The 49738-nt window shown below is 42.9% G+C and carries 32 protein-coding genes and 1 pseudogene; 10 read left to right on the top strand and 23 right to left on the bottom strand.

Annotation, left to right across the window (positions count from 1 at the left end; translation table 11 throughout):
• Positions 1-245: 245 nt before the first annotated feature.
• Positions 246-377 (bottom strand): hypothetical protein, encoded by a 132-nt coding sequence (locus PHF18_RS11315; protein ID WP_300102745.1) that lies wholly within the window; start codon positions 375-377, stop codon positions 246-248.
• Between the two features lie 506 nt (positions 378-883).
• Positions 884-2356 (bottom strand): cobyric acid synthase, encoded by a 1473-nt coding sequence (locus tag PHF18_RS11310; protein WP_300102751.1) that lies wholly within the window; start codon positions 2354-2356, stop codon positions 884-886.
• A 434-nt stretch (positions 2357-2790) separates the two neighbouring features.
• On the opposite strand from PHF18_RS11310, the gene PHF18_RS11305 reads away from it, so the two are divergent.
• From PHF18_RS11305 to PHF18_RS11275, 7 genes are all read left to right on the top strand, one after another.
• Entirely contained in the window at positions 2791-3942 is a 1152-nt protein-coding gene (locus PHF18_RS11305) for a hypothetical protein (RefSeq protein WP_300102742.1), read from the top strand.
• A gap of 114 nt (positions 3943-4056) precedes the next feature.
• The gene (locus tag PHF18_RS11300) at positions 4057-5226 is read left to right on the top strand and encodes an ABC transporter permease (RefSeq protein WP_300102739.1); all 1170 of its coding nucleotides are present in this window, start codon (positions 4057-4059) and stop codon (positions 5224-5226) included.
• 918 nt (positions 5227-6144) lie between these two features.
• Entirely contained in the window at positions 6145-6366 is a 222-nt protein-coding gene (locus tag PHF18_RS11295; RefSeq protein ID WP_300102736.1) for a hypothetical protein, read from the top strand.
• Positions 6367-7574: 1208 nt separating this feature from the next.
• Positions 7575-7781 (top strand): hypothetical protein, encoded by a 207-nt coding sequence (locus tag PHF18_RS11290; protein ID WP_300102733.1) that lies wholly within the window; start codon positions 7575-7577, stop codon positions 7779-7781.
• Positions 7782-8039: 258 nt separating this feature from the next.
• Positions 8040-8915, top strand: a complete 876-nt coding sequence (locus PHF18_RS11285) for an EamA family transporter (RefSeq protein ID WP_300102731.1) — start codon at positions 8040-8042, stop codon at positions 8913-8915.
• A 339-nt stretch (positions 8916-9254) separates the two neighbouring features.
• A complete protein-coding gene (locus PHF18_RS11280; RefSeq protein ID WP_300102728.1) occupies positions 9255-10775 on the top strand; it encodes an AMP phosphorylase in 1521 nt (506 codons plus the stop codon).
• A gap of 122 nt (positions 10776-10897) precedes the next feature.
• Entirely contained in the window at positions 10898-11431 is a 534-nt protein-coding gene (locus PHF18_RS11275) for a tRNA (cytidine(56)-2'-O)-methyltransferase (RefSeq protein WP_300102725.1), read from the top strand.
• A 291-nt stretch (positions 11432-11722) separates the two neighbouring features.
• Here PHF18_RS11275 and PHF18_RS11270 read toward each other — a convergent pair whose 3' ends face one another.
• From PHF18_RS11270 to PHF18_RS11245, 6 genes are all read right to left on the bottom strand, one after another.
• Positions 11723-12397 carry a phosphoribosyltransferase gene (locus PHF18_RS11270; protein ID WP_300102722.1) on the bottom strand — a complete coding sequence of 225 codons (675 nt, stop codon included), beginning with the start codon at positions 12395-12397 and terminating at the stop codon, positions 11723-11725.
• Between the two features lie 69 nt (positions 12398-12466).
• The gene (locus PHF18_RS11265) at positions 12467-12754 is read right to left on the bottom strand and encodes an SDR family NAD(P)-dependent oxidoreductase (protein ID WP_300102719.1); all 288 of its coding nucleotides are present in this window, start codon (positions 12752-12754) and stop codon (positions 12467-12469) included.
• Between the two features lie 70 nt (positions 12755-12824).
• Positions 12825-13538, bottom strand: coding sequence for an SDR family NAD(P)-dependent oxidoreductase (locus PHF18_RS11260; protein ID WP_367279191.1), 714 nt, complete (start codon positions 13536-13538; stop codon positions 12825-12827).
• 305 nt (positions 13539-13843) lie between these two features.
• Entirely contained in the window at positions 13844-14104 is a 261-nt protein-coding gene (locus PHF18_RS11255) for a ubiquitin carboxyl-terminal hydrolase 14 (protein WP_300102716.1), read from the bottom strand.
• Between the two features lie 221 nt (positions 14105-14325).
• Positions 14326-15162 carry an ABC transporter permease gene (locus PHF18_RS11250; RefSeq protein ID WP_300102713.1) on the bottom strand — a complete coding sequence of 279 codons (837 nt, stop codon included), beginning with the start codon at positions 15160-15162 and terminating at the stop codon, positions 14326-14328.
• A 2-nt stretch (positions 15163-15164) separates the two neighbouring features.
• On the bottom strand, positions 15165-16100 hold the full coding sequence (locus tag PHF18_RS11245; RefSeq protein WP_300102710.1) for an ATP-binding cassette domain-containing protein: 936 nt from the start codon (positions 16098-16100) through the stop codon (positions 15165-15167).
• A gap of 1143 nt (positions 16101-17243) precedes the next feature.
• Here PHF18_RS11245 and glgX point away from each other — a divergent pair.
• A complete protein-coding gene (glgX, locus tag PHF18_RS11240; RefSeq protein WP_300102707.1) occupies positions 17244-19466 on the top strand; it encodes a glycogen debranching protein GlgX in 2223 nt (740 codons plus the stop codon).
• Between the two features lie 79 nt (positions 19467-19545).
• Here the strand turns inward: glgX and PHF18_RS11235 are convergent, their stop codons facing one another.
• The gene (locus tag PHF18_RS11235; protein WP_300102704.1) at positions 19546-21243 is read right to left on the bottom strand and encodes a SulP family inorganic anion transporter; all 1698 of its coding nucleotides are present in this window, start codon (positions 21241-21243) and stop codon (positions 19546-19548) included.
• A gap of 267 nt (positions 21244-21510) precedes the next feature.
• Between PHF18_RS11235 and PHF18_RS11230 the strand changes: the two genes are divergently transcribed.
• A complete protein-coding gene (locus PHF18_RS11230; protein ID WP_300102701.1) occupies positions 21511-21873 on the top strand; it encodes an STAS/SEC14 domain-containing protein in 363 nt (120 codons plus the stop codon).
• 1236 nt (positions 21874-23109) lie between these two features.
• Here the strand turns inward: PHF18_RS11230 and PHF18_RS18085 are convergent.
• From PHF18_RS18085 to PHF18_RS11205, 5 genes and pseudogenes are all read right to left on the bottom strand, one after another.
• Positions 23110-23166: pseudogene (locus PHF18_RS18085) on the bottom strand (hypothetical protein); the annotation flags it as partial.
• 303 nt (positions 23167-23469) lie between these two features.
• Positions 23470-24261, bottom strand: coding sequence for a winged helix-turn-helix domain-containing protein (locus PHF18_RS11220; RefSeq protein WP_300102695.1), 792 nt, complete (start codon positions 24259-24261; stop codon positions 23470-23472).
• Between the two features lie 93 nt (positions 24262-24354).
• On the bottom strand, positions 24355-25602 hold the full coding sequence (locus PHF18_RS11215; RefSeq protein WP_300102692.1) for an ABC transporter permease: 1248 nt from the start codon (positions 25600-25602) through the stop codon (positions 24355-24357).
• Positions 25603-25643: 41 nt separating this feature from the next.
• Positions 25644-27035 (bottom strand): COG1361 S-layer family protein, encoded by a 1392-nt coding sequence (locus PHF18_RS11210; protein ID WP_300102689.1) that lies wholly within the window; start codon positions 27033-27035, stop codon positions 25644-25646.
• Positions 27032-27988: an ABC transporter ATP-binding protein gene (locus tag PHF18_RS11205; protein WP_300102685.1), complete on the bottom strand. Its 957-nt coding sequence runs from the start codon at positions 27986-27988 to the stop codon at positions 27032-27034. Before PHF18_RS11205 ends, PHF18_RS11210 begins: the two co-directional genes overlap by 4 nt.
• A 1064-nt stretch (positions 27989-29052) precedes the next feature.
• On the opposite strand from PHF18_RS11205, the gene PHF18_RS11200 reads away from it, so the two are divergent.
• On the top strand, positions 29053-30249 hold the full coding sequence (locus tag PHF18_RS11200; protein WP_300102682.1) for a calcium/sodium antiporter: 1197 nt from the start codon (positions 29053-29055) through the stop codon (positions 30247-30249).
• A gap of 1183 nt (positions 30250-31432) precedes the next feature.
• On the opposite strand, the gene PHF18_RS11195 is transcribed toward PHF18_RS11200, so the two are convergent.
• The 9 genes from PHF18_RS11195 to PHF18_RS11155 form a co-directional block, all read right to left on the bottom strand.
• Positions 31433-31798 carry a DUF1828 domain-containing protein gene (locus tag PHF18_RS11195; protein WP_300102679.1) on the bottom strand — a complete coding sequence of 122 codons (366 nt, stop codon included), beginning with the start codon at positions 31796-31798 and terminating at the stop codon, positions 31433-31435.
• A gap of 1105 nt (positions 31799-32903) precedes the next feature.
• A complete protein-coding gene (locus PHF18_RS11190) occupies positions 32904-34385 on the bottom strand; it encodes a class I SAM-dependent DNA methyltransferase (protein ID WP_300102677.1) in 1482 nt (493 codons plus the stop codon).
• A 13-nt stretch (positions 34386-34398) separates the two neighbouring features.
• A complete protein-coding gene (locus PHF18_RS11185; RefSeq protein ID WP_300102674.1) occupies positions 34399-35238 on the bottom strand; it encodes a hypothetical protein in 840 nt (279 codons plus the stop codon).
• A complete protein-coding gene (locus PHF18_RS11180; RefSeq protein ID WP_300102671.1) occupies positions 35225-36805 on the bottom strand; it encodes an AAA family ATPase in 1581 nt (526 codons plus the stop codon). The genes PHF18_RS11185 and PHF18_RS11180 overlap by 14 nt, the downstream gene beginning before the upstream one ends.
• On the bottom strand, positions 36802-38439 hold the full coding sequence (locus tag PHF18_RS11175) for a restriction endonuclease subunit S (protein ID WP_300102670.1): 1638 nt from the start codon (positions 38437-38439) through the stop codon (positions 36802-36804). The genes PHF18_RS11180 and PHF18_RS11175 overlap by 4 nt, the downstream gene beginning before the upstream one ends.
• 719 nt (positions 38440-39158) lie before the next feature.
• Positions 39159-40064 (bottom strand): DUF3800 domain-containing protein, encoded by a 906-nt coding sequence (locus PHF18_RS11170; RefSeq protein WP_300102667.1) that lies wholly within the window; start codon positions 40062-40064, stop codon positions 39159-39161.
• Between the two features lie 24 nt (positions 40065-40088).
• Positions 40089-42929, bottom strand: coding sequence for a type I restriction-modification enzyme R subunit C-terminal domain-containing protein (locus PHF18_RS11165; protein ID WP_300102664.1), 2841 nt, complete (start codon positions 42927-42929; stop codon positions 40089-40091).
• A gap of 1099 nt (positions 42930-44028) precedes the next feature.
• Positions 44029-45528: an NAD(P)/FAD-dependent oxidoreductase gene (locus PHF18_RS11160; protein WP_300102661.1), complete on the bottom strand. Its 1500-nt coding sequence runs from the start codon at positions 45526-45528 to the stop codon at positions 44029-44031.
• Between the two features lie 668 nt (positions 45529-46196).
• Entirely contained in the window at positions 46197-48935 is a 2739-nt protein-coding gene (locus PHF18_RS11155; RefSeq protein ID WP_300102658.1) for a DEAD/DEAH box helicase, read from the bottom strand.
• Between the last annotated feature and the right edge of the window lie 803 nt (positions 48936-49738).

The raw sequence follows: 49738 nt of genomic DNA, 5'->3' as shown, positions 1-49738 counted from the left end.
GTGCCATGAAAATTAGAAGAGTGGCAGTGACAGCATATTTAAATGACCCTCTATACACATTAAATTAATTAATGTAGGAATGAAAGTGTTAAAAACGATATGTTACGGCTCAACTGCGTAACTCCTAAATAGTTATGGATTTTTGAAGTTTGAGTTTGGTGATCTTAGATCAGTAAGATTAATTCATAAGGCATAAATACTTAGCAGCAAAATTAGATACTGTTGAGTGGTAAACCTTCTGGGATTTATCGCCCTTTACAAGCAAACATACCAAGCCCCCAAATGGTATCTAATTTTCTTTCCAAAATACTCCCCATATGTTCTCCCTCTAACCACTCAACACCCTCTTTTTCAGGCACAGGATTTTCAAAAATCATTGCACAATTTCTTTTTTTTGACGATAACTCCTGGTTTCTTCTGTCTATGTTTTCTTCTGTCTATTACTCTCAGTACAGAAAAAACAGAGGCTATACATTTAATCAAAAAAATTCTAACAGGCAACACTACTTTATTTCAGGTTGTATATTTTACCTAAAAATTATACTCGATAGAAATAGGAACGGATCTTCTCTCAGATTGTCCGGTTTCTTACTTCACTTAAGTAGAAAAAATTCACAATGAATAAATAGTTTACAATAAAGAAATAAACGTTGAGAGGGTTCTGGAGATCAATTATGCCACCTAGAAAGTTATACTTACCCCAATAGTATACCCTATTTTTTAGTGCCAATTTTTTCGTGTTCTCTTAAGAACCCACTCAAAACCTGTTTTAAAAAATATCTTAATTAAAACCTGTAAAGGTACAGGCTTCAGGTACTGCAGGACAGCAGTACCCGTAGAGCCTGTTTCAGTACTTTATTTATCTTTGCGAGCCCGGGTATTTTCAGATCCCTGTAACCTCATAGAGCTTTTTCATGTCAATGTTTTGTTCAAACACACTTGCGAGTTCGTCATAGGCGTCGCTTTCGCTTACGATCTCTTCAGGCACGTACTCAAGCCCTTTTTTCTCGTAGAGATATTGAACAAAAGCATTTCTTATGTTCCCGTTATCAAAGAGCCCGTGAAGATATGTTCCAATCACCAGGCCTTCTTCATCAATGGCTCCATCGTCTCCGAAAACAGCACGATTTGAATCAGTAACTCCCATGTGAATCTCATAACCTTTTATTTCTTCCCCGTCTATGGATTTCAGGATAGGGCCGTGGCCGTTAACTTTCTTTGTCACCTGAATTGTCCGCTTTTCATATGCCCCGAATCTGGTCCCTATATCCAGGAGTCCGAGCCCTTCAAACTCAGCTTCAACTCCATTTTCCACTCCGGAATCAAAGATAGTTCTGCCAAGCATCTGATAGCCGCCGCATATTCCAAAGATCGGGATTTTTCCTTTGAAAGCCTGGATTTTTTTGTCCATGCCGCTTGCCCTGAGGTCGAGAAGATCATTTACCGTGTTCTTCGTGCCAGGGATCATGATTGCATCAGGGTTTCCGAGTTCTTTGTCAATGTCTACGTAACGGACTTTTACGAGGCCTTCAAGGGGTTCGAAGTCCGTAAAATTTGAGATTCTGGGCAGGCGGATTACTGCGATTTCAATTTCGTTTTCTGTTTTTGAATTTTCTGTATTTGAAGCTTCTTTATCCCCGAGTGAGACTGAATCTTCGGAGGGGATGCGGAGCTTGAAATAGGGCAGGACTCCGAGCACAGGGATTCCGGTTTTTTCCTCAAGCTGCTTAAGCCCAGGCCTCAGGATTTCAGGGTCGCCCCTGAATTTATTGATTATAAGCCCTTTGACGTTCTTCTTTACATCTTCGGGCAGAAGGGCAACTGTGCCGTAAAGGCTTGCAAACACGCCTCCCCTTTCTATATCTCCTACAAGGATTATGGGAGCCTGAGTGAGCCTGGCAGTACCTATATTTACGATATCCCTTTCATAGAGGTTGATCTCTGCAGCCCCTCCGGCACCTTCCATAACTATGATGTCGTGTTCTTTCCAGAGCCTTTCGAGAGCCCCTTTAAGGACCGCATGCATTTCTTCAATGGAATCGTAATACTCGCCTGCACTTTTGTCAGCATAGGGTTCACCCAGCAGGATTACCTGGGAAACACGGTCCCCTTTTGGCTTCAGGAGGACAGGGTTCATGTCTGCAGTGGGTTCGGTACCAGCGGCTTTTGCCTGGATTGCCTGTGCAATCCCGATTTCCTTTCCGTCTTTTGTAATCCAGGAATTAAGGCTCATGTTCTGGGCCTTGAAGGGGGCAACCCTGTAGCTTCTGGACAGGATCCTGCATATGGCAGTCACGACTGAACTTTTTCCAACATGAGAGGCGGTTCCCAGGATTAAGAGGCTTTTCTTCTCCATTTTTACCATACCTTCTGCTCGAACACGTATTTTTTATATAATTCAAGTAAAACTAAAAATTTCAGTAAAACCGACAGTGAGATTTTGTTCTCAAAGCGATAAATCAAGTAAACTTGCTTTGATTTAATAATTGTCTTCTTATACTTCAATTAAAGAATAAATACTTTCGGATTAACTACAGGTTTTGTTTAGTTAATTTTAAAAAGTATTTATTTCTCAAATTTTTTATATCCTCTCCCTCTGGCGACCCCTTATTAATCGGTTAATTCTCCCTAAATATTCGAAGATGGAATTTTCAACCGTTTTTCTGGCTCCTGGTTTTATTCTCTGTTTCTTCCGTGGCAGGGGGTAGAAAATGACCTGTTTGTCTGGCTGCATTTCTTTTAAATAAGATCCGAACAATCTTTTTGTTATAGAATCTGGGAAAAAAGACTATGAAAACCGTTCTTTTCTTACTTGTTTTATTTCTTATACCAATCATTCCGGCCTCTGCAGCAGACACTTCTCAGGTCGAAGGAACAGGTTCAGCCCGCATAGCCGAACTTTACAGCGATCTCGAGTCCTTTGATGTAATCCTTTATTCAAACCAGCCAGAAGAGAACCTGACCCTTGAGGTATCTCTGGTCAAGCCAGAAAGGGAAACGGAAGAGGTTATTGCTGCACAGGCATTTTCAACTGGCAGTTTTCCTGCGAATACGAGGGTCACGAAAGTTGGCTTCTGGAATATCAGGAATGCCGAACGCGGGGCTTACACTCTGAGAGCAAAGCTTCTGGAAAAGGAGAAGGTACTTTCAGAATCGGAATATGGTTTTGTTTACGGCAGCAACTCCGCTTCCAAACTTCAGGTCGATGATCTTGTCCCCAACTCCGAAGGAATCACTGTTGTGCTCTCTCCCAATCAAGCCTCACTTTTTGATATCGAATACATGCTCGTAGATGGGCACAATGTAATTTACAGTGCAAAAACCGAAAAAGCAGCTCTAACCAGTGTTCCGGAAACCTTTTCTGCATCGTGGGGTACTCTCCTCGAAAACAATAAAGAGTATACAGGAAGAGTGAAGGTCCGGGTCTATTCCCCCAGTAGAGGATTTATCGCTTCAACAGAGCATTTCACTTCCGGAGACGATGCAGAGATTACTGATATCTATCAAGATGAGACCGGAGCAAGTGCAACTGTTTTAGGGCGTTCCCAGGTACCTTTTGAAGGAAACCTGGTTTTTTCAGTATATGACCTGCAGGAAAACTCAGGGAATAGCAGTTCCGTTTTTGTTGAGTCCATCCGGGAAAGGGTCCCTGTGCTGCTGAATGATGATGACGAGACCGTGGAAGTTGCCTGGAAAGAAAGGCTTACGGAAGGAATCTACAGACTTGAGATCGAACTTTTTGGTAACGATGGAGATGTTATCGAACGCAGGGAAACCATTATTGAGTCTGATCTTTCCCCCTTGAATGCGAGTGAAGCAAGTCCTGGCACAGGGAACGCAACCTCTGGAGAAAACGGTGGAACTGGCATCCCGGGTTTTTCGGTTACTGCCGGAGTCGCAGGTCTTGCCCTGGTTTTCACCCTTTTCAAAAGGCTGCATTAATATCCATTTATTTAAAAGCACAGGTGTGCAAATCAGGAAAAATCAGGAAAAATCAGGAAAAATCAGGAAAAATCAGGAAAAATTAGAATAAAACTCAAAAAAACTGTGAGTCCCATGCGTTATGAACTTTTTATTGCCCTCAGGCAAATCCGGGCAAGAAAATTCCAGACTCTCCTTTCGGTAGGTGCAATAGCCCTTGCTGTGATGGTACTTACGGTTTCCCAGGCTCTTATGGTGGGTTTTACAGGGGAGCTTTACAACACTACCGTAAACAAACTTCCTCAAGTTTCGGTCTATCCGCAGGAAGGTGAAGATTACATCTACCTCTACGGGACTCTCATGAAGAGGATCAGTTCAATCGAAGGAGTTACTGCGTTTTCTCCTTTCCTTACGGGACAGGCTTCTTTCAGGTTCAAGGGCAATTCCCTCAATGCCGAGCTTAAAGGTGTGGTTCCTTTACAGGAAAATGAAATCAGCGCTATTGAAGAAGATATTGTTGAAGGCAGTTTCCGGGAACTCGAGTTTTCAAGAAATACGGTGGTTATCGGCTCAAAGCTGGCAGATAAACTTGAAGTTAATTTGGGGGACTCCATAGATGTATCTTTTCCGAACGCAAATCCTCTTTCTCTTAGAATTGTGGGGATCTTTCATACGGGCTCCCCTCTAGACGAGTCCCTGACCTACACCTCCCTGGATACTGCCCAGCAATTCTATGATGTCCCGGATGTGGTTAATGGCATTTCAGTCCGGCTCAGGGATTTTAATACGGACCGGGAAATCGCAACCGAGATAGAGAAAACCGGTTATAAGGCAAAAGGTTGGACCGAGACAAACCCTGCGATTCTCCGTACCATTGCTATCGAGGGCACTTCAAACAAGGTTGTATATGGTCTTATTATTGTCATAGCCTCTTTTGGCGTGGTCAGTACCCTGAACCTTTCGGTTATCGGCGCAACAGGCCAGATAGGCATGCTCCGCGCCATGGGTGCCCCGGTCTCAAGCATCCAGAGGATCTTCATTCTCCAGAGCGGGATTCTCGGCCTGCTGGGCGCCCTTGTCGGTACTTTTGCAGGAGTTCTTATAGCCCTGGCAATAGGTGGGTATGAAATCCCGGCAGCTTCTTCAGATGTCTACGGGGGTATTTCCTTTATCCCGATTGTTGTCCGCGCTCAGGACATCGTGTTAATTATTGCCGCCGTTTTCCTTCTGAACCTGATTACCGGAATTTATCCTGCGCGACAGGCTGCGAAGCTGGACCCTGTAAAAGCAATAAGCACAAGGTGAAAATACGGAAGATTTGATTTTTCTGGAGATTTGGTTTGTACAGTTAAATGGGAATATACCCTGCAGGAAATAAAACTTAAAAAATGCAAAACTTAGTAAAATAAGAAGTATAGATAAATAAGCGTATAAATACTTGAATATGTGTATTCTATTAAGGTAATGAGCTCTATTAAAATAGTAATTTTTTCCGGCTTTTCATCATTTCATTCCAAATAATTTATGAGGGGAAAATAATTAGTGATGCTCTTAAAATTATAGTTGTCATTAAACATTTCAATGTGAGCTAATATGTCGCCTGTGTTGAAATTTCAATGCCGGTAATTATATATCTTTTTTGAAGAATTATTACTTGCTTCGTAAGGCATAGCGAACAAAAAACCTTGTGCAGGAATTCTCAGCAACTGATCATTGCATGGGAATTCTCCTTTCCTATTTTTACCCTCTTCAGCCTGAAAGCACTTTTTTACATATGTCGTTTACATATGTCGATATGTCTTTTCTTCTTTGCACCTTTTCTCCTTCTTTGCTCCCTTACTTTGGGGGTTCTTAGAAGAGGTCAAAAAACATTTTCGTAACTTTCAGTTTTTCAGGAGAATTTCGAAAACTATATTTATGCGGGCATTGTATGTTATATGCTACCTTGTAGCACAGAGCGAACATTTGAGTGGGGGGATTCCTGCAACTGATCACTGCATAAAGGGAATTCCCTTTTATTTTCTTTTGAGATATATGTTTTTTGATTTACCAGGAGTTCTTAAAGTTTATTGTCCGAGTACTTTATCGAAATTCCAAAAATTGTCATGTCCGTCGAAATATATAACTACAGTCTCTGAAATGCCTCTTTAAAACCTTCCGGATATCGCTGCTTCTGACACCGGATACAAATAGTTATATTCTTTGATAGATAATTTTACTTTAATGAATGATAGCAAAGAATACCAGCTTTATCTTGAAGCTCTTGACGAAGAGAATTCTGCGTGGAAGAGAAGGACGGCTGTAAAGAGGCTCAGTGAGTTCAAAACCGAAGAGTCCCTCTACTACCTGAACGAGCTTATTGTTGATAGGTATTGCCTGGTTCCGGACTGGCTTAAAAGGGTTGCAAGAGAATATTACGTATGCCTGTGCCTTGAGTTTCTCTAAAAACTTAATTTTCTGACAAGCTGATTCCCTCAGGCTGTATCCTCTCTCACCACGAGTGTTGTAGCAGACATCTCGTGAAAACTTGAGTAAAAACAGTGCTGTTAATGCGTGCTTAATTCCCTTTTGTTTGTATTCTTGCCGATTTTTTCTATCATTTTAGTACTTGTCCTTTTCATATTATTATTTTATGGCTTTTATATTTTCTCCTTTTTAGTAAGACCGCTCTCCTGCGTCGAGTGTGACAAAAACGACTCAGTATAGGGAATAAGGTTTTACGGGTTAAATAAATCGTAATTTAGTTTTCTTGAGCTAAACTGACTACTAAAAACCAAAAAGTAGTCCTCTTGAGCGCAGCGAAAAGGACCGCGTACTGCAGAGCCGCAACTCTGCCGTGACAAAAACGACATGATAAGGCGAATAAGGTTGTACGAGTCAAAGATTGTAATTGAGTCCTCTTGAGCAAAGCTCACTGCTAAAATCTATAAATCAGTCCTCTTGAGCGCAGCGAAAAGGACCGCGTACTGCAGAGCCGCAACTCTGCCGTGACAAAAACGACATGATAAGGCGAATAAGGTTGTACGAGTCAAAGATTGTAATTGAGTCCTCTTGAGCAAAGCTCACTGCTAAAATCTATAAATCAGTCCTCTTGAGCGCAGCGAAAAGGACCGCGTACTCCCGAGGCGCAATTCGGGCGTGACAAAAACAACACGGTACGGCGAATAAGGTTGCACGGATCAGAGATATCTGTAATTGAATCCTCTTAAGCGAAGTTAACTGCTACAATCCATAAATTAGTCCGCTTGAGCGAGAGAAAATTAACCAGCAATTTGTAATTTCAAAAAACAGGTTTTCTAAGAGGTATCATCTGGTTTTCAAAATCAAAAACTATAAATTTATTTAATACTTAGAAGGCTGTACATACTTGAAGCATATATTTCAATAATCCTTATTATTTTATAAGATCTTAAAAATCGGCACGCTTAAAGCTATAGAGATCCCATTTAATAATGCATTCTCATCTCTGGTTACTTTAATGAATTAAAATCACTTATTTCCGTTAGAAAATGTAGTTACTGCTTAATTTTGTTACATTCAGGTTTCTAGAAGTATTAACAACTCTTAAAAAGGATAACTTGTAAAGAATACTTTGAAATGAATAATTTGAAATGACAATTTGCTGGTGAATTATCTTAGGAGGGACTGTCTTTATGCGTAAGGATACTGAAAAAATTTTGGGAGGGCCGGCAACAATCTTGCTGGTTGTTGGAATATTGTTAAGTACTATTCTCTTCTATTTTATGTTCAAATTTGCTGATGAAGAGAATCTTTTCATGGTTATCTTAACTACGTTATTGATATCCATAATTGCAATAGCTATTGCAAAGGGTCTTGTTTCTATGAATAAGCCCAAATAATTAAACTCCAATGTGTGTACTTCTTTTTATTAATGAACCCCCTTTTTACTCTTCTTTTGGCATGAAAGTACTGTGTGTACTTTCATTTTTTGTGTATGTTATTAGAAGAATATCATGTGCGTTTTTGATTTAATGAGTGATTATTCAAATCATATTCTGTTTTTCAGTTGGATGATTCGGTCACAAATTCCACTAAACGAAGATTTCAAATGGGAACAGGTATACTAAACTGAAGATCTGAAAAAAAAAGGTTATGGAATGCAAAAACGGGCATATTTACTGATTGCTGCAGGTGCGGTCCTGTGGGGTACGATAGGGATTTTTGTTCGAGGGCTCTACGGGTTTGGATTCTCCCCTCTTCAGGTTGTAACCCTGCGGGTTTTTTCAGCGGCTGTTATCATGTTGATCTACCTTCTTTTTACCAGGCCGGAACTACTGAAAATAAAGGTTCGAGATTCTCTTTATTTTGTGGGGACAGGCATCTTCAGCCTTGCTTTCTTTAACCTCTGCTATTTTTCCACAATCAGGGAAACATCAATTGCAATTGCGGTTACTCTGCTCTACACAGCTCCTGCATTTGTTGCAGTCCTTTCCAGGGTTTTCTTCAGGGAAAGCCTGGGGGCAAAAAAACTTTGTTCTCTGGGGCTAACCCTTGTAGGATGCGCTTTTGTGACCGGATATCTTCCAGGGCTCGGGGATTCTCTTTCCATTTCCTGGTCTGGGATTCTCACAGGATTAGGGGCGGGTTTCGGATATGCCCTTTACAGTATCTTTGGAAAAGCTGCCCTTAAAAAGTACCATACAATGACAATTGCAGCTTATACTTTCATTTTTGCAAGCCTTGCCCTCCTGCCTTTCAGCAACTTTGAAAATTCTGTAGGAGCTTTTTCTACGGGTAATTTCTGGATCTACCTTGCAGGACTGGGCTTTTTTCCCACCGTACTTGCCTACCTGCTGTACACAAAAGGGCTTGAAGAAGTCGAATCAAGCCGGGCATCCATAGTAGCAACAGTAGAGCCGGTAGTGGCTACCCTTACAGGTTTTTTCTTTTTCAGGGAAATGCTATCAGGCTGGCAGCTAACAGGGATTCTGCTTGTACTTGCGGCAGTTATACTGATACAGGAAAGAAAATGAACCCCTTTTCTTTTATTTATTCTTCCTGCAGTCTTTCTTCCTGAGATTCTCTTCTGCTTCCAAAAGGTTTTATGGAACTAATTAAAATAATATGAAGGTTAATATGTTACCTCAGTTTAGTACTATAGTCTGATATCTTACATGGTCTATAGTCTGATATTTTACATGGTCTGATATCTTACCTGAGACCTGCTATATCTGCTCTTAATTTCCATATTTTTTCAGACTTTCTGCTGGCTTCCGGGGTTTGAAAACCAGCAGAGAGTCTAATTCAGGCGAAATAAATTACAATTACAAAGTCACAATTATATTGAGAATGAAAAGGATGGTGTTTAATTAATGCAGTTGAAGCTGGAACATTTTGACATAAAAATAGGGCAGCACAAAGCATTATTTAATGTTGCCGATGCGAAGGAGCTGGGAATTAATCCGGGGGATAGGGTCCGCATCCGTGGGCACCAGAGCCTTTCTGCTATTGTAGACACTACCGAGGATATGGTTCCCCCGGGAACGCTGGGAGTTTTTTCGGAAGTTTATGATCACTTCAAGGACTGGGATAAGCCGGTAGAGGTTGTCCCGGCATTCCGCTCAAAATCTGCAAGCGTTATCAAGAAGATGATGGACAAAAAACCTGTTGTTCAGGACGAAATTAAATTGCTTGTAAACGACATCGTGGAGGAAAACCTCAGTGATGTCGAACTTTCGGCTTTTATAACATCTTCTTATATCCACGGGATGACTGATGATGAAGTTGAATGGCTGACAAGGGCTATGATCGATACTGGAGACAAGATCGAATTTGATACTCATCCGATCATGGACAAGCACTCTATAGGAGGAGTGCCCGGAAACAAGATTTCTCTCCTCGTAGTCCCTATCATCGCTGCAAACGGGCTGCTTATCCCTAAGACAAGTTCCAGAGCAATCACAGGTGCCGGAGGCACTGCAGACCTCATGGAAGTGCTCTGTCCCGTTGCGTTCACTTCTCAGGAAGTTAAGGAGATAACCGAAAAAGTGGGAGGCGCTCTTGTCTGGGGTGGAGCCACCAATATTGCTCCTGCGGATGACAAGCTCATCAGGGTTGAGTACCCCCTATCCATTGATCCTTACTGCCAGATGCTTGCCTCAATCATGGCAAAAAAAGGAGCTATAGGAGCCGATAATGTGGTAATGGACATCCCCATCGGGCCAAGCACGAAGGTTCCCACTGTTCAGGAAGGGCAGAAACTGGCAAGAGACCTTATTAACCTCGGGCACAGGCTCGGAATGAATGTCGAGTGTGCCATTACCTACGGCTCATCTCCCATCGGAAGAAAAGTGGGTCCGGCGCTGGAGGTCAGGGAAGCCCTGAAAGTTCTGGAAAGCATGGAAGGTCCGAACAGCCTCATTGAAAAGAGCGCTGCACTTGCTGGTATTCTTCTTGAAATGGGAGGGGCGGCTCCAAGGGACCGCGGAAAAGAAATTGCACTGGAAACGCTCAGGAGCGGAAAAGCCCTTGAAAAGATGAGACAGATCATTGAAGCCCAGGGAGGAGACCCGAATATTAAATCCGAAGATATACAGGTGGGGCAGTACACTGCTGACATTCATGCTTCTACAGACGGATATGTTATTGAGTTTGACAATAAATGGATAATCGAAATTGCCAGGCTTGCAGGGGCTCCGAATGACAAGGGAGCCGGGCTCGCTCTCCATAAAAAAATGGGAGAGCAAGTTAAAAAAGGAGATGCGATTCTTACTATTTATGCTGAAAAAGAGTTCAAGCTCGATATCGCATTGACAACAGCCCAGAGAACGAATCCGATAATAGTCGAAGGCATGCTTCTGGAAAGAATCCCGGGAACTTATGGGTTCCAGTGATACCCATATTTTTTCCTTTTTTCCTTTTTTCCTTTTTTCCTTTTTTCCTTTTTTCCTTTTTTCTCTGTTTCAGTGAAACTTCAGTGAAACCCTTTAATACCTTGTCAGGGTTTTAGCCGAGCATGAAGAGGATTGTATTACTGCGCCTGGGGCACCGCCCTGAGAGGGATAAGAGAATTACCACCCATGTTGGCTTAACTGCCAGGCTGCTGGGAGCTGAAGGCATGCTTCTTGCTTCTGATGACCGGGGGATTGTGCAGAGCCTCGAAGATGTGGTTGGGCGCTGGGGTGGGCATTTCTACATTAAAAATAACGTTAACTTCAAGCAGGAAATAAGAAACTGGAAAGAAGAAGGTGGAAAAGTCTGCCATCTTTCCATGTACGGGGTCAACCTGCCAGATGTTACTGACGAACTCAAAAAATGCGATAAGCTCATGATCGTTGTAGGCGCAGAAAAAGTCCCACCCGAAATTTACCAGCTCGCTGACTGGAACGTAGCTGTGGGCAGCCAGCCCCATTCAGAAGTTGCGGCAGTTGCAATCACAATGGATAGGATCGCTGAGGGAGAGCCGCTTGAAAAAGAGTTTCCGGGTTCTGAACTGACAATTGTCCCGGCTGAAAGAGGCAAACACGTAATCGAAAACATCAGGGATTAAACCTGAATATAAATTATCCTGGATATAAATTATCCTGGATATAAATTATTCTGGATATAAATTATCCTGGATATAAATTATCCTGGATATAAATTATCTTGGAGATATTATCCTGGATATAAATTATCTTGGAGATATTATCCTGGATATAAATTATCCTGGATATAAATTATCCTGGATATAAATTATCTTGGAGATATTATCCTGGATATAAATTATCTTGGAGATATTATCCTGGATATAAATTATCCTGGAGATAAAGTAATAGAGTTATTTAATCCTGGAGTTCTTTCAGGTCCCTGGTCCGGATTGATCAAACTCGTAATCTTCCATCTCCTGTTCCCTTATCCTTTCCCTGAGCAGGTCAAGCACTTCTTCATCCGAAACATCATACCAGTTTTCATAAGCCTGAGCAACTGCCCTGAAATAGACAGGTATATCGAATACAACGAGTTCATAGGCTTCTTTTGCTATCGCATCCGCTACCTCTCTCCCTGCCACAGGTACAGCAACCACAATTTTTCCCGCTTTCCGGGCTCTGCAGAGTTCAATGGCTGCCCGAATGGTAGAGCCCATAGCAATCCCGTCATCAATAAGAATCACGGTTCTTCCTGTAAGCTCAGGCAGGGGATTTCCCCCTCTTAGAGTATTTACACGCCTTTTTACCTCAGCAATCTGTTCCTGTTTGATCTTTTCAATAGTTTCCCTGGCGAGCCAGTAACCGGCATTTTCAATAATAAAGGTGCTCCCGTTCTCAGTTATTGCTCCGAAGCCGGCTTCAGGGTTGTCAGGAAAAGGCAGTTTCTTTGCAATTAGAAGGGAGAAATCTGCTCCCAGTTTCTTTGAAACCTGCAATCCCACTTCCACTCCTCCGCGCGGAATTGCGAGGACGAAAGGATTTTCAGCCCTGTACTTTTCAAGAGCTTGAGCCAGTTTATCTCCTGCATCTTTACGGTTTTTGAACATACTTCCTCCTAAGCTTCCCCCTAATTTCCTGAGTTCGTCCCTCAAATACCCCATTAAATTAAACAACCCTTACAGATGGGCTGTAGACCTCAACTGAAGAGCCTGAAGGGAGAATAGTTTCCGGAATACAGAGGGCCCCTTGCAATATCTTTCGGTTTGAGGTTCGTCTCCTCGGAGTATATGGTGTGGTACAGCCAGCCGGGTGTCCACACCTGCTGGGCAGACTGCATATACCTGCAGCCCCCCTCCGACCTCGTAGGCAAGAGCTTCTGTCAGGCCTATATTCGCAAATTTTGAGGCGCAGTAAACCGAAATGAATAAAGAACTGGATGAAAAAATAAACCCTAATAAATTCATAAACCCTCAGCAGGAAACCCCTGAGTCTTTAATCTGGACTGTGTGAACTATGTTGGTGGGTCCCGAGCAATCAAAGCAGCGGGATCGGTGGGGAATAGACCTCAATGACTGAGCCTGAAATGATGTTTGACTCCGGAAGAGCCAGTTCCAAAACTTTTTCAGCGACATGTTCCGGTTTAAGCACGGGCTTTTCCGGAAACATTGAGTGGTACATCTCCGTGTCCACTGCACCAGGACAGACGGAATAGACCATCACCCTTCCGCTCAACTCGGAAGCCAGGGCTTCGGTCATACCGTTTACCGCAAACTTCGAGGCACAGTAGGCAGAAAGGTCTGAAAGCCCATGCTTGCCTGCTCCCGAGGAGATATTAATAATCTTACCGTTTTCGCTTTTTTCAAGATAAGGCACGGCGTGTTTCGTGCAGAGGAAAGTTCCCTTCACGTTTGTATCCATCATCTCATCGTATTCTTCAATAGAGGTCTCCTCTATGGGGTTCATGTGTGCAATCCCCGCATTGTTAACGAGGATATCAATTCTTTCACACTTCTCAATGGTCTTCAGGATCATACCCTCAACTTCCGCTTCATTCCTCACATCTGCCAGGACCTCAAGGGATCTGCTCCCTATGTTTTTGACCATTCTTGCAGTTTCTTCGATTTCTTCCCTATGTCTTGCTACAATGACAATATTTGCTCCCTCTTTTGCCAGCGACAGGCAGACCGCCCGTCCGATCCCTCTGCCCCCTCCAGTTACGATTGCTGTTTGGCCTTTTAAGCTCATCATAGGTATCACCTTTACCTGAATATTTTATAAAGTTGTTTTTATTTAATCTCAAATTTAATAATCGGATCAGAGGAAGCATATACTTTTGGAAACATAGTTCCATAATAAGGTTCAGGAATAAATTTCTCTTTCAAACTTAATTTTTGGCGAGATATTCTTTCACACCCGTTTTCAGGGTATTTTTCTATCGATTAACTTGCCTGCCTTGAAAAAAAGCCCTGAATTTCTCCGAAGCCCTGGCTGAGTCCCTGATGGCAGGAAGATGAAAGTTAGAGCTGCCGGTTCAATCCATATATTCTTCAGGTTCACTCCAGATATTCTTCATCAAGATAGCAGTACTTCCAGCTTTCTCCGGGCTGGTAAGATTGAATTATAGGGTGTCCTGTCTCCTTGAAATGCTTTGTTGCGTGTTTGTTTTTCGAACTGTCACAGCACCCCACATGCCCGCAGGTCAGGCAGATCCTCAAATGCACCCAACTGTCTCCGCTTTTCAGGCATTCCTCACAACCTTTTGAGCCCGGTTCTACATCCTTTATTTTAATCGTATCCCTGTGTTCACAAACCATAACTTTTCCTCCTAACACTTTCTTACACTTTTATTCCCGCTTTTCTCCCATTTTTGTCCATATTTTATTCCCTTTTTTCCCTGTTTTTTATTGGATTTTTTTCTCTTTTTACTCCAGACTTTTATCCCTGTTTTATTCTCTTTTCTTCTCAATGCTTATTCTAAATTCAGGTCATATTCAGATCATATTCAGATCATATTCAGATCATATTCAGATCATATTCAGGTCACAGTCACCTTACTGAATCTCCACCTTGCAATAAGAAACATTATTCCCGCAAAAGCCAGCAGGGCAAGGAAAGAAACAAGGATTTCACTCTGGGTGTAAACGTAATGGATACCTATTGCCGAGAAATCATTCCCTATTGCAAAATACCTGATCCCGTTTACAAGATGGGTAAGGGGATTGATTGTGGACAGGGCCCGAAGCAGAGGGGGAAAAGAGCTTACAGGATAGAGAGCGTTGCTCGTGAAAAAGAAGGGCATGGTAAGCAGGGTTATCACTGCCTGCATCCCTTCCGGGCTTTCCATGCTTATGGCGATTGCAGCCGAGAGGAAGAGGAAGCCCAGGGAAAATACCCCGACAAAAAGCATGATCCCGAGCAGGGAAACGAGAAGCTGCATCAGGCTGTAGCCTTCAAAAAACTGGACCCCGAGCAGAAGTCCGAATCCCAGGATAACGGATGCCTGGATAAAAGACTTGGTCATGCCTGAAAGCCCTATCCCTATAATGATATGGATTCTTGGGATAGGGCTTGAAAGGGTTTCCCGCATAAGCCCCCAGTTTTTATCAAAGAGCAGCACGGTGCCCCCGAAGAGGCTGGTAAAAAGCGTGGTCATGGCTATCACGCCTGCCCCTATGAAGGTCAGGTAATCCACAGCCCTTATCCCGGGAAGGACCGGGAGAGTTGCGGTCAACCGATCAAAGTTGTTGGACATCGCAATTCCGAAAAAGGCAAGCCAGAGAGCAGGCTGGACAAGAGATGCAAACAGGAGAGTCCTGAACCTGACAAACCTGAGCATGTCCCGCCAGTAGATGGTAAGAAACCCCGTGTTCATCTTTAACGCCTCCCGGCCCGCATGATTGCCACCGACCCCTTCTCTGCCCCCTCGTCCCTTAACTCCCTGCCGGTGTAGTGGACAAAAACATCATCCATTGAAGGTTTTTTGAGGTTTACAGCCTTAACTCTGACCCCCCCGTTTCGAAGAATATCCATGATCTCAGGCAGCAGATAGGTACCGTCCACATTGACCATGACAACTATTCCTTTTGTTTTTTCCCTGATCCCTCTCACGCTGGAAAGCTCTTTGAGCAAACCTGAAGCAGCAGCATTGTCGCTGGTTTCCAGATATATAAGGTCCTCGCCAAGGGCATTTTTTAACTCCCAGGGCTTGCCCGTGACAATGATTTCCCCGTGGTCTATGATGCTGATCCTGTCACTGAGCTGGTCGGCTTCGTCCATGTAGTGAGTGGTCAGGAAGATGGTTGTACCCTGCTTGTTTATATCCCTCATGTAATCCCAGATCCTTATCCGGGTCTGGGGGTCAAGCCCTATTGTCGGCTCGTCCATAAAAAGCACTTTTGGACGGGTCATAAGCCCCCTTGCAATCTCAAGCCTGCGCTTCATCCCGCCGCTGAGGTGTTTTGTCAGGGTATCCCGCTTTCCTTCAAGCTCGACCAGTTTCATCAGCTCTTCAATACGTTCCTGCCTTTCAGTTTTCGGCATGGAATAGAGCCTGCCATGGTATTCCAGAATCTCCCTCACAGTCATATCCCTATCAAGGGTCAGCTCCTGAAAGACAATTCCTATGGATTCCCTTATCTTTTCAGGATCGGTTTTCACATCAAACCCTGCAATCCTTGCGCTCCCTTTCTGGATTGGCAGGAGGGTGGTCAGAATATTGATTACCGTACTCTTTCCCGCCCCATTTGGCCCGAGAAAAGAGAATATTTCCCCTTCGATGACCATAAAACTGATGTTATCGACGGCTTTCACCTTGCCGAAGGAATACTCAAGGTCATTTACCTCGATGATGCTGCCTTCCAGTGTCAGGACCCCCTTTTCCCTTTCCTTAAAAGGATTGAACCTTCAGTGATAAATAGATATTTTGCCTCCAGATCGAAAAAAGAGTAATGAGAATCCAAAAATTTGGTCTTCCACCTTTACATGTTTAATATCCCGGGTTTTGCCACCCGAATTTCGCTTCGGGAGCACGAGGTCCTTTTCGCTGCGCTCAAGAGGACTACTTGATGGATTATAGCAGTGAGCGTAATTCAAGAGACAGAATTAAAAATGTTTATGACCCGTACAACGTCATTCGCTTTATCATGTCGTTTTTGTCACGCTCGACGCAGGAGAGCGGCTTTCAGACAAAAAAGTAAGACAAAAGACTCTAAAGAAAAGCCGTAAAGTAAAAGTGAGGTGAAAAGTAGGGGGATACAGTCCGAACAGGATAAAAATATACCTGAAAAATACTCTTTTACACTTCTGCTTTTATTGATTTTTATTGCTTTTTCAAACCTCATTTTTCTTCACCTTCTTCCTTTTTTCACTTCATCTCTTTTTTCACTTCTTCCTTTTTTCACTTCTTCCTTTTTTCACTTCATCTCTTTTTTCACTTCATCTCTTTTTTCACTTCATCTCTTTTTTTTTCAGGGCCGCCAGACAAGCTGGCGGAGGCGCTTATGTTTATGTGTGAATTTAAACGAGGTTCCCAGGGTTAAGATAAGTATTCTTCGGAGAATGAAGACATTTCTGAACTCAGTTTATCCTGGATACAGTATGAATTCGCATGTTACTTTTTTGTTACTTTTTTGCGTTGCAGACTAGACAGGTTCATCCTGCAAGGAGTAGAGCAGAAAACAAAAGATTCCAGCTTCGAATATTTTGAAATACCAGCCGATTAATCAGGAACCTCCAACGTTTTGGCAAATCGTTCTCTTCATAAGCCTGGATAGAGAAAGGCAGCAAAAATTATTTGCTCTGAAGGGCAAAGATAAATCAAACAGATCAGCAGGATAATCTGTACAAACGGATGAATCGGATTATCTGTTGTTCAATTTACAAAACTTCAGGTTTGGCTGCCAGGTAATCAAAAAATAACAATGAGGAGAACTATATACGGATTACGAACAGGTTTTGAAGAAGCGTCGTTATAGTATCGAAAGAGGGTATCCCCATCCTCCTGGGGCGACGTGTGATGAAGAAGGAGTTAATTTTTCGATTTATTCCGAGCATGCCGATTATGTTGAACTCCTGCTTTTTGATAAACACGATGATCCGGAACCTGTACTTGTCCTTTCTACAAACAGAGTCGGAGAACTTACTCACCCCGGAAAAGTTGAGAGTATAGTGGAAACTTCACAGGAAATTGAAACCTCACAGGAAGTTGAAACCGCTGGGACCACAGGTATCGCCCTTAACAAAACTTTCCACTTCTGGCATGTATACATACGCGGCCTGAAGCCCGGAGTTCACTATGCTTACAGGATAGGAGGTCCTTTTGATCCCTCTGGTGGGTACCGTTTTGATGGGAGTAAAGTCCTGATAGATCCTTACTCCAGGGGAAATAATAAAGCCCTCTGGAACAGAGAGAAAGCCAGCGTGCCAGGAGACAACCTTGAGACATCCATGCGTAGTGTGGTGATAGATGCCTCCAGGTACCGGTGGGGAAATAACAGTCACATCACGGCAGAAAAAGTATATGAGATGCCCGGAGTTGGGGAGAAGCTCTCCGGCAAAAGCAGGCTGCAAGAACTGAACGAAACTATCATCTATGAGCTGCATGTAGGTGGATTCACAAGATCTCCAACTTCAGGGGTTAAGGCTCCCGGTACATTTTCAGGGATTATAGAAAAAATACCATATCTCAAAGATCTTGGCATCACTGCGGTAGAGCTGATGCCGGTCTCTGATTTTGATGATACTATAAGTCCGGAGGGAAGAAAGCACTACTGGGGCTATGATCCGGTATGTTTTTTTGCCCCACACAGCGGCTATTGTGTAAATCCTGAACGTGGAGACCACACGAAAGAATTTAGAGATCTGGTCAAAGCCCTGCATAAAGCCGGAATTGAGGTAATCCTGGACGTGGTTTTCAATCATACTGCGGAAGGGGACCATCTGGGTCCGACATTTTCTCTCAAGGGTATAGACAACAGCATTTACTATCACCTGGAACCTGACAGGCAGTACTACAGCAATTATTCGGGCTGCGGAAACACTGTAAACTGCAACCATCCGGTTTCCCAGAAGCTGATCGTAGACTGTCTGAAATACTGGGTAGAAGAGATGCACGTTGACGGTTTTCGTTTTGACCAGGGCTCTATCCTTTCACTGGATACCGATGGAAAGGTCATGAAGTATCCCCCGGTGATATGGCAGATTGAACTGGACGATGCTCTCGGATACATAAAGGTGATTGCTGAAGCCTGGGATGCGGCTGCACTCAACCAGGTCGGATACTTCCCGGGTCCCAGGTGGGCGGAATGGAACGGCTACTATAGGGATGAGATCCGCCGCTTTGTCAGAGGAGATCCCGGGCTTGCATGGAGGGTTGCAAGTCGGATTGCCGGAAGTCCGGATCTCTACCAGTTAGAATCAAGGCTCCCTATCAATAGTGTTAATTTTGTGACCTGCCATGATGGGTTTACACTTAATGACCTTGTTTCTTACAACTACAAGCACAACGAAGCCAATGGGGAAAATAACAGGGATGGGATTGATGATAACCTGAGCTGGAACTGCGGGGTTGAGGGAGAGTCCGAAGCCCCGGAGATCGAGACCTTGCGGGAACGACAGATCAAAAATTTCGCCACCATCCTTTTGATGTCTGTAGGGGTTCCGATGATTTGCATGGGGGATGAAGTCCGGCGCACTCAGAAAGGTAATAACAACGCGTACTGCCAGGACAATGAGACCGGCTGGTTTGACTGGAACCTCGTAGAAAGAAATCGCGAGATGTTCCGCTTCTGGAAATTGATGATCGATTTCCGGAAACGCCACACCACTATCCTTCGCCCCCGTTACTTTACGGGTAAGGAAAACGAGCGCAGGCTAAAAGATATTTCCTGGCATGGCTGCAAGCTCTACAGTCCGGGCTGGGACGACCCTTATGCAAGAGCCCTTTCTTTTACTATGGGAGAGCCCGGAGACGAAGAAGATATCCATGTTATGATGAACATGTACTGGGAACCCCTGGAGTTCGAGATTCCAGGACTCAGAGAAAGGAGCTGGTACCGGGCAGTAGACACCTTCCTGCCTTCTCCTCAGGATATTGCCGGAGCCGGGGAAGAAGTCCGGGTTAATGGGAACAACTACTTTGTGCAGGGAAGGAGTGTGGTTGTGCTGATTTCAAAGTGACCCTCTGAAAAAGCAGGTTACAGTGCAAAAGTCCGAATATTAGAAAAAAGTGGAATCGAAAAAAATGGAATATTTAGAGTTAGCGTGAACTATCTATTGAGTTCTTGTAAGCCTCTATGACATCCTGGACTGACTCAAAGATATGGTCTTTACCAATCATTCCGGTTATGCCGTCTTTATCCAGCTCATTCATCACAGGCGGGACTACTTCACTTAATACAAGAGTAATACCTAGTTTTTGCAGCTGGGTATATACCTTTTTGAGGGCCTCTACAGCGGTGAAATCGATATCTCCAATGTTCGTTGCAGAAATGCAAAACCATTTAAGGGATATATTTTTTTTGGCAAGTTCAATAATCTCTTCCGTGAAGCGGTTTTCGTTAGCAAAGTAGAGGTTTGAGCCAAAACGGTAGATCAACAAGCCTTCAACAGCTTGCTGCCCTTTTTCGAGTGGAATGGTCCTCATGGTACCTCCGCCTTTTGGAACAAGCAGCAGGTTAAGAGGTCGATAACTGTGGCGCAGGTGAGCTATGATCGAGAGCACAACAGCTATCACAATTCCCTGCTCGACGCCTATAACCACGACCGTCATAGCTGTTATCAGGGCGACCGCGAACTCGACAGGCCGCTGTTTGTGAAGAGCGGTCATCCCTTCGATATCGATAAGACGCAAACCAATGAGGAATACCATCGATGAAAGTACAGCTGTGGGCAAATAGGCAAATGGCCTGGTAAAGAATAACAGGACCATCAGAACAGTGAAGACCGTTGTGAGCTGGGTAAGCTGGGTACGCCCTCCGGCACTTTTGACCATTTCAGTCTTGGTTGGACTGCCGTTGACCACAAAAGTGCCTGACATCCCTGCAGCTGCATTAGCAAGGCTCAATCCGATGAGATCTACATTTTCATAAAAAGTGTCGGAAAACTTCATAGCATAAGCTCGAGACGTTGCAGCACTCTGGGCAAGGATGACAATAAAACAGGCCACTGAGAGGTTAAGGATTTTTGGCACATCAGAAAGTGGAACATGAGGAAAAGATAGATGTGGCAAACCTCCTGGAAATGTGCCAAGGATAGTAACGCTGTAAGAAGAAAGGTCTAATACCCAGCTTGCAGCAATTGCACCAATGATCGCTAATAGTGCACTGGGAAATTTATTGCTGATCCTTCCGCTAAGAACAATAATCCCGATTACAGACAACGAGACCAGGAGTGTGGGAAGATTTATGAGAGCCAGGTAATGGAACAAAGATGTGATCTTCATAGGTGTTCCATATGTTCCTTGAGGTATTCCGAAAATCCCGCTAAGCTGTGAGATAGAGATATGGATCCCGACGCCGGTGAGAAATCCTATCAGAACTGTGTGAGAGAGGAAGTCAGCGAGAAAACCCAGTTGTAGTATGCCTGCAAGCAAAAGCAAGATTGCTGCGAGTAGAGCGATCATGCTCGCGTATGCAATATATTGGGGGGATTCAGGCAGAGCCATGGTCACCAGCCCACTCGCTATAATCGCCGCAGTTGCGGAATCGGCGCCAACGACAAGATGCCGGGAGGACCCGAAAATAGCAAAGGCCAGCATTGGAAGCAGGATTGTGTAGACTCCGGTAACTAAAGGCATGCCCGCAATCCTGGTGTATCCCATAACCTCGGGGATGGCAAATGCTGCGAATGTTATCCCTGCAGCGATCTCCAGGGGTATCTGTTTAACGTTGAGGGGTAATATTCCCTGGAAGAGGGATAAGTGAAAGGATCGGCGGGGATTTTTTGCAGGGTTCATATCGCTCAAATCTCTTCATAAAAAGGAAATTCTAGATTCATCTATTGTTTTTCAATCATAATTCATCTATTGATTTTACTTTTATTCCTTCAACAAACTTCTGGTCATTTCACTGAAGAACCTTTTATTTTATTTGTCCACAGTGCATTTTTTGAGCACGTCATGAGCTATACGATTTTGAGTCAAAATTTATATTCATCAGGGACAATAATATAGATTGGTTTTGTAGCGTTCTTAAATGAACCAGAATCTAAAAGGAGGAGTGAAATGATAGAAATTATACAGGGTCTGCCGGAAAACATTGTGGCGGTTATTGCAAGTGGAAAGGTAACGGGAGAAGATTATGAAAAGGTGTTAATCCCTGCTATTGAGGATAAAATACGAAAGTACGGGAAGATTCGTATGATCTATCAATTGGGCTCGGATTTCACGGGTTTTACCTCTGATGCCATGTGGGACGATGCCAGGGTTGGCATATGGCACCTCACTGCATTTGAAAAAGTCGCAGTTGTCTCCGACGTGAACTGGATAATTGATGCAGTTAAAATATTTAAGTTTGTCATTCCCTGTCCGGTGAAAACCTTCAGAAATGAAGAGTTTCCTGAAGCAAAGACCTGGATCATTGAATGATCCTCCACAGATACCATAATTCGCTTTGTTCTATTTGATTTGTTCTGGTGAGTTTGCAGTTTCCTCTTTTGTGTACGGTTTTTCAGTAACTGAACCCCAGAACCCGGAATTGAAAATATAGAGAATTAAAAAAGAAAAATAAAGATTTCATGGGTTTTACGCTTCTTCCTATAAACCTGATCTCTCATTCTTTTTTTATCTGGAGTACCCTGTTTGCTCAGATTCTATCCTTATATGAAATTTTAAAATGGTAGTAAGGGTCAGAAATGTCATTCCTGACCCGATCATGTTTTCTGATAGCTTTCCGGTTTTTTGTTCCAGGACACTGGCGCATTTCCAAGCTGTGTCCCTAAATCTATGAAATACTCGTTATTGTAGTAATACCAGATTTCCACAGCCGGGTACTCACTTTTGAGGTATTCCTCATAGTCGATATCCGAGGAATTCGCAGGTATCAGTTTTGAACTGTCATCATCATAGTAAGGGCCGTCAGTAGGGTCCAGGGGGAACCATTCTCCATTCTCGCAAACCTCTACCCAGGCATGCCCGCCGCTAACATCTCCGAAATCGACTTTCCCTATGGCAACCCTCACTGTACTCTCGTTGTATTCTTCTGAAGCTATCAGAAGGGAAGCCAGAGCATTTGCCTGTTCCTCACAGTCACTGGCAGGTTCACCATATAACGGGTTGCTGGAATAAGCAGGAGTTTCTTCCAGGAACTCAGTTGGGGTAAGCCACTTTTCCTCAGCATTATTCAGAGTTTCGTCTGATACCCAGGTCCAGGAGAGAGCTGCTTCATAAATCTCGCACTTATCATCAAGATTATTTTCTTTGAGGTAAGAGTTTACAGCTTCAGCATCCGGGGTGACATATGTCTGATAGTTCGATGTTGTCTGGTAATTCGGTGTTATATTTTCCTGTTGCAGTGTATGTTCTTCCATGAAATTATTCAATTCTTCTCTGTCAGGGATTCCTTTTCTAACAGGCTTTTCTCTGGCCATGCAAGGATGCAAATGATCCGGTTTTTCCCTCATGAAAGCTGGCTGGCGATTTTGCATCATAGCTGGCTGGCGATTTTGCATCGTATCTACTTCCCTGGCAGATAGGTTGAGTCCCAGGTTCCAGTTTCTAACAGTATAACTTATATTCTCAATAATATCTATCAAGTTGAAGTACCAGCTTCCCAAAATCTGGCTTTCAATGGATGTACGGTAAGAATTAATATTTGCAGTGGTCTCACTGGAAGGAACATTGCTGGAAGTAGCATTGCTGGAAGTAGCATTGCTGGAAGTAGCATTGCTGGAAGTAGCATTGCTGGAAGTAGCATTGCTGGAAGTAGCCTCATGGAAATCGGTAGTGAAACTGGTTTCCGGACTAATTCCGGAATTTCCTGCTCTCAGGTTTTCGCAGGCACAGACAGATACAGCCAGTATAAAGGCAACCAGCAAAATTATACCAATTCTTTTCATTCTGTTACCTACCATCCTGCTTTTCCCCTTTTTCTCCTTTTTTCTATCTTCTGATATTGATTTCTGATATTGATTTTTCTTATTTCGTCATGCGAAGTTCATTTTTCCTTTCGATGGTTTTAGATTTTTACGGGCTCGCAGAGCTTGGTTTATACAGTTTAGAAACCCCCTCATAATGCCTGTACAATTCTCTTCCCCAACGCAGAGCTCCATCTCCGGAACATATAATGAACTGACTGCTCAGTTTCCCACTATTCAGAAAAAGTCCTGTTGCCATAAACCAGTCTGTCACCACAAAGATAGGCAGGTTCACATTCCTGCTGCAAACAAACAGTTTCGTATTTTCAGCTTCCATAATTTTTTCTGTTTCGGCAGGGAAGTCATTGAATAATTTTTCAGCTATAGGCTCTGTCACACATAAAGAGAGCTTCAAGCCTTTTTTTGCAAATTCTGAATAAAGGAACAGGATTTTCGGATGCAAACAGGAGAAGAAAACCGAAATTTCCTCTGACATTCTTAAATTCTCCATAATTTCCGGAGGGATTTCGAACATATGCGCTGTATCAGATTCGATCAGTTCAAACCTGCCCAGCTCTTCGAGCCTTCTCAACAAAAAGTCGGGCACAGGGTTCAGGTCCTGTTTCTTCCAGTAATCCATATTTTCTTCAAAGAAAGTCAGTGAATCCAGAAATCCTTTCATATTCTCAATTATCGGTATTGCTATACCCGATAACTTATATTCTCCCCCTTCTTTCTCAAGAAACCCGGAATCTAACAGTTTTTTTATATGGAACCTTAATGAAGCAGAACTTATGTCAAGTAAATTTTCAATTTCCTCAAAATTTCCTGGTTTCTTTTCTATAAGTAAGAGTATATCTCTCCTTTTTTCAGAGAGAATTGCTAGGTCAATAAAATTCATTTTATCCCATTTCCGGCTTTCATTCCCTGATTTTTCCCTGGCAAAAAAATTAAGAAAGGTTTTGTCCTTTCTTTTACATTCCTATCTTCCCGGTTATTCATACCTCAATGCGTCTACTGGCTTTAGTTTTGAAGCCCTGTAAGCCGGGACTACTCCTGAAGCCACACCTATTACGACTGCCAGGATCAGCCCGAAAGCCATCAGGTCAGGGGAGAGAGATGAGCTCGAGCTTCCTGCCCCCCTCATCAGGGTCACGCCCAGGTAGGGGAAGAGAGTGGAAACAAACCCTCCGAGAATTACTCCAAGGATACCGCCAACAAGACCCACCATTGCGGAGTTAAAGAGGAAAATCATAAGGATGTCCCTGTTTTTCGCCCCGATGGCTTTCATAGTCCCTATCTCTTTTGTCTTTTCAAGGACAGAGGTAAACATAGTGTTTGCAATACCCACGGCTCCTACCAGGAGGGACACGGCTGCAATAGCTCCGAGGAAGAGGGTCATGGAATCCGTCATTTCGGTAACAGATTCAGCCATAGACTTTGAAGCTGTCACGGAAAAGTCCCTGTCATCATCCCGGATAATGTGCCTTGAAACCATGAGCTTGTCCACGATATCTTCCATCAGCCCATCCACCAGGTCTTCGCTCCTGGCTTTTACTGTGATGGAATCGAAGACATTGTCTTCTGCGTCGTCAATCAGGTTTACTGCTCCATCAATTGGCATGTAAATGCTTCTATCCCCACCACCGCCTTCCTCTGCAAGGATTCCGACGACGCGCACTGCTTTACCATTGATTGTTAGTACCTGGTTCACACCTATGTCCTGGTCGTAAACTCCACTGGCAACGCCGCTTCCAATAACTGCCGCATACTTATCAGACGGCTCAAGCAATCTTCCTGACTGCGTTTCTAGGGTAGTCATGTACTTCCAGACCTGAGGGTCCACACCTGTGATTGGGAGAGTTGCATTTTGCGCTGCATAAATCACGGGTTCGCTGCCGGAAATCTGACCGGCGATATACTCTACACCTTCAAGGCCCTGGAGCGCATCAATATCATCATCCGTTAATTCGACATCTGTTGTCGTACCACCTCCTCCTCCGTGATCCCCGGGTCCGGGCATATTGGATGAGGCTTTAGTAAACCCTGGAGATATGGTTATTATTGTCAGGTCCATCTCGGCAAGCCTGCTCTGTACCTGCTCCTGCATGGCATCCCCGAGGGAGAGGATGCCAACAACAGACCCGATTCCTATAACTATCCCGATAATGGTCAACCAGCTTCTCAGTTTGCTGTGCAGAAGCATGTTAAGGCCCATTTTCAGATAGGTTGAATTTCTCATATTGCATCCTTCCGTTCTCTATGGATGTTTATTTTTCAGTCTCACTGAGCTTTAAGGTCGGATTTCTGTTCTTCAGACCTCTTGTTTCCGGATTTTTTTTCTTTCCTTGCCAGTATCTTTTCCTGTATCTTCTTCCGGTACACGAATACTCCACCTGCAAGCACTATTAACACGATATAGGGCAGGTAGGAACTCAGGCCGTTGCTACTTCTAGATGCCCCTGGTCCGCCAGCCGCTGCAGAAGATGAGGTCATCTCGAGTTCGACTTCCTTATCTACAGTTATTCTTTCTCCTTTTGCATCCGTATATTCAATCTGGACTTTTAGCGGATTGCCTTCCGTGGAAGCAGCAGTTAAATTTTCCCCTTCAGCACTTGCTTTTGCGGTACCGGGCCCACCTGCACTACCTTCAGTCCCTGCAGCCTGTGCGCTCGCAACATCAAAGGAAGCTATTGTGTAGTCTCCTTTCTCAAGATTTCCTACAATTGTTGAGGAACTTCCCGATACCTTGTAGTTGTCCTGGTCCGGAACCGATACTTTCACGGAATATGCAATGTTGTTTCCCACGTTTGCAACTGAAAGAGAAATCTCTCCTGCATCACTTTCCGAGAAGGCTACATCGAAGTCGGTTTCTCCCCCTACGAAAACTCCTGCTGTAGTTTTGATAGTTTGTTCATTGGAGTCATAGTCTTCAAGGGAAAGGTTTATGTCAAGGGTATAAAGTCCCGGATCTGCGTTTACGTCTGCCATCACAGTATAAGTAACGTTTACGGATTCATCGGCATCCAGGTACTTGATATACTTGGTATTGTCCGAGTATACCGGGAGGATCACACCTTCCGGGTCTTTCCAGGAAACTACCATGTTTTTCAGAGGAGAAGTTCCGGTATTAGTTATGATGAACTCAAGATTTTCTTCTTTTGCGATGTCGATATTCGCCTTGTCTATGGTTACAATCTGAGCGTATTCTTTACCCCTTACATCGAGATGTACGGTTTTTGTAGTGGTGTATGTAGTTGATGAGGACCCTGACCCGCTTTTTGAAGTAGTGACGATGTCTATATCATATGTACCGGCAGATGCATTGGAGTCTGTCATCAGCTTGAATTTAAGGACCCCTCCCTCGTCGTCATCCTGCCGTGCATTCAGATAGGAGATACCTTTTTCAAGGGATTCTCCCGAAAGCTTGGTGAAAGGGTATTCTGGATTGACTGTAACAGTGATGTCTTTCAGATCATTATTTCCTACATTCTGGACGCTGACGGTAAGTTCAACAGTTTCTCCAGGGCGAGCAGAATCAGGGTTCTGGTTTGTCAGGTTCACCTGCAAGGATGAGGAATCTATATTTCCGTTTGAACCGAGTGCAGTTCCCGCTCCCAGGCATATGAATGCTGAAAGTAGCAATAAGATCGTTAGTAAAGAAAGTCTTTTCATTTTATTTCCTCAGATTCATTTTTCGTGCGTATTTCTATTTTTTCAATTTCGCCGTCTCTGATGTACACGACTCTTGTTGCGTGTTTTACAATGTCCAGGTCGTGGGTAACAATGATAATCGTCTTGCCTTCCTTTTTGTTAAGCCCGTCCAGAAAGTCCAGTATATAATCTCCAGTTTTACTGTCCAGGTTTCCAGTCGGTTCATCTGCCAGGATTATAGGCGGGTTCACAGCCAGAGAACGCGCTATAGCAACCCTTTGCCTCTGTCCGCCTGAAAGTTGAGAAGGAAGGTTTTTTCTCTTGTCCGAAAGCCCAACTATATCAAGCAGATATGCAGCCTTTTTACGGGCTAACTGTACATCTTCTTCCTGGAATTCCAGGGGCAGGAGTACGTTTTCTTCCGTACTCAACGTGGGAATAAGGTTGAAACTCTGGAATATGAAGCCAATCATCTGTCCCCTGATGCGAGCGAGCTCGGATTCAGCAAGTTCTGAGATATCACTTGAATTAAGGAAAACCGTGCCTTCTGATGGTATGTCCAGGCACCCCAGCAGGTTCATAAGTGTACTTTTACCACTTCCACTGGGACCCAGAACAACCAGGAACTCTCCTTCGTAGATCTCCAGATCTATTCCTTTGAGAGCTGCAAACTCGACTTCCCCCATCTGGTAAATTTTCCAGACATCAGTCAGTTTGATAAGTGGTTCTTTCTCGTTCCGGGTGATTCTGGCCGCTTCAGAGCTTTTGACAGAACCACTGGCTAAACTGCTGTATGGGTTGCTTTTTAGATCCACCCCTGACTCATTTCCCCCTGAATCACTTTCATCTGAATCACTTCCCAATGAACCATTCTCGGATTCATCATAGAAACTCGCAGTTCTTTCGAGCGAATCCATAATTTTTGAAGGATTTAACTTCGTTTTAAATGTCTCTATAATTTCAGTAAGTGTCATAAATTCCCTCTAAATAGCCAGTCATATCTGAGCTGAATTTTTCAGGCTGAACTGAATCTTTTCAGGGTAGCTTGAATTTGAGTAGCTTGATTTTGATCTTCTTTTTATTCGTCCGGTTTCGATCTTTCCCACTATCTTTTTCGTGTTCATTTCTGATATTCTTAGACAGAGCATCAGGTTGATAGTAGCTCATGACTTGCTTAACCATGACTTATTTAATTTAATAAATATGTAATTGTGATAATTTGTTGTGATTTAATTTTTTGTGGCCCGGTTGGACCTTAGAATGTGGCCCAATCAGACCTTATATGGTTTTATGAGGTCTCGTAGGTTAATGAGGCACCTGCGAGATGCATAGTGCCTCGTTTTCTGGGGTGTAGGGTTTCTGTTCGACTGCTCTTTTCCTCAATTCTTAAACAGGTAACACCCGGATGTTGTGGAGGGTTTCCAGTTTTCTGATTGCGAGGTATCCTTTCCAGGTGTTAGTTCCCGTTTACTCCTCTCTGATTGAAGCACCTTTTATACAGGTGCTTTGTCAGCTGACTGTTCAGGAGGGACTTGAGGCAGTCAACCCCATCATGGGCATTTAATAATAAAAGCATACTTAGCTGAAAAAAGGAAATATAAGGAATGAATTTAGCAATGAAGCTTTTCTAAGAAATTTTTGGCTAACTTAGTCTTTAAACAGCCTCTAATCAGTAATTCTGGTCTCTATAAAGGATACCCGTCTGTCAGGATTATTCGGAGTCGTACGTCAGCCTTTCCTGAGAGTTGTTTTCGATGGAATGAACCCTGGAGTTCAGATATTGTATTAGTTCCACTATTCAGTCTTAAAACATCAACCGATTAATAAGAGCCCTTTGATTTTACTAACTCATTTTTGTGAGTATCCATAAAATAGAGCTTAAAACTGGCATTTTCCTGCAGGTGTTTATAATTTCTGAAAAGAGTTACCTGATGAGATACTCTCCTTTTCTTAAAATTCTCATTTCATCCATTACTACGCATAAAAGTACTACAGCTTAAAGGATATGTTTAAATAAAACTCGAGTTCACATTTCAATGTGTATCTGGTTAATGGCCTTATTTTTGTTGGCGGACTACTGTTGCTTGTAAAGGGGGCAGACCTTTTTGTAATGTCCTCTTCCTGGATTGCTAAGAGGTTTGGGGTCTCTGAGTTTATAATAGGGCTAACTCTGGTATCGATCGGGACATCTGTGCCTGAGCTTGCCTCCTCCCTTACGGCATCCTTCGAACACGCAAACGGAATAGTTATGGGCAATGTACTCGGGTCAAACATCGCAAACATAGGACTGGTCGTGAGTACCGCTGCCCTTCTGTCCAATGTGAAGACTGAAGAGCTAATGCTTAGAAGAGACGGCTATATAATGTTATTTTCCGCCTTTCTTTTTTTACTTTTTGTTCTGGACTTCAGAATTTCAAGGATCGAAGCCTTAATTTTTCTTTTGCTATATGTTGCCTATCTTCTGTTCCTGCTTGAGAAGGTGAAAAAACACGAAGAAGATATATATTTCAAAGATTTTATGAATTATTTTTTTAAATTTGAATATATTTTTGATTTAAAAGCAAGGATTGAAACAGGTGTTAGAGGGAGAATAGATGAAAAAAGAATAAAGGAAGCCGTAAAAGAGAGCTATGAAGAAAGAGAAAGGGAAAAAGAAACTAAAACCGAAGAAGAGATTCGGATAGAGATTAAAACTTACACTGAAATTAAAGCCGAAAATGAAACCGAGATTAAAAATGAAACTGAAACCGAGATTAAAAATGAAACTGAAACTCTTTCTGAAAGCAGCCTTTTAATAGAGTTAATCAAACTGGTCGCAGGTGTTATTGCCATAATTGTTGGAGCCAGGTACTTTGTAGGGCAGTCAATATTTTTTGCCCTGCTTCTGGAGGTTCCGGAGACTCTTATCGGTATAAGCCTTGTTGCAGTCGGGACTTCTATTCCTGAGCTGATGGTAACGGTTTCTGCAGCCCGAAGCGGCTATGCGAGCATAGCTCTTGGAAACGTAATAGGATCAAATATTTCGAATACCCTTTTGATTCTGGGCTGCTCGGGGCTTGTCCATCCCCTCACAGTAACCGAAATCAGTGTCTATTACATAACGCCTTTCATGCTGCTTATCAGCGTCATGCTCCTTCTCTTCATCCGGACAGGCTGGAGGATCAAGAGGTTTGAGGGGCTTATCCTATTCCTTCTCTACTCCGGATTCATGGTTTTCATCTTCCACCTCGGGTAAGTGACCACCCTGAATTCTGGCCCGCCCGAATTGTGCCTAGGGAGTGCGCGGTCCTTTTCGCTGCGCTCAAGAGGACTGAGAACAACTTTGGTTCTATTTTTAGTTTAAAACGTCTGCCCGCAAATAATACACAGTTGCCATTATCAGACTTCATGAATAAAAGACGAATCTTTAATTATATATATCATTAAAGCAATTGAGATACTGGGCATCTGGAAAGGTCATTAAAGACTTGTTTTTAACTCTTTTTAATAACCCCCCATACCCCCCAACTCCCCAACATCCAGATGCCCAATCCCCATATTACAGATGTCTTTTCAATTCTCTTTTCAATTCTCTTTTCAATTCTCTTTTCAATTCTGGTTGTGGGACAGGAGCCGGAACAACATCATTGGTGTCTTTTACGGAGCTTGCCACGCACGAAGTGCGGCTTTCCCGTAATATCAGAAAAGAAAAAAATGAGTTTTAAGGTGTCAATGTACCGTTTTTAATAAAAAGCAAATTCCCGAAAAAATAATGCAGGATGCTTTTGACTTTAGTCATGAGATGAATGCCGTCAATTTTCTGGTATTCCTTTCATGTTTGGATTTCTCCACTCTGTTTTGGAAACGAATTTCCTCCGCAGGTAACGTACTTTCGTATCTCCCCTCGCCAATGTTGGATATGCTTGTTATGTGTAACACACCGCCCCTATCTCTCAGGACTTTTAATGCTACACGATAGAGCTACAAACTGAGGAAGCATTCGCAGGTATCATGAAATTTCCAACGTAGTCAATTAAGACTCAGGCTGGTCAACCGGGGCACTATTACATGCCTGCCAATTTAGTGACGGGGAGTTGACTGGCTTCCGTGTGTAAACCGTGTGTGAAAAAATCATTTCGTTCTTCTTTTTGTACTTTTTCGGACTGGCCCGAGCTTCGCTCGGTGAAAAGACAGGTTCAAGATAGTGAATATGGTTTTCTGGTTTTTTGGAACATCCATAACTTTATTTTTATTTTTTCAGGCGGCAGCTCCGTCTAACAAACCTTTCACAACCGTTTCCATAAGTTTCTCGCTATCTTCCATGTTTGGCCAGATACCCGACTGTTTAAACGATGCCCGGATTGATGTAGTTCCTAAAAATGAAACACTGCAAACTTCAAAATCAATGCAATTCCCTCCAGGCACCTTTTTGTGGACAATCAACGTTCATCAACAGACTTTATCAAATGGCCCAGTTGACTCACAAACTGCATAAAACATTCTGCAAAATGGTCCGGTGTGAATTTTATCTGGAACTCTCCTTCACAGTAAGCTGGTTTTGAGTCCTGCAACTCGTATTTAACGAGAGTTTCAAATCCGAAATTTGCAGGATCAATATCCGAGATTTCGTGGTGCTGGATATACGCAAGTTGTGTGAACACCTCTCCTGCATCCGACACATACAACTTATCGTCTTCCATTGTAACTACAACACTTAACCTATCCCCATTGGGGTACAGGACAGGTGTATGCACAACAACAGTATTTCTCCTGGACTCAACCTGAAAATCCGCTTCTTTTGCCAACAGCAAAAAACTATCGTTATTCAAACTATCCTTTATGTCAGATGGAAGGCATGCACATACTTTTTGTATAGTAGAAGCACACCCCACTGGTTGAAATCCAGGTGCAAATCCGCAGTATTGCGAAAACCTGTTTATACATGACATAATATTTTTTATACAGTTGCATCATATATAGATATTTCTATACGTGTGCATTTATCGACTATCTCCCAAAAAACATATGCCAAAAAAATGATCTAGTCACATGATGCCCGACACTTCCCCGGAGACTCCTTTAAAAAACAAAAGAGCAAATAATTCGATTCAATGAATATATATTTTTTAATATAATTATAATGTTTGAGTGGTTAGTGTATTGAGTTTACCACACAAAAACACCACTCAAGCTCCACAAACAGACCCTCCTACCCTGCAAACATGGACGAATGCATCTGTCCCCGAATTGCGCCTCGGGAGTACGCGGTCCTTTTCGCTGCGCTCAAGAGGTCTAACTTTTGGCGAAGTTCATTTATTTTTATTTTTCAGGCGGCAGCTCCATCTAACAAACCCTTCACAACCGTTTCCATAAGTTTCTCGCGATCTCCCCGAGACTTCCTTTGTTTAGATTCGAGTTCATCACACAAACCCATGTCTGATAGAGGGAGTTCATTTTCCCTTTCCGTTTTTATAAAAATTAATTTGTGTACCCATTCCTTTTGGTTATGGGATAGAAACCGGAGCAAAATCATTAGGTCTTTAACGGAGCTTGTCACGCACGAAGTGCGGCTTTCCCGTAAAATAAGAAAAGTAAAAAATAAGTTTTAAGGTGCCATTGTGACAGTTTTTTTATTATAGAAAGCTCACTGAATTCTGTGTGTGAAAAATATTTCTTTTTGCTTTTGCTTTTTCGGACCGGCCCGAGCTTGCGCTCGGTGAAAATACAGGTTCAAGATAGTGAATATGGTTTTTCGGGACGATTTTCACAACTCTATTTTTATATTTCGGCGGCGGCCCCTTCTAACAAACCCTTCACAACCGTTTCCATAAGTTTCTCGCTATCTTCCCGCGCCTTCCTAAGTTTTGATTCGAGTTCATCACACAAACCCATGAGCTGTTAGAGAGGATTTTACCCCCCTCTCTCCAGTTCCTGATAAATACTGCTGAACTGATCCAGTGCAACTTCAAGGTTTTCAACAATTTCTGCTGCAATCACATTAGGAGCAGGCAGGTTTTCTGAATCTTCAAGGCTTTCATCCTTGAGCCAGAAAATGTCCAGGTTGACTTTGTCCCGCTGGATGAGTTCATCATAAGTGAAGCAGCGAAAATGTTCGGTTTCAGTTCTTGCATTTATATTGTCGGGATTGTAACATTTGATGAAGTCTTCAAGGTCTTCAAAGCGGAGTGAGTTTGTTTTGAGGGTGAAGTGCATGTTGGTCCGGAGGTCGTAGATCCAGAGCTTTTCGGTCCACGGTTTGCTTCTGCCAGGCCGGTTGTCAAAGAAGAGCACGTTTGCTTTTACGCCCTGGGCATAGAAGACGCCGGTAGGCAGCCGAAGAAGGGTATGGACATTGCAGTCGTGGAGCAGGCGCTTTCTGACGATTTCCCCGGCTCCACCTTCGAAAAGCACGTTGTCAGGAAGGACAATTGCGGTTTTTCCTGTGACCTTGAGGAGGGTCCTGACGTGCTGGAGGAAATTGAGCTGCTTGTTGGAGGTGGTTGCAACGAAATCGTCCCGCTCGTAGGTCAGGGACTCCTTCCCAGCTTTCCCGCCCCCGTTTACGATTGTGATGCTGCTCTTCTTTCCGAAAGGTGGATTTGTCATGATGTAGTCGAAGCGCTCGCCAGGATCTGAGATAAGGCTGTCGTTGACGGTTATAGGACTTTCTTTTCCACCTATGCCGTGCAGGAAGAGGTTCATGACACAGAGCCGGGCGGTGTTGTCCACGATCTCCCAGCCCCGGAAGGTCTTTTCTTTGAGGAACTTCTTCTGGTCCCGGTCGAGCTGGGCTTTCCCGTATTTTTCGGGGCTTGAGATGTAGTCATGCGCTGCAAGGAAGAACCCGCCCGTCCCACAGGCAGGGTCACAGATGGTCTTTTCCGGCTCCGGTTTGAGCACGGCAACCATTGCCTTGATGAGCTGCCTGGGCGTGAAATACTGTCCTGCACCGCTTTTGGTATCCTCGGCGTTTTTCTCAAGCAGCCCTTCATAGATCTCCCCTTTCACGTCCATGTCCATCCCGGTCCACCTTTCCCCATTGATAAGCTCGATGAGCCTTTTGAGCTTCGCCGGGTCCTGGATCTTGTTCTGGGATTTTCTGAAAATGACCCCGAGCATCCCCTTTTCCTTTGCAAGGGTTTCAAGGATGTGCCTGTAGTGAATTTCAAGCTCGTCCCCGTCCTTTGAAACCAGGCTCTTCCAGTCATACCCCTCAGGAATTTCCGAGGCTGCAACCTTTGCAAAAGGCGAATTCACCTTTTCTTCCGCCATTTTCAAAAAAAGTAAATAAGTCAGCTGCTCCACATAATCTCCGTAACTTATTCCGTCGTCCCGAAGCACGTTGCAGTAGTTCCAGAGACGCTGCACGATTGTTGAGGATTCGTTGCTCATTCTATCACCAAATTCAGAAACTGCAAGCAAATTGCATAGCCCACAATCGCCCACTACTTAAAATGCATGCTTTAGCCGTTGAAGATAATTCTGCTTCACCTGAAATCATTTCTTTCAGTTGTTTCATTTTATTGTTTAAGTTTGCGCCGTCTGTGACACTGGCTCTTCGACATCTTTCACACATCAGATATTCAATTTCATTCATTAATAAAGTACATTTTACCCAAATTTTTTTACGTTCTTCTACCAGTGGATAATAGTCCAAATGAAGGATTTTTATTGTTGTTTCAACACGCAAATATTCCCATGATTCTTTTGGAGATGCTGGAAATGGATTTCCAGAATCATCAAAAGTTAAAAGTGGAGGATCATGTGGGTTGGTGGGATCTAAAAGATAAATAATTTCATCGCGTATATCATCTTCAGGGTTCACGGCGATGGGACTGCCTTGTCTCAGGGGGAAATAGTCTGCTTTGCCCCTTGTTTGGCCATCTTCGCCTCTATTTGGTCTGTTTCCAATACTTCCCGATATACGATAGTTTTTCCAATCAAATGCAAGCCACCAATAGCCTTCGCGGTTAGTACCATCCAATTGTTTTGCACGTTTTTTTGGACGAAAATGATCTACGTCATAAAAAGAGTATACTTCTTTTGCTTCTGAATACCAACATTTGTTGTTAGATACATTTAAAAGCCAATCTTTTATCCTTTTATCGCTCCAAAAATTATGGTCATCAATTATTTTTTCCCTCTCTTTTGGCGTTTTTGCTTCTTTTAATTGCTCAGTCAGTTCTTTAGCCTTTTCACACCACTCCGTTGGAGGATTTTTGCTTTCGATATCAATGTATCTCACTCTTTTCTTCCTCCAAAATTTTTTCAATTATTTCTTGAGCAATTAATTGTTGTTTCTTTATCTCTTCAGATGTAAGTACGGGTTTTCTAAATTCATCTCTTGATAACATTGCTTTCACAAATTTATCGTATAGCGGGTCTCTTATTGTCTTTGTAAAATCAAGTGAACCTAGCTCATCTGTGAGTTCCCGCATCTCAAGCAATTCTTCAGAGGTCAACTTAGTTTCAAAAGATTTGAGGAAAATTTCACGTTTTCTATCTAATTTCTGCTGTGTTTCAATATCTAAAGTTGTACTAAGTCCAAAAAGTTCACTGGTTAATAATGCAGCTACTCCCATTCCTTTTGGATCTACTTCTGGGTTTCTTGTTAGTATCTTATTAGATTTTTTGTCTTCTTCAAAAATAATAACTTGGTCTTTTACAAGACCACTTATAACAATAGGGTCATGTGTAGAGATAAGAATGTGACTGGTTTTGTTTTTACCAACGACTTTCTCCAGTAAATTTAGATATTCTAACTTCCACACAGGATTCAAATGAGTATCGGGTTCATCAAGCAAAAACAAAGATTCTTCGTCTTGAGTGAATTTTAGTAACCCAAGTACTGTAAGTAATTGTTGTTCTCCTTCACTTAATTCTTTGAAAATGAGTTTGCAATTAGAGCTTTCTTTCTTAACTTTTATCTGGACTTCACTAATTAGCTCTGAAATGTACGTACTTTCAAGTATTTTAAAAAAATCCGTATTACTTTCATACTTTTTTGTCAGTTCTTTAAGCTTTTCTTCATTTTGAATAAACAAATACAGATGTTCTTCCCTTTTCGTTTTGTTGTATTCTGGATAAACTGTTTCTGTATTATAAATTGGGGCTAAAGAATATTTGTAAAGTTCACTTAAGAAGCTTTGTACCACACCCTTTGCATTCCAGAAACGTTTATCCCCTTCTTTACTTTTCCAACGAGGTTTTTTGAGTACGAATAAAATAGATTCTAATCCCGAAATATCTAGGCACTGATGTAAAAAATCCCGAGAGTCTTGGTCGCCGTATAGAAAATACGAAAGTAATACGAATTGACTGTGAACGAGTCTTGCATAAAATAAGGGTCGCAGAGGTTTGTCATTATTTTTCAAAAGGTCGTCATAAAATTTCTTTTGGTGTGTATTAAAATGACTTTCTAAACGCTCGCTATTTCCTGAATAGTATGCAAAAAGATAATTTGGCAGGTACTTTCTGTTTGGTATATTCTTTTTATCAACTTGCCTGTTCTCTTCATTAAATTTTGAGAATGAAATATTTTTTCCATTAACTACTATTGCATAATTCCTTTTTTCGGGTTCTGCCTTTATACGGATTTTATTTCCTTTACAAAAGTAGTTCAGGTCATATTCAAAAACTGGAGGATTGCCTAAATCTAAATCTCGATAAATTATGACGATGGCTTCAATTAAATTGGATTTTCCCATCCCATTATGACCGATCAAAACAGTAGTCATCTGCTCTTGATCAAAGTCAATTTGAAAATCTTTTAAATTTTTAAAATCTTTTACCCAAAGCTTCTCCAGTTTCATTCACCGATCTCCAAATATACATCAATATCATTTGGGCGCCTTTCAATTATTCTGCCTTTTTCTACTTCAACTTTCAAATTCTCATAAAAATCTATAATGTCGAGCTTGGATAACTGCCAAAGTTCTTTTGGTGTTAAAGAACTATTCGATGAACTGAGTATTTCATATAACTTTATATTCTGAATATCTGCTTCTGAATTTTTCATCTCTTTTATCCCCTTTCTCTTTAATTTACTTGTAGGTTTTCTTTTTGTTTTGTTAGAAGCCTCAAGTTCGGTTTTTTCCTTATCTATTTTCTCAAGAAGGACAGAGGCAGGTTCATCATTCGGGTCCTGGGATACAAGTTTGCCTTCGAAGGCTTTTTTAAGGATAGACTGGCGCAGTTTTTCTGCCTGAATCATGGATTGGTCTATGGTTTTTTCGATCTGGTCGATGACTGAGAAACGGCGCTCTATTTCGGAGACGATTCGGTTTTGTTCGGCGAGAGGAGGAAGAGGAATCGGTAAATTTACTATTGTACTTTGGTTTATTTTTGGCATACTTCCAGCTGTGCCTGTAGCTCTTTTTTCAAAGTACTTACGTGAGAATTTGCTGTTAATCACCATGTGTAGAAAATCAACCTTGGTTTTTGGATGTACTTTCATTTTCATCATAAGGTCTGGATAAATGAAGGCATTCGAAGCTCCTTTGTAAACTGCAGCAACTCCAACATACTCAATAGTGTTTCCTCTTTGAATCAATAGGTCATTTTCTTCAAGCCATAAATGAGAATTAGCATCTATCTCTTCATCGATGTATTTAAAGCAGTCATCTCTAAATTTTCCGGAGGTAGTTGCAGTTAATGTAAGGGCTCGGACATTTGTGACATGTTTTACTGGTTTTGGAGAATAACCATTTCTAGGACCAAAAGTTAATACTTCTCCTAATCGAATCCATTTCCATGAATCAGGTAACTCAAAAAGATTTTCTTCTGTATTTATTGAAACTAATTTCTTGCCATCGATTTTACCCTTTATTAGATCTGCTCTAATAGTTTCAATCAATTTTAAAGCTGGTTCATCTGCTGGATCTTGTTGAATGAGCTTTCCCTGAAGCGTAAGTTTGAGAACCATCTGCCTGTAATTTTTAATCTGCACCTTCGCCTTTTCAAGCGCCTGAACTCCGGCATCCAGATCGGTGAAAAGTTCTTCTATTTTCTGGACTATGCGGTGCTGTTCGGGGAGAGGTGAAATAGGTATAGAAAGAGCATATGCGTCATTTCTATTTAATCCGGGGATTGCTGTTGATTTATCAAGAGAACCAAGATTAAGTGTTTTAAGTAAATAATACAAAAATGAAAAGTCCACACTTTTGGGAGGGATGACATAATAAGTGGTGTCAATAGGCCAGCAAGAAATATTTGATTTGTGAACCACTCCTGCAGAACCCTTTCTTCCCACGATCAAGCAAGGCTCTTCTACTAATGCAATAGAATGATAGCCGATGATTCCGTTTGATCCAAAAACTGGAAAATTTCCTATTTTATCCCTTTTTTCCTTTGGAAGGCCCTTTCCATATTCAAATGAAATAATATCTCCGATTGTTGTCCAGCACCACTTCTCAGGGAGCGCCGGTAGATTTTCAGTATCAGTCATCTGGGTTCTCCGTGCGTTTTTAAAAGAACTTAATTTATATAATCGTTCTCTTTTGGTTGTGGGATAAAGCCGAAGTAAGATTGTTTGTGTCTTTAAGGAGAGTGCTTACGCTTAAAATTATTGCCCGTTAAGCGTTAGCTCAGTGGTGAAAAAGAGTCAAAGTTGAGCTTTGGAGACTTTCCTTTATTTCTGTACACACATAAGTAACATTGATGCTTAATTGTTTTTCAACATATATTCACAATATCCATATGAGGGTATGATAACGAATGAAAGCAAGGTAACATCCGAGAAAAAACCTATTTTTATCTTTGTTCTTACCTTCGGCAGGTCGACATTTAATTTTTGATATTTTTGATGATGGCGATTTTGAAATGATGCTCCGTAATTGTGTGTAGTTGTTAGGTTTACATATGACCAATTATTAATCTATCATACTAAACTTTAATGAAAAAATGATTCAGTGCATATATAGGTCGTGAGAGTTGGGTCACACGTTAACCAGCTTTAAACATAATAAATAGTGGTCTAATGTTCTAAAACGGTATCGGGAATAATGTTCTAATTTCTAATGTCGACCTTCCGAAAGTAAGAACTTTGCTTTACCATTTATATATACAGAAGAACGGGGCTGGAATTGAAATTTCCTGTACGTTTATATCCCTTTTCATTGAACTATATTGTGTCAAGTGTTGAAATATCTGGAAATTCCCCGGCATTTAAAAGAAAGAGAGCGTCTTTTGTTTTTTATCGGAGGTATTTATGATATCTATCGGTCCATCTTCGTAAATGTGGCCGAATTTATCTGGAAAATAGCTTAATGAGAACTTACGGTGTAACTTAAGCTTTTGATCCCAGGGCTTCAGTCTAATATCTTCCATAACTCTGGCAGCTTGAATTCCAAACCAGACTTTAGTTTCCCGATTTGCTTTTGCTTCTACTGCTGTAAATACTGAGCCTAAAAGTAGATCTGTTAGTTGCAGTAATTCATTTTCAGAAGTATATGGCCCTTTTTTAGGACATTTAACGCATTTTACATCTTCAGGCATATGAACAATTGGACCGTTTTCATTTTGAATTTCTATTTGCCACTTAAGGTAGTCCTCAAAGTTATCGTTATTAATCCCATCAGGTATTACTCCTTTAGAGCGGCGTGTTTTTTCATCGGAGTAGATGTCAAGGTTTATCTCAGAATAGTTTTTAAAGAACCATGAGACTCCACTTCTTATTGCCATAAAGGTAAAACGATTGTAAGCATGGAATTCTTTTGGAAATCTGCTATTTTCATACATTGGATGTTGCGTGTCTACAGCCAGTACATTAAAAAATGCTCTTTTAGCCCACTTGTTTTTCCACAACTTGAACCAGCCTTTTGCAACCCGCGTTTTACCACCGTATTCTCCTTCAAAACTTTTCTGAAACTCTTTAAAATGGATCTCCCCATAGTAATTCTCACTTTGCCTTATCTCTTCTAAATCCTTGCATATTTCAGCTATATTATTCTCATTGATCCAAAAAAGTCCCGTGTAAACCCATTTAGTGGTCCCATAGCCTCCGCTTTCGTCATGATATACAATAAAACTTTGAGATTTAGCACAATCTCCAGAAAAAGTTGTTTGAGACATTCTATCACCGTATTTTTCCGCGAATTATCCTGTCAGTACTTCACTCAACTCTCCCATAATTCCCACCAGCTCCTCCCCGAACAGCTCATAAGCCTTAAACGCTCCTCCTTTCCTGTTAAAAGGCACATTCTCAAAGTCCTCAACCACAATATCCAGTGAGGACGCAATATGATCCCTGATCATTCTGAGCCATTCATTCTGTTCTTCTGAAAAGGTCCTGCCTGAGGATTCCTGGGCTGAGAGCCATTTTTCGAACCTTGATTCGACTGTATCGGGGAAGGGTTCGAGGATGTCGGATTCTCCGAGTTCGAAGCGGAGGATGGAGATTATATTGGTGAGGAGTTTGCCCGGAGTTGCCTGTTTGACTTTTGACCTATCTAGGGCTTCGTAGGCTTTCCAGAGTTTTTCCGGGGTCAGGTAGTATGGAGGCTTTTCTATGGATTCGGCGAGCTGCTTGATTGCGCGGTGGGTGAGGTGTCTTTTGTCGTAGGGGCTGCTGTAGAGTATCTGGAGGGCTGTGAGTTCGTTTTTGTTTTCCTCGATGAACTTGTGGAAGCTTTCTACGGTTTGGTGGGCTTTTTCCTTTGCATCGGCGTCAAAGCCTGCGTAGATGAGTCTATCTTCGCTGACCGTGTCTATAGTCTGTTCGCTTTTGCGGTGCAGGTCGATCAGGAGGTTTCTGAGAGCCGGGGAGTCAAAAGGAGCACAGGCTTCGTAGGCAAGGGTTTCTCTGGCTTTTTCGAGCTGGGTGGGTGAGGGGGAGTCGGTGTTGAAGAGGGTTTTAGCTTTTGCTTCTTTGAGGTCAGGGTCAAGGGCATCAAGGAGAGAGTTTGTCAGGGCGCTCAGAGATTTGCCGCCGGATTTCTCCAGGATTTTTTCTCTTTCGTAGGGAGTGATTTTCCGGTCAAGCCGGGCGAGGCGGCCAGCAAGAGTTGTCAGGGTATCTTCGTCCCGGCTGCCGAAGGCAACCTGGGTCAGGAGTTTATCAAAAGGAACGGTCTTTTTTCTCTCAAGGGGGCGGGAATCAGTCTTGTCGCTTTCGCAGACCCCGACAGCGTCCACGATCACAAAATGGGTCTTTCCTGTAGTGCAGTCCGAGCTTATTTCCTTGATATCTTCGGGGTTTATTGTACGGGTGCCCCTGCCTTTCATCTGCTCAAAATAAACGCTTGAACGGACGTCTCTCATGAAAAGAACGCATTCCAGAGGTTTTATGTCCGTGCCTGTGGAGATCATGTCTACGGTTACGACGATGCGGGGATCAAACCTGTTCCTGAAATCCTTGATCAGGTTTTTGGGGTTTTCGCCTGTGACCCGGTAGGTTATTTTCTTACAGAAATCATTGCCTTTTCCGAATTCTTCCCTGATAACCTCGACAATATCTTCGGCATGGGAGTCATCTTTTGCAAATACAAGGGTCTTTGGGACTTCAGACCTGCCGGGGAAGATTTCTGTGAAGAGTCTTTCCTTAAAAGTCCTTATCACGGTCCTGATCTGGTCTTTTGAGACTACCGAGCTGTCGAGCTGTTTTGCATCATAGGAAAAATCATCGTCAAGCAGTTCCCACCTGAGTTTTCGGGTAAGCTTGTCCCGCCTGTCCACGTAAAATCCGGCTTCGACCTTGCTTCCTTTTTCTGTGATTTCGGTTTTTATTCTGTAGACTTCGTAGCTTACGTTTACGCCGTCTGCAACCGCTCTTTCATGCGAGTATTCCATTACAAGGTTCTGGTTAAAAAAGCCGAGAGTCTGCTTTGAAGGTGTTGCAGTCAACCCTATCGTAAAAGCGTCAAAGTATTCGAGCACCTGCCTCCAGAGGTGGTAGATTGACCTGTGGCACTCATCGGTTACAATAAAATCAAAATACTCTATAGGGATGTCAGGATTATAGGCAATTGTTTTTTCTTCTTCCTCTTCCTTTGTTTTTCCCTTTGTTTCATCTTTTCCTGACAGTTCCACGTTTCCTGATAACTCTGCCCAGTGGTCAAATGCGGATTCTTCTTCAAGTTCCGGCGCCAGTTCCTCTTCCCCTTTAAGCATGGAATATAGCCGCTGAATCGTTGTTATGCACACCTTGCAAACAGGGTCAAGGCTGTTTGAGGTCAGGTTCTGTACGTTATATACTTTTGTAAATAAGCGCCCGTCTCCTGGGATCACATAACTCTGAAATTCACTCAGGGTTTGCTGCCCGAGGTTGTTCCTGTCAACCAGGAAAAGCACTCTTTTTGCTTTTGAAAATTTGATCAGCCTGCTGATAAAACTCACAGCAGTGTAGGTTTTTCCACTGCCTGTTGCCATCTGGATAAGGGCTTTTGGCCTGTTGTTTGCGAACGATTTTTCCAGATTTTCGATTGCCTCGTACTGGCAGTCCCACAATTTTTCCCTGTCCAGCAGAACCAGCCTTGAAGTTTCGATCAGCCTGCTTCTCAGTGTATCTTTTTCTTCAATCCACCCTTTCAGGGTCTCTGGCCTATGGAATGAATAAACTCTGCGCGAGCGCGGTTCAGGATCTCTCCTATCTCTGAAATATGTCTCATCGCCTGTGCTTTCATAGCAAAAAGAGGGAGGCTCGTTTATCGCCAGAAGATTCACTATTTTGCTTTTTGCATACTTTTCGGACTGCTCAGCAACTCCGCTCAGGGTGAATCCTTTTGGTTTTGCTTCAATAATGCCTACAGGCCGCCTGTCAACAAAAAGCAGGTAGTCGGAAAATCCGGCTTTCAGGTGGACTTCTGTGACTGCAACCCCCAGACCTTCGCCCAATTTTATTTCGTTTAAACCTTGAACCTTCCAGCCCGAAAGACCAAGCATCCTATCTATATCTTCACGGGCAATTTCTTCCGGCTTCCTACTGCTTTGCAGAATCATAAACTCTCTTCCAGTTTTTCATCATGGCAGACAATATATATTCATATTGTAAACCTCCTTGAGCCTTAAAATCTTTACTAATTTAATCTGTAGCAGTGCTTCAAATTGCCTTTCGAGTGGAAATTTATGTAAAAAGGTTATCGTGTGTCACTTTTATACTCCGATTAACATTAGACTATTAAACTAAAAGTTAGTACAATTCACTAACTATTATATTCCCGCGTTGCGATTATACATTAAAAATAATATATACCCCGAGTGCATAGTATAACTTGCGTTCTCATCAATTGAACACCCACTAGCAAACAAACACCTACTCCAAAAAGATCTACCCTACACTAAAAGGATTAAAAAACGAAAAATTCTCAACCACAACCCACAAGTCAAATACCTCAAACCTCTTCCCAAACTAAAAAGATTAAAAAACGAAAAACTTTCAACCCACAAGTCAAATACCTCAAAACCTCTTCCCAAACTAAAAAATTAAAAAGTTAAATCTTTTAAACTTCTTAGGAACTTCCAGGTTTTTGAGATGGGAACGCAACCTCTTTTAAAACAAAATTAAAAACAAAATTATTTCTAGTAGTTTTTCGATCTTATCACATTTAGACGGAAAGTAATTTTCAGTGCAGTTCTATTTAACTATTAAATTTCTTGTGTTTTTGAAATTCTTGCATGTATAACCTCTTTTCCGTATGCTTTAGCCTTTTTTATAACTTTTAGATTCTATTATACTCCGATTAACATTAAACTATTAAACTAACAGTTGTCCGTATTCTCTAATGATTATATTCCCACGTTGCGATTATGCGTTAAAAATAATATATACTCCAAGTGCATAGTATAACTTGCGTTCTCATAAATTGAACACTCCTAGCAAAAAACACCTACTCCAAAAAGATCTACACCCACAAAAAAGATTAAAAAACGAAAAATTCTCAACCCACAAATCAAATACCTCAAACCTCTTCCCAAACTAAAAAATTAGAACGTTAAATCCTCTAAACTCCGTTCGAAACTTCCAGGTTTTTCAGATGGGAACGCACCCTTTTTTAAAACAAAATACAAAATTAAAAACAAAATAATTTTTAGTAATTTTTCAATCCTTAGAATCTTTACAATTTGCTTTTTCGTCTTCTTCGACCTTTTTCACTTCTTCATTAACTTTTTTCACTTCTTCATTAACCTTTTTCATAATCCCTTCTGCAGCCATGATTCCGGTTGCTGCGGCATTGACTATGTCCCTTGAGAGCCCTGCGCCGTCTCCTGCGGCAAAGAGGTTTTTGATGCTGGTTTCCATCTGGCGGTCGACTTTCAGATGCATGGCGTAGAACTTGACTTCAGGGGCATAAAGCAAAGTTGAGTCCGAGGCAACACCGGGAACGATCTCGTTTAAGGTCTCAAGGCCTTCGATTATGTCCATGACTATCCTGTGCGGAAGAGCCATTGAGATATCGCCGGGTGTGACATCTTTTAATGTATTTATAACCAGGTTTTTGGCGAGGCGCTCTTTTGTAGACCTGCGTCCGCGCCTGAGGTCGCCCATGCGCTGGAGGACAGGCTTTCCCCCGCCGATTGTTGTTGCGAGTTTTGCTATTGAGCGGGCGTATTTCGTTGTGTTTTCCATGGGCTCGGTCAGTTCTATATGGACGAGGAATGCGAAATTGGTGTTTTCGGATTCCGTGTTTGCCATCGAATGGCCATTGGTCGCAATGAAGTCTTCATATTCTTCCTTAACGACAAAGCCGCGCCGGTTTGTGCAGAAAGTCCTGACAAAGTCATCATAGCGGCGGGTCTGGATATGAAACTTGGGGTCCCGGTTGATTTTCGTTACAGGGTCCATAATAATTGCAGGGACTTCCACCCTGACTCCTATGTCAATCCCTCCGTAACGAGCTTCCAGATCATGTTTCTCAATCATTTCCGAGACCCAGTTGCAGCCCCTTCTTCCCGGTGACAGTAGCATGTACCGCGCACGGACAACTCTTCCGCCTGAGAGTATAACACCTTTGCACGTTCCGCCCTCAACAAGTAGGTCCTGGACTTCGGTCTCAATCAGGAAGTTCACACCTTTATCAACAAGGTCCTGTTTGAAGCGCCTTATGACTGCAGGGGCATTGTCCGAACCTATATGTCGCTGCTTGATCTCTATAAACCGGGCTCCGACCGAGGCAGCCCTGCGTTTTAGCTCCTCTATTTCCGGGCCTTCAGTCAGGAGAGCCCCCTGAGGCGCTCCGAATTTAAGGAAAACTTTATCGACCCTATCAACCAGTTCCCAGGCTTCAGCCTGGTCTCCGGTCAGGGCTGCAAGATCTCCTCCTATGTCAGGCCGCAGGTTCAGGGTCCCATCTGAAAAAGTCCCGCAGCCCCCAACCCCGCACATAATATCGCAGGGCGTACAATGCGTGCAGTAGCTCTGGGTTTTCATAGGGCATGTGCGTTTGTCAATGTCCCTGCCCATATCAATAACAAGAGTTTTCAGCTTCCCGGCTGCAAGCTCATAAGCTGCAAACATCCCCGCCTGCCCTGCCCCTATGATTATGACATCGTATCCCGAATTTATCTCGCTTTTCCCTGAAGCATGATTTTCAATACCCATGGGCAAAACTCCTTTCTAATTCTAAATATGAAGTTTTAAAAATATGAAGCCTCAAAAAGCCTGAAAACTCTTTTGAAATTTAAATAGAAAACCCTTAAGAATCCTCTGAAAATCCTCCGGATTCTTCAATTGTAGAATAAAATCTTCAATTGCATATTATGCTCTAAATATTATATAATCCTGATTTGTGTTTGTACCCTCTCACTACACAGGGCCTTCCGGGCATAAATCCATACATAATTCAGGTGTGAGAATCATGCCCAGAAATCTGGCAAGAACTGTCCTCTAACCGCCCCATGCTTCAGAATCCGTTTTCGGATAATACTGCTTTAAAATACTGCTTTAAATTCCTTATATGGCTATTGCCATTTTGAATTGAAGGCAATGAAGAATACAAGAGCCATAAACATAAACATAAACATCAGTATCAATATTAATCTCTGCAAACTATTCCCCCAGTATTACAGATAATTTTATTAGACCTTTCTATTTTGGATACCAACTATTGTAGATAAATGGGACTCTCAGTATAAGTAACTTCCATATGATTTTGAAGAAGAATGTAATTTGTAAGTCATTGTCTGACCTCGGATATTGATCCCGATTCCATTTTGGAATAAATAATTAAAACTGAGACAATGAAATAGGGCTGAAACCTGCCCCTGTCTTCAATTTACTCTCCGGATAATCAGTTTTCTCACAGCCTTTTTCATGCCTTCTGCTTCAACGACTCCGGTTTCTTTGCTTTCGAAAAGCTCGGTCCAGACCTTGAAGTGGTAGTCACTGCCTGCCCCAAGATCCCTTATTCGGATCTCAATGGGCTTTTCTTTCGTAGCTTCCTTTTGCCCTGCGAGTTTGTGGTGAAAGGTTTTTGATGCAGCCTTTTCCGGGGAAGGAGCCGAGATGACTCCAATCATTCCCCCATTTTCGTCCGTGGCAATGAAGGTCTTTTCCTTTTTCTCCTGCCCTGCCTGAGGTTCCTGTTTTATGGTTTCCCGCCTGAGCTGTCTCCTTACTCTGTCAAGGGCATCTCCGACGTCCTTTTTTTCCGGGACCTGCCTCAAGGCTCTGGCTTCAGAAAGGTGCTTTTCTTTTTTCTCGGGTGGGATGTAGGGGGCTTTTCCAAGGAGTTCATGCAGGAGCATGATTGCAGCATGCTTGTCAAGGGGTTCGTTGTTGTTCCCGCATTTGGGAGACTGGATACAGCCAGGACAGCCGCTTTCGCAGGGGCAGCTTTCAATGGCTTTTAAGGTGCCGTCGAGGACCTCTTCAATCAGGTCATAGCCTTTCTCTGCATACCCTACTCCTCCCCTGTGCCCATCATAGATGAAGATCCCGCTTTTGCCTCCGAGGTCCGGATGGGAGGGAGTTGAAACCCCTCCTACATCGCTCCTGTCCACAAGCAGGTGCAGAGGATACATGGAAATCATCGCATGCTCAACAGCATGGATCCCGCCTGCAAAGTCAAGTTTATGCTGTTCTATCAGCTCCTGCAGCCTGTTTGGGAGCTTAAGCCAGAGGGCAACTGTCTGGAGGGTTATCGGAGGCATCTCAAGGTCATGGGCACTCATGGTCTCGTCGCTGTGAGTCCGGATTTTCCTGTACCCTATAATCGTGTCCGTTACTTCCACATCCCCAAGCCCTGCCTCCACCTCGGGAGCGTGCCGGAGCGATTTTACCGCATAGGTCTCCCGCACCAGGACTGACGAATCGATCATGGGTTTTGTGTAGTAGCTGTCGTGCGTCTTTACGGTGTGTATCTCCTTTTTCTCATTGTCGACCCTGTTTATGTAGAAGGGTTCTCCCCTGTGCATGTAGACCGCGCCCGGATGGCATTCCCGGAAAGCCAGGGTCTCCTCTATGTCCTTTTCGAGAGGAAAGCTTTTTTCCCCTTCAACGGCGAGAAGAGAGTAAGTATTATTATCTATCCCACGAAGGGAGACTTGTTTGTAAGGGAAAGGGTCAGTGGAATATTTCAGGTCGCTGCCTGCAAGCAGCCCTTCTGCTTCCAGAAGCTCAACTACTCTTGAATATCCTTTCCCGAAATACTTTTCATCGGATATCCTTAGAGGGATTTCCTTTGCTGCACAGAGCAGGTGTCCTGCAAGGATATAGGGGTTTTTAGGGTTAAGCACTGCATTTTCGCTGCTTCTTGCAAAAAAGTCGTCCGGGTTTCTCATGTAATACTGGTCAAGGGCATTTGTGCCGGCTACCATAAGGACAAGGCTTTCGTTTCCGCTCCTGCCTGCCCTTCCCGCCTGCTGCCTTGCGCTCATGACCGTGCCGGGATAGCCGTCAAGGATGCAGGCATCAAGCCCTCCTATATCTATCCCGAGTTCGAGGGCATTTGTGGAAATGACACCCCTGAGTTCCCCTGAATTCATTTTCTTTTCGACCTCTTCCCTCTCCCTGTCAAAATAACCACTCCTGTAAGAGCAAACAGCCGAAGAGAGTCCCCGTTCCCTCAAAAGTTCCCTGCAGCTCTTATACATGCGCTCTACTCCCTGCCTGGATCGCGTAAAGGCAAGGGTCTGGAGTCCTGCCTGGACTGCCCGCGTAAAAAGGGTTGAGGTTTCGGAAAAGCTGCTTTTCCTGACTGTATTCCCCTTTCCGTTCAGGTATAATGGAGGGTTCCAGAACACAAATTTCTGGGGACCATGGGAAGAGCCGTTATTCTCAACCACCTCTGCTTCCTTTCCCAGCAGGGTTTCTGTATGCTCTTTCGGGTTCCCTATCGTTGCCGAACAACAGATGAACTGAGGGGAAGCCCCATAATGTTCAGCAACCCGGATAAGCCGTCGGAGCACGTTTGCCATATTACTCCCTATAACTCCCCTGTAGTAATGGCTCTCGTCAACAACAATGAATTTGAGGTTCGAAAAAAAGCGTCTCCAGAGGTGGTGCCAGGCAAGGAAACTCATGTGCACCATTTCAGGGTTTGTGAAAACAATATTCGTCTGACCTTCCCTTATTTCCTTCTTCTGGGCTGCATTCAGGGCGCCGGTATAACGGGCTATGCCTGCTCCGGAATTCAGTGCCCCTTCAAATTTAAGGAAGGCTTTTAACTGGTCGTTTACAAGGGCGTTTAAAGGAGAGATATACAGGGCAGTAGCCTCAGGGTCTTTCATGACAGTTTCAAAAATAGGGACCATGTAAGTAAGGGACTTTCCGCTCGCCGTGCTTGTGCAGAGCACTATGTCTTTTCCTTCCCGGACCTTTTTGATCGCTTCAGCCTGATGGAAGTATAAAGATTCGATTCCAATACCTGAAAGGGCAGCTTTTACCTGTGCCTTCAGCTCAAGAGGTAAATAAAATGCGTTCCTTGCGGGGGTTTCTTCAATATGAACGATCTGGTTTTCGTATCGGCTGGAAGCTTTTATTTCATTCAACAGGCGGGAAATATCCATTTTTCGGCTCCAATTTTTTTCCACTTTGTATTTCCACTTTGTATTTCCACTTTGTATTATACCTTATGTTCTAGTAGTCCACTACGGGAGGATTGATATTTTGATACCTTTATTTTCCCGGTGTGGATGAAAATTACGCTTTAATTTGCCCGAAGCCCAACGGCCCAGGCGGGGAGCGGCACGGGATAAAAGATCTGAAATATGCCTGTCCAACCCGCTCTTGAATAATATTAACCTATTGACTGGGTACCTGGGATTTTAAAATGGCAGAGTTATGGCTCTGCGGTACGCCCCGAGTTTCGCTGCCCGAGTTTCGCTGCCCGAATTGCGCTTTGGGATCTCAGGAAATCGAAGATTTTCTGGGAGTTGCGATGTAATCGCAACAGTACGCGGTCCTTTTCGCTGTGCTCAAGAGGACTACTTTATGGGTTTTAACAGTGAGCTTTGCTCAAAAGGATTAAATTACGATTTCTTTGACCCGTATAACCTTATTCGGCATACCGTGTCGTTCCTGTCACGCTCGACGCAGGAGAGCGGTCTTTACAAGAAGAAAAAAAGAAGAAAACCATAAAGCAAAAACTATCGAAAAAGCCATAAAAACAACAAAAACGAACAAATCAAATGGCAATGTGCCTCATTTTCTGTAAAATCACAAATCTCAATAAGTTATTGGGGGAAAAATCCCGCATCAAGAGAACCAAATTTCATTCAGTACGCAATAATTTGACTTTGAATTGTCGGATAAGTCAAGGGGATTACTCCCCCCTTCTCTCCTAAGAACCGTACGTGAAAGTCTCCCTTCA

The organism is Methanosarcina sp. (assembly GCF_028693135.1).
Classification (GTDB): Archaea; Halobacteriota; Methanosarcinia; order Methanosarcinales; family Methanosarcinaceae; genus Methanosarcina.
This window is presented reverse-complemented; position numbering and strand designations above follow the sequence as displayed.

Excerpts from the sequence above, each read along its gene's own strand:
- PHF18_RS11175 (WP_300102670.1), bottom strand. The coding sequence starts at position 38,439 with ATGACTGATACTGAAAATCTACCGGCGCTCCCTGAGAAGTGGTGCTGG.
- PHF18_RS11205 (WP_300102685.1), bottom strand. The coding sequence starts at position 27,988 with ATGACACTTACTGAAATTATAGAGACATTTAAAACGAAGTTAAATCCT.
- PHF18_RS11265 (WP_300102719.1), bottom strand. The coding sequence starts at position 12,754 with ATGAATTTATTAGGGTTTATTTTTTCATCCAGTTCTTTATTCATTTCG.
- PHF18_RS11285 (WP_300102731.1), top strand. The coding sequence starts at position 8,040 with ATGCAAAAACGGGCATATTTACTGATTGCTGCAGGTGCGGTCCTGTGG.
- PHF18_RS11210 (WP_300102689.1), bottom strand. The coding sequence starts at position 27,035 with ATGAAAAGACTTTCTTTACTAACGATCTTATTGCTACTTTCAGCATTC.
- PHF18_RS11190 (WP_300102677.1), bottom strand. The coding sequence starts at position 34,385 with ATGAGCAACGAATCCTCAACAATCGTGCAGCGTCTCTGGAACTACTGC.
- PHF18_RS11220 (WP_300102695.1), bottom strand. The coding sequence starts at position 24,261 with ATGAATTTTATTGACCTAGCAATTCTCTCTGAAAAAAGGAGAGATATA.
- PHF18_RS11235 (WP_300102704.1), bottom strand. The coding sequence starts at position 21,243 with ATGAACCCTGCAAAAAATCCCCGCCGATCCTTTCACTTATCCCTCTTC.
- PHF18_RS11165 (WP_300102664.1), bottom strand. The coding sequence starts at position 42,929 with ATGATTCTGCAAAGCAGTAGGAAGCCGGAAGAAATTGCCCGTGAAGAT.
- PHF18_RS11305 (WP_300102742.1), top strand. The coding sequence starts at position 2,791 with ATGAAAACCGTTCTTTTCTTACTTGTTTTATTTCTTATACCAATCATT.
- PHF18_RS11295 (WP_300102736.1), top strand. The coding sequence starts at position 6,145 with ATGAATGATAGCAAAGAATACCAGCTTTATCTTGAAGCTCTTGACGAA.
- PHF18_RS11315 (WP_300102745.1), bottom strand. The coding sequence starts at position 377 with ATGATTTTTGAAAATCCTGTGCCTGAAAAAGAGGGTGTTGAGTGGTTA.
- PHF18_RS11230 (WP_300102701.1), top strand. The coding sequence starts at position 21,511 with ATGATAGAAATTATACAGGGTCTGCCGGAAAACATTGTGGCGGTTATT.
- PHF18_RS11255 (WP_300102716.1), bottom strand. The coding sequence starts at position 14,104 with ATGGTTTGTGAACACAGGGATACGATTAAAATAAAGGATGTAGAACCG.
- PHF18_RS11260 (WP_367279191.1), bottom strand. The coding sequence starts at position 13,538 with ATGATGAGCTTAAAAGGCCAAACAGCAATCGTAACTGGAGGGGGCAGA.
- PHF18_RS11290 (WP_300102733.1), top strand. The coding sequence starts at position 7,575 with ATGCGTAAGGATACTGAAAAAATTTTGGGAGGGCCGGCAACAATCTTG.
- PHF18_RS11275 (WP_300102725.1), top strand. The coding sequence starts at position 10,898 with ATGAAGAGGATTGTATTACTGCGCCTGGGGCACCGCCCTGAGAGGGAT.
- PHF18_RS11160 (WP_300102661.1), bottom strand. The coding sequence starts at position 45,528 with ATGGGTATTGAAAATCATGCTTCAGGGAAAAGCGAGATAAATTCGGGA.
- PHF18_RS11250 (WP_300102713.1), bottom strand. The coding sequence starts at position 15,162 with ATGAACACGGGGTTTCTTACCATCTACTGGCGGGACATGCTCAGGTTT.
- PHF18_RS11155 (WP_300102658.1), bottom strand. The coding sequence starts at position 48,935 with ATGGATATTTCCCGCCTGTTGAATGAAATAAAAGCTTCCAGCCGATAC.
- PHF18_RS11310 (WP_300102751.1), bottom strand. The coding sequence starts at position 2,356 with ATGGAGAAGAAAAGCCTCTTAATCCTGGGAACCGCCTCTCATGTTGGA.
- PHF18_RS11270 (WP_300102722.1), bottom strand. The coding sequence starts at position 12,397 with ATGTTCAAAAACCGTAAAGATGCAGGAGATAAACTGGCTCAAGCTCTT.
- PHF18_RS11300 (WP_300102739.1), top strand. The coding sequence starts at position 4,057 with ATGCGTTATGAACTTTTTATTGCCCTCAGGCAAATCCGGGCAAGAAAA.
- PHF18_RS11215 (WP_300102692.1), bottom strand. The coding sequence starts at position 25,602 with ATGAGAAATTCAACCTATCTGAAAATGGGCCTTAACATGCTTCTGCAC.
- PHF18_RS11280 (WP_300102728.1), top strand. The coding sequence starts at position 9,255 with ATGCAGTTGAAGCTGGAACATTTTGACATAAAAATAGGGCAGCACAAA.
- PHF18_RS11180 (WP_300102671.1), bottom strand. The coding sequence starts at position 36,805 with ATGAAACTGGAGAAGCTTTGGGTAAAAGATTTTAAAAATTTAAAAGAT.
- PHF18_RS11170 (WP_300102667.1), bottom strand. The coding sequence starts at position 40,064 with ATGTCTCAAACAACTTTTTCTGGAGATTGTGCTAAATCTCAAAGTTTT.